General features: G+C 72.7%; 46 protein-coding genes. 27 read left to right on the forward strand and 19 right to left on the reverse strand.

Going from position 1 to position 49,103, the window contains the following annotated elements; all coding sequences use genetic code 11:
• The 4 genes from ACI6PP_RS11445 to ACI6PP_RS11460 form a co-directional block, all read left to right on the forward strand.
• Window positions 1-224 (forward strand): hypothetical protein (locus ACI6PP_RS11445; RefSeq protein WP_421111710.1); only part of this gene is annotated, 224 nt, incomplete at its 5' end.
• Window positions 221-1,108: a DUF2382 domain-containing protein gene (locus ACI6PP_RS11450; protein WP_421111711.1), complete on the forward strand. Its 888-nt coding sequence runs from the start codon at window positions 221-223 to the stop codon at window positions 1,106-1,108. The genes ACI6PP_RS11445 and ACI6PP_RS11450, both read left to right, overlap by 4 nt.
• A gap of 74 nt (window positions 1,109-1,182) precedes the next feature.
• Window positions 1,183-1,851, forward strand: a complete 669-nt coding sequence (locus ACI6PP_RS11455; RefSeq protein WP_421111712.1) for a hypothetical protein — start codon at window positions 1,183-1,185, stop codon at window positions 1,849-1,851.
• Between the two features lie 82 nt (window positions 1,852-1,933).
• Window positions 1,934-2,593 carry a hypothetical protein gene (locus ACI6PP_RS11460; protein WP_421111713.1) on the forward strand — a complete coding sequence of 220 codons (660 nt, stop codon included), beginning with the start codon at window positions 1,934-1,936 and terminating at the stop codon, window positions 2,591-2,593.
• On the opposite strand, the gene ACI6PP_RS11465 is transcribed toward ACI6PP_RS11460, so the two are convergent.
• A complete protein-coding gene (locus ACI6PP_RS11465; RefSeq protein ID WP_421111714.1) occupies window positions 2,575-3,582 on the reverse strand; it encodes a helix-turn-helix transcriptional regulator in 1,008 nt (335 codons plus the stop codon). The two genes, ACI6PP_RS11460 and ACI6PP_RS11465, sit on opposite strands and share 19 nt — an antisense overlap.
• Before the next feature lie 87 nt (window positions 3,583-3,669).
• On the opposite strand from ACI6PP_RS11465, the gene ACI6PP_RS11470 reads away from it, so the two are divergent.
• Window positions 3,670-4,089: a VOC family protein gene (locus ACI6PP_RS11470; RefSeq protein WP_421111715.1), complete on the forward strand. Its 420-nt coding sequence runs from the start codon at window positions 3,670-3,672 to the stop codon at window positions 4,087-4,089.
• A gap of 2 nt (window positions 4,090-4,091) precedes the next feature.
• Here the strand turns inward: ACI6PP_RS11470 and ACI6PP_RS11475 are convergent, their stop codons facing one another.
• On the reverse strand, window positions 4,092-4,601 hold the full coding sequence (locus ACI6PP_RS11475; protein WP_421111716.1) for a thermonuclease family protein: 510 nt from the start codon (window positions 4,599-4,601) through the stop codon (window positions 4,092-4,094).
• Window positions 4,602-4,678: 77 nt separating this feature from the next.
• On the opposite strand from ACI6PP_RS11475, the gene ACI6PP_RS11480 reads away from it, so the two are divergent.
• Window positions 4,679-5,998 (forward strand): alpha-hydroxy-acid oxidizing protein, encoded by a 1,320-nt coding sequence (locus ACI6PP_RS11480; RefSeq protein WP_421111717.1) that lies wholly within the window; start codon window positions 4,679-4,681, stop codon window positions 5,996-5,998.
• Between the two features lie 17 nt (window positions 5,999-6,015).
• On the opposite strand, the gene ACI6PP_RS11485 is transcribed toward ACI6PP_RS11480, so the two are convergent.
• On the reverse strand, window positions 6,016-6,555 hold the full coding sequence (locus ACI6PP_RS11485) for a hypothetical protein (protein ID WP_421111718.1): 540 nt from the start codon (window positions 6,553-6,555) through the stop codon (window positions 6,016-6,018).
• A 130-nt stretch (window positions 6,556-6,685) separates the two neighbouring features.
• On the opposite strand from ACI6PP_RS11485, the gene ACI6PP_RS11490 reads away from it, so the two are divergent.
• The gene (locus ACI6PP_RS11490) at window positions 6,686-7,927 is read left to right on the forward strand and encodes a serine hydrolase domain-containing protein (RefSeq protein ID WP_421111719.1); all 1,242 of its coding nucleotides are present in this window, start codon (window positions 6,686-6,688) and stop codon (window positions 7,925-7,927) included.
• 34 nt (window positions 7,928-7,961) lie between these two features.
• Here ACI6PP_RS11490 and ACI6PP_RS11495 read toward each other — a convergent pair whose 3' ends face one another.
• Both ACI6PP_RS11495 and ACI6PP_RS11500 read right to left on the reverse strand, forming a co-directional pair.
• On the reverse strand, window positions 7,962-8,264 hold the full coding sequence (locus ACI6PP_RS11495; RefSeq protein ID WP_421111720.1) for an MmcQ/YjbR family DNA-binding protein: 303 nt from the start codon (window positions 8,262-8,264) through the stop codon (window positions 7,962-7,964).
• 40 nt (window positions 8,265-8,304) lie between these two features.
• On the reverse strand, window positions 8,305-10,320 hold the full coding sequence (locus tag ACI6PP_RS11500) for a calcium-binding protein (protein ID WP_421111721.1): 2,016 nt from the start codon (window positions 10,318-10,320) through the stop codon (window positions 8,305-8,307).
• Between the two features lie 190 nt (window positions 10,321-10,510).
• On the opposite strand from ACI6PP_RS11500, the gene ACI6PP_RS11505 reads away from it, so the two are divergent.
• Window positions 10,511-11,365: an NAD(P)H-binding protein gene (locus tag ACI6PP_RS11505; protein ID WP_421111722.1), complete on the forward strand. Its 855-nt coding sequence runs from the start codon at window positions 10,511-10,513 to the stop codon at window positions 11,363-11,365.
• Window positions 11,366-11,406: 41 nt separating this feature from the next.
• On the opposite strand, the gene ACI6PP_RS11510 is transcribed toward ACI6PP_RS11505, so the two are convergent.
• Window positions 11,407-12,849 (reverse strand): NHL repeat-containing protein, encoded by a 1,443-nt coding sequence (locus ACI6PP_RS11510; protein ID WP_421111723.1) that lies wholly within the window; start codon window positions 12,847-12,849, stop codon window positions 11,407-11,409.
• Between the two features lie 112 nt (window positions 12,850-12,961).
• Window positions 12,962-13,981, reverse strand: a complete 1,020-nt coding sequence (locus tag ACI6PP_RS11515) for an LLM class flavin-dependent oxidoreductase (RefSeq protein WP_421111724.1) — start codon at window positions 13,979-13,981, stop codon at window positions 12,962-12,964.
• Here ACI6PP_RS11515 and ACI6PP_RS11520 point away from each other — a divergent pair.
• Window positions 13,898-15,580, forward strand: coding sequence for an NHL repeat-containing protein (locus tag ACI6PP_RS11520; RefSeq protein WP_421111725.1), 1,683 nt, complete (start codon window positions 13,898-13,900; stop codon window positions 15,578-15,580). The genes ACI6PP_RS11515 and ACI6PP_RS11520 overlap by 84 nt on opposite strands.
• A 9-nt stretch (window positions 15,581-15,589) precedes the next feature.
• On the opposite strand, the gene ACI6PP_RS11525 is transcribed toward ACI6PP_RS11520, so the two are convergent.
• Genes ACI6PP_RS11525 through sfnG form a run of 4 tightly spaced genes read right to left on the reverse strand, consistent with a single transcriptional unit; the run spans window position 15,590 to window position 19,624 of the window.
• Complete coding sequence (locus tag ACI6PP_RS11525; protein WP_421111726.1) at window positions 15,590-16,111, reverse strand: flavin reductase family protein; 522 nt, start codon at window positions 16,109-16,111, stop codon at window positions 15,590-15,592.
• Window positions 16,108-17,265 (reverse strand): LLM class flavin-dependent oxidoreductase, encoded by a 1,158-nt coding sequence (locus ACI6PP_RS11530; RefSeq protein ID WP_421111727.1) that lies wholly within the window; start codon window positions 17,263-17,265, stop codon window positions 16,108-16,110. Before ACI6PP_RS11530 ends, ACI6PP_RS11525 begins: the two co-directional genes overlap by 4 nt.
• 20 nt (window positions 17,266-17,285) lie before the next feature.
• Window positions 17,286-18,500, reverse strand: coding sequence for an SfnB family sulfur acquisition oxidoreductase (locus ACI6PP_RS11535; protein WP_421111728.1), 1,215 nt, complete (start codon window positions 18,498-18,500; stop codon window positions 17,286-17,288).
• Window positions 18,500-19,624 (reverse strand): dimethylsulfone monooxygenase SfnG, encoded by a 1,125-nt coding sequence (gene sfnG / locus ACI6PP_RS11540; protein WP_421111729.1) that lies wholly within the window; start codon window positions 19,622-19,624, stop codon window positions 18,500-18,502. The genes ACI6PP_RS11535 and sfnG overlap by 1 nt, the downstream gene beginning before the upstream one ends.
• A gap of 165 nt (window positions 19,625-19,789) precedes the next feature.
• On the opposite strand from sfnG, the gene ACI6PP_RS11545 reads away from it, so the two are divergent.
• A complete protein-coding gene (locus ACI6PP_RS11545; protein ID WP_421111730.1) occupies window positions 19,790-20,584 on the forward strand; it encodes a DUF1295 domain-containing protein in 795 nt (264 codons plus the stop codon).
• On the opposite strand, the gene ligD is transcribed toward ACI6PP_RS11545, so the two are convergent.
• Window positions 20,581-21,546, reverse strand: a complete 966-nt coding sequence (gene ligD, locus ACI6PP_RS11550) for a non-homologous end-joining DNA ligase (RefSeq protein WP_421111731.1) — start codon at window positions 21,544-21,546, stop codon at window positions 20,581-20,583. The genes ACI6PP_RS11545 and ligD overlap by 4 nt on opposite strands.
• A 99-nt stretch (window positions 21,547-21,645) precedes the next feature.
• On the opposite strand from ligD, the gene ACI6PP_RS11555 reads away from it, so the two are divergent.
• Window positions 21,646-22,284 carry a hypothetical protein gene (locus tag ACI6PP_RS11555; protein WP_421111732.1) on the forward strand — a complete coding sequence of 213 codons (639 nt, stop codon included), beginning with the start codon at window positions 21,646-21,648 and terminating at the stop codon, window positions 22,282-22,284.
• A gap of 91 nt (window positions 22,285-22,375) precedes the next feature.
• The gene (locus tag ACI6PP_RS11560) at window positions 22,376-23,614 is read left to right on the forward strand and encodes an FAD-dependent monooxygenase (protein ID WP_421111733.1); all 1,239 of its coding nucleotides are present in this window, start codon (window positions 22,376-22,378) and stop codon (window positions 23,612-23,614) included.
• Between the two features lies 1 nt (window position 23,615).
• On the opposite strand, the gene ACI6PP_RS11565 is transcribed toward ACI6PP_RS11560, so the two are convergent.
• Window positions 23,616-24,830 (reverse strand): ROK family transcriptional regulator, encoded by a 1,215-nt coding sequence (locus ACI6PP_RS11565; RefSeq protein ID WP_421111734.1) that lies wholly within the window; start codon window positions 24,828-24,830, stop codon window positions 23,616-23,618.
• A 124-nt stretch (window positions 24,831-24,954) separates the two neighbouring features.
• Here ACI6PP_RS11565 and ACI6PP_RS11570 point away from each other — a divergent pair, with 124 nt between their 5' ends.
• The 8 genes from ACI6PP_RS11570 to ACI6PP_RS11605 all read left to right on the forward strand — a co-directional run bounded on the left by ACI6PP_RS11570 (window position 24,955) and on the right by ACI6PP_RS11605 (window position 34,732).
• On the forward strand, window positions 24,955-26,484 hold the full coding sequence (locus tag ACI6PP_RS11570; RefSeq protein WP_421111735.1) for a sugar ABC transporter ATP-binding protein: 1,530 nt from the start codon (window positions 24,955-24,957) through the stop codon (window positions 26,482-26,484).
• Window positions 26,481-27,545, forward strand: a complete 1,065-nt coding sequence (locus ACI6PP_RS11575; protein ID WP_421111736.1) for an ABC transporter permease — start codon at window positions 26,481-26,483, stop codon at window positions 27,543-27,545. The genes ACI6PP_RS11570 and ACI6PP_RS11575 overlap by 4 nt, the downstream gene beginning before the upstream one ends.
• Before the next feature lie 68 nt (window positions 27,546-27,613).
• A complete protein-coding gene (locus tag ACI6PP_RS11580; protein WP_421111737.1) occupies window positions 27,614-28,663 on the forward strand; it encodes a substrate-binding domain-containing protein in 1,050 nt (349 codons plus the stop codon).
• Window positions 28,664-28,697: 34 nt separating this feature from the next.
• Window positions 28,698-29,885: a Gfo/Idh/MocA family protein gene (locus ACI6PP_RS11585; protein WP_421111738.1), complete on the forward strand. Its 1,188-nt coding sequence runs from the start codon at window positions 28,698-28,700 to the stop codon at window positions 29,883-29,885.
• Window positions 29,886-29,931: 46 nt separating this feature from the next.
• Window positions 29,932-30,939, forward strand: coding sequence for a sugar phosphate isomerase/epimerase family protein (locus ACI6PP_RS11590; protein ID WP_421111739.1), 1,008 nt, complete (start codon window positions 29,932-29,934; stop codon window positions 30,937-30,939).
• Between the two features lie 55 nt (window positions 30,940-30,994).
• Window positions 30,995-31,963 (forward strand): sugar phosphate isomerase/epimerase family protein, encoded by a 969-nt coding sequence (locus tag ACI6PP_RS11595; protein WP_421111740.1) that lies wholly within the window; start codon window positions 30,995-30,997, stop codon window positions 31,961-31,963.
• Between the two features lie 43 nt (window positions 31,964-32,006).
• Complete coding sequence (locus tag ACI6PP_RS11600) at window positions 32,007-32,786, forward strand: DUF4184 family protein (protein ID WP_421111741.1); 780 nt, start codon at window positions 32,007-32,009, stop codon at window positions 32,784-32,786.
• A gap of 77 nt (window positions 32,787-32,863) precedes the next feature.
• Window positions 32,864-34,732, forward strand: a complete 1,869-nt coding sequence (locus tag ACI6PP_RS11605; RefSeq protein ID WP_421111742.1) for a putative bifunctional diguanylate cyclase/phosphodiesterase — start codon at window positions 32,864-32,866, stop codon at window positions 34,730-34,732.
• A 10-nt stretch (window positions 34,733-34,742) separates the two neighbouring features.
• Here ACI6PP_RS11605 and ACI6PP_RS11610 read toward each other — a convergent pair whose 3' ends face one another.
• Entirely contained in the window at window positions 34,743-35,315 is a 573-nt protein-coding gene (locus ACI6PP_RS11610; RefSeq protein ID WP_421111743.1) for a TetR/AcrR family transcriptional regulator, read from the reverse strand.
• Window positions 35,316-35,404: 89 nt separating this feature from the next.
• Between ACI6PP_RS11610 and ACI6PP_RS11615 the strand changes: the two genes are divergently transcribed.
• Window positions 35,405-35,893 (forward strand): FBP domain-containing protein, encoded by a 489-nt coding sequence (locus ACI6PP_RS11615; protein ID WP_421111744.1) that lies wholly within the window; start codon window positions 35,405-35,407, stop codon window positions 35,891-35,893.
• 109 nt (window positions 35,894-36,002) lie between these two features.
• Here the strand turns inward: ACI6PP_RS11615 and ACI6PP_RS11620 are convergent, their stop codons facing one another.
• The 3 genes from ACI6PP_RS11620 to ACI6PP_RS11630 form a co-directional block, all read right to left on the reverse strand.
• Window positions 36,003-37,820 carry a glycoside hydrolase family 15 protein gene (locus tag ACI6PP_RS11620; RefSeq protein WP_421111745.1) on the reverse strand — a complete coding sequence of 606 codons (1,818 nt, stop codon included), beginning with the start codon at window positions 37,818-37,820 and terminating at the stop codon, window positions 36,003-36,005.
• Window positions 37,817-39,259 (reverse strand): glucose-6-phosphate dehydrogenase, encoded by a 1,443-nt coding sequence (gene zwf / locus ACI6PP_RS11625; RefSeq protein ID WP_421111746.1) that lies wholly within the window; start codon window positions 39,257-39,259, stop codon window positions 37,817-37,819. Before zwf ends, ACI6PP_RS11620 begins: the two co-directional genes overlap by 4 nt.
• A gap of 61 nt (window positions 39,260-39,320) precedes the next feature.
• Window positions 39,321-40,292 (reverse strand): TIGR03557 family F420-dependent LLM class oxidoreductase, encoded by a 972-nt coding sequence (locus tag ACI6PP_RS11630; RefSeq protein WP_421111747.1) that lies wholly within the window; start codon window positions 40,290-40,292, stop codon window positions 39,321-39,323.
• 135 nt (window positions 40,293-40,427) lie between these two features.
• Here ACI6PP_RS11630 and ACI6PP_RS11635 point away from each other — a divergent pair, with 135 nt between their 5' ends.
• On the forward strand, window positions 40,428-42,656 hold the full coding sequence (locus ACI6PP_RS11635) for an EAL domain-containing protein (RefSeq protein ID WP_421111748.1): 2,229 nt from the start codon (window positions 40,428-40,430) through the stop codon (window positions 42,654-42,656).
• Here ACI6PP_RS11635 and ACI6PP_RS11640 read toward each other — a convergent pair.
• Window positions 42,587-43,816 (reverse strand): GAF domain-containing protein, encoded by a 1,230-nt coding sequence (locus ACI6PP_RS11640; RefSeq protein WP_421111749.1) that lies wholly within the window; start codon window positions 43,814-43,816, stop codon window positions 42,587-42,589. The genes ACI6PP_RS11635 and ACI6PP_RS11640 overlap by 70 nt on opposite strands.
• A gap of 115 nt (window positions 43,817-43,931) precedes the next feature.
• Between ACI6PP_RS11640 and ACI6PP_RS11645 the strand changes: the two genes are divergently transcribed.
• On the forward strand, window positions 43,932-44,699 hold the full coding sequence (locus ACI6PP_RS11645) for a response regulator transcription factor (RefSeq protein ID WP_421111750.1): 768 nt from the start codon (window positions 43,932-43,934) through the stop codon (window positions 44,697-44,699).
• Window positions 44,700-44,703: 4 nt separating this feature from the next.
• Here ACI6PP_RS11645 and ACI6PP_RS11650 read toward each other — a convergent pair whose 3' ends face one another.
• Complete coding sequence (locus tag ACI6PP_RS11650) at window positions 44,704-45,114, reverse strand: YkvA family protein (protein ID WP_421111751.1); 411 nt, start codon at window positions 45,112-45,114, stop codon at window positions 44,704-44,706.
• Window positions 45,115-45,149: 35 nt separating this feature from the next.
• Here ACI6PP_RS11650 and ACI6PP_RS11655 point away from each other — a divergent pair, with 35 nt between their 5' ends.
• The 4 genes from ACI6PP_RS11655 to ACI6PP_RS11670 all read left to right on the forward strand — a co-directional run bounded on the left by ACI6PP_RS11655 (window position 45,150) and on the right by ACI6PP_RS11670 (window position 49,064).
• Window positions 45,150-45,815 carry a DedA family protein gene (locus tag ACI6PP_RS11655; protein ID WP_421111752.1) on the forward strand — a complete coding sequence of 222 codons (666 nt, stop codon included), beginning with the start codon at window positions 45,150-45,152 and terminating at the stop codon, window positions 45,813-45,815.
• Between the two features lie 11 nt (window positions 45,816-45,826).
• Complete coding sequence (gluQRS, locus tag ACI6PP_RS11660) at window positions 45,827-46,702, forward strand: tRNA glutamyl-Q(34) synthetase GluQRS (RefSeq protein ID WP_421111753.1); 876 nt, start codon at window positions 45,827-45,829, stop codon at window positions 46,700-46,702.
• 66 nt (window positions 46,703-46,768) lie between these two features.
• Entirely contained in the window at window positions 46,769-47,503 is a 735-nt protein-coding gene (locus tag ACI6PP_RS11665) for a D-Ala-D-Ala carboxypeptidase family metallohydrolase (protein ID WP_421111754.1), read from the forward strand.
• A gap of 94 nt (window positions 47,504-47,597) precedes the next feature.
• Entirely contained in the window at window positions 47,598-49,064 is a 1,467-nt protein-coding gene (locus tag ACI6PP_RS11670) for an NAD-dependent succinate-semialdehyde dehydrogenase (protein ID WP_421111755.1), read from the forward strand.
• Window positions 49,065-49,103 lie beyond the last annotated feature (39 nt).

Consider the following 49,103-nt stretch of genomic DNA (forward strand, 5'->3'; position numbering starts at 1 on the left):
TCACGCCCATGCAGCACCGCTGGGAGCGCTGGCTGACCACCGCCGAGGACGAGGTGCCGAGGATGCGCGAGCACGCCGCGAACGCGCCGAGCGTCGAGGACCAGGCCAAGAACGCCCGCGACCGCGCCCAGGGCGCCTCGCAGGACGGCTCCACCCGCACCACGCAGCACGACGTGGTCACCCAGACCAACCAACAGCACCCCACCCAAGGAGGACGTCGATGATCACCACCGACGACGCACGGACCCTGATGAACGGCGGCGGCAACGTCGTCGAGACCGACGGCACCAAGATCGGGAAGATCGGCCAGATCTTCCTCGACGACCACACCGGCGAGCCCGAGTGGGTCACCGTCAGCACGGGCATGTTCGGCACCGCCGAGTCGTTCGTGCCGCTGAGCTCGGCCACCGCGTCGGGCAACGACCTGACCGTCTCGTTCGACAAGGCGACGGTGAAGGACGCTCCCCGCGTCGACGCCGACGGCCACCTGGAGCCGAAGGACGAGCAGGAGCTCTACACGTACTACGGCGTCGACGGCGGCAGCGACCGCGAGGACGGGGTCGACCGCCAGGACGACGTCACGAACGTCCCGACCGGCGTCACCGGCGGAGCGCAGGACGACTCCACGCACCCCGACAACGCCACCGACCGCGACGAGCGCGGCGTCGAGTCCGACCCCGCGTCGCGCGGCGCCGGCCACGACACGTCGGGCCCGGACACCGACGACGCGATGACCCGCTCGGAGGAGCAGCTCCGCGTCGGCACGCAGACGCAGGAGACCGGCAAGGCCCGCCTGCGCAAGTACGTCGTCACCGAGAACGTCACGCAGACCGTGCCGGTCTCGCACGAGGAGGTGCGGATCGAGCGCGAGCCGATCACGGACGCCAACCGCGGCGACGCCACCTCCGGTGGCGACATCACCGAGGAGGAGCACGAGGTGACGCTGCACGCCGAGCGTCCCGTCGTCGACAAGCAGGCCGTTCCCGTCGAGCGAGTGCGCATGGACACCCGTACCGTCACCGAGGACGCCCAGGTCGACGAGACGCTCCGCAAGGAGCAGATCGAGACCGAGGGCACCACCGACGGCGACGTCGACACCGACCGCTGATACCCCGGGGCCGCGGGGCGCTCACGCAGCGTCCCGCGGCCCCGCCCGTCTTCCCCCACACCACAGGAGAACCGATGAGCCCCGACGAGAACGCAGGGTCGAGCAAGCTGACCCGCGACCACGACGACCATGACGAGCGCCATGGACACGACCATGACGACGCCAACGGCCGTCGCGCCAGCCGCAAGGAGGTCGTCGACCACGAGCAGGACGAGCACGGCGGCATCAAGATCGGGTCGGCCTTCTTCGGCTGGCTGACCGCCACCGGCATGACGATCATCCTCACCGCGGTCCTCGCCGCCGCCGGCACCGCCGTCGGCGTGGCCAGCGACACCAACGTCGACCAGGTCACCCAGCAGGCCTCCAGCAGCTCGAGCACCATCGGCATCGTCGGCGGCATCGTGCTGCTCGTCATCCTGCTCGTCGCCTACTACTGCGGCGGCTACGTCGCCGGCCGCATGGCCCGCTTCAACGGCCTCAAGCAGGGTCTCGCGGTCTGGCTGTGGGCCGTCGTCATCGCGGTCGTCGTCGCCGTCGTCGGCGCGATCGCCGGCTCGAAGTACGACGTCCTGTCGACGCTGAACAGCTTCCCGCGCATCCCCGTCTCGACCAGCGACCTGACGACCGGCGGCATCATCGCGCTCGTCGCCGTCGCGGTGGCGGCCCTCGTCGGCGCCCTCCTCGGTGGGCTCGCCGGCATGCGCTTCCACCGCAAGGTCGACAGGACCGGCCTCGGACGCTGACCGGGCACCCTCGACACGCAGCTGTCCCCGGAGCCCGGTGGCACGTCGTCACCGGGCTCCGCCCTCTCACCTGGACCGCACCATGAAGCTCTACCTCCACACCTGGACCGTGCTCGCCGCCGTCTGCGCGGCGCTCGGAGTCCTCCTCGCCGTCGCGATGCTGCCCCCGGGCCTCGTCGTGGTCGTCAGCCTGATGGTCGTGGGCGGCGTGCTCGTCCTCACCGACCTGCCGTCCCAGACGGCACGGGACCGCCGGCCTCTCACGCTGCGGCGCAGGCTGGGCCTCGCCGGGCTTCTCGCCTCCGCGGCCCTGGCCCTGTGCGGATGGGGTGCCCTGATGGGGGCGCTCGCCGGCCTGCTGCTCCTCGTGCTCGCCGTCACGGCGGCACCGCTGGCGGTCGACGCCGCGTGGGGCACGCGTCGGCGCCGCCCGTCCGAAGGTGCCGAGCAGGCTCCGGTGGAGCCGTCGCCCGCCCCACGGGCCGTCGCCGTCGAGCGGGCCGTCCGCGAGCACGTGGGCCTGGCTGTCGGGTCGTGGAGCGACGACGACCTCTGCCGCGCCTGGCGCGCGAGCTTCGTCCGGCTGCAGCGCTCGACCCCGCCCGGGCGGGCCGTCATCGCCATCGAGCGGCAGATCTACCTCGACGAGATCGAGCGCCGCTACCCGCACGGGTTCGAGACGTGGATGCGCACCAACCCCCGTGCCGCCAGCGACCCGAAGCGCTACCTCGGCGCGGCCTGAGTCGCCACGCGCGAGAACCGAGCAGCCAGGACCTGGCACGCGTCGACGAGCTCGGGTGGCTCCACCGCCGTCAGGTCGGTGTCGAACGTCGCGAGCAGCCCCGCCACCCCCGCCCACGACCACGCACCGACCGTCAGGCGGCAGCGGCCCTCGTCGAGGCGCTCGACCACGGAGCCGCCCGGCGCGTACTGGGCGACGACGCCGGCGGGCAGGCCCATCTCCACCGAGCCGCGGCACGGCCACGCGGCGGGGGTGTCACCGCGGTCGGGCTCGGTCATGACGGAGGCGGCCACGTCGGGCGTCGGCAGTGCACGTCGCTCGAACGGCCGGCCTGTCGGGGCGAGCGGGTGGACGCGGTCGAGCCGGAACGTGCGCCAACGGTCCTCGACCGCCACGAACGCAACCAAGTACCAGCGGCCCGCCCACGTCACGAGGTGGTGCGGCTCGACGCTCAGGGGCTCGACGAAGTCGGGGTCCTGAGGATCCACCCGGCGTCCGTCGGGTGTCAGCAGGTCGAGGCGGAGCACGTGCGCGTTGCGGACGGCGTGCCCGACGGCCCGCAGCGTGGACGCGTCGATGGGCGGACCGGGGAACTCCCACCAGTTGCGCAGCGTCGTCAGGTGCATCGCGTCCACGTCGGCGCGCAGGTGTGCCGGCATCACCTGGCGGACGCTGGTCAGCGCGCGAGCCAGCGCGTCGTCGATCCCGGTGACGCTGGACGGTGCCGTCCGCAGCGCGACGGCGATCGCCAGTGCCTGCTCGTCGTCCAGCAGCAACGGCGGCAGCGTGCTCCCGTCGCCCAGCCGGTACCCGCCGTCCGGCCCCTTGACCGCCTGCACCGGGTAGCCGAGGTCGCGCAGCGTCTCGACGTCGCGGCGCAGCGTCCGTGGGCTCACCGCCAGACGGTCGGCGAGCTCGGGCCCCGGCCAGGTGCGGCGGGCACCGAACAGCGACAGCAGGGTGAGGAGCCGTCCGGACGTCTGGGCCATGTGGTCATCGTCGCGCAGGTGGCGGTCATCATAGGGCCGCTACCGGTGCGAGCCTGCCTCCACGATTCCCGACCCAAGGACTTCACCATGCTCGACCGCTCCGGCTCTCGCATCGACCACCTCAACGTCGCCGTCCCCGACCTCGCCGCCGCGGTGGCCTTCTACGAGCCCGTGCTCGCCTCGATCGGCATCACCACGATCCTGGCGATCCCGGCCGACCCGGGCGACGACGACCGCCCCGCCATGACCGGCTACGGCCTGGCGGACGTCAAGCCGTACTTCTGGCTGATCGACCGCGGCACCGTGGGAACCAACATGCACGTGGCGTTCACCGTCGACACCCGCGACGACGTCCACACGTTCTACGACGCCGCGCTGGCTGCCGGCGCGGACCCGCTGCACGCGCCGGCCGTCCACGAGCAGTACCACCGCGACTACTACGGCGGCTTCGTGCTCGACCCGCACGGCATCAACCTCGAGGCGGTCTGCCACCACCCGGCGGGCTGACGTCAGCAGCGACCCCAGACGCCCAGACCCTCGTCTCGGGCGGCCCTCTCGGCGTCGCGGTACTCGTCCATCCGCCCGATCGCACCCGCCGGTGCGTAGACGCGCGCCCACCCCTGCTCGAGCAGCACCCGGGCGAGGTCGCGTCCGTCGGGGAGGGTGACGTAGGCCAGTCGCCGGCCGAAGCGGTCGCGCTCGGCCTGCGTGGGGTCGCCGGTGAGCGTGACGTCCGCGCCGTCGAGAAGCCGCTCGGCCGCGCGAGTCGCCTCGGCGCCCCCGCACTGGGGTCCGCGGTCGCCGCCCACCTCGGGGGTGTCGATGCCCAGGACCCTGACGCGCTCGCCGTCGCCGGTCCGGAAGGTGTCGCCGTCGGAGACGCGCGCGACGCCCACCGTCGTCGAGGTGGTGTCGTCGTCGGAGCCGCCGAGGCGGTCGTACGCGAACACCACCACGGCGGCCACCAGCACCAGCGGCAGGACGATGCCGGCGCGACTCGGTCCGCGGGTCCTGGCCATGGGACCAGCATCGACCACGGGGCCGACGGGTGGTCGGCTGGTGCGACGATGACGCAGACCCCGGCCGAGGAGCAGCGATGACGCAGACCGACCCCACCACCCAGGCACCCACCGTCGGGCGCGGACGGGAGCGGCAGGGACGCGTCTACAACGACGGCGTGCACGGGCGTCGTCCCGCGGTGCCGACGGACTTCGCCGAGCTCGAGCGCCGTGCCCGCCGCGCCAGCACCTCGAGGGCCTGGGCGTACGTCGCGGGCGGTGCCGGCGAGGGCCGGACGATGCGCAACAACCGCGCCGCGTTCGACCGCTGGGCGATCGTGCCGCGGATGGCGCACGGCACGAGCCGGCGCGACCTCTCGGTCGACCTGCTCGGCCGGCACCTGACGTCGCCCGTCCTGCTCGCACCGATCGGCGCGGGCGCGCTGATGGGACGCGACAGCGACCTGCAGATCGCGCGTGCCGCGGCGGCGGCCGGCGTCCCGTACGTGATGTCGAACCAGGGCTGCAACCCGATGGAGGACTGCGCCGCGGCGATGGGCGACGCCGCTCGGTGGGTGCAGCTGTACTGGAGCACCGACGAGGACCTGGTCGACAGCCTGATCGGTCGGGCCGAGTCGATCGGCGCGGGCGCGCTCGTCGTCACGCTCGACACGACGATCCTGGGCTGGCGGCCGCAGGACCTGAACCTCGGCTCGCTGCCGTTCAGCCAGGGCATCGGCATCGCGCAGTACACGTCCGACCCGCACTTCCGCGACGTCGTCGCCGACCGCCTGCGAAGGGCCGCGTCCGCCGGTCCGGTCGAGAGCGTCCAGGTGACGCTCGGCGCGATCAGGACGCTGCTGACGATGGCCGCCAACCATCCGGGACGGTTCGTCGACAACGTCCGCTCCAAGGTCCCGCGTGCGTCGGTGGAGACGTTCCTCGACATCTACTCCAACCCCGGCCTGTCGTGGGACCACCTCGCCACGCTGCGCGAGCGCACCCACCTGCCCGTCGTGCTCAAGGGCGTCCTGCACCCCGACGACGCCAAGCGCGCCTTCGACTCCGGTGTCGACGCCGTGGTGGTGTCGAACCACGGAGGACGCCAGGTGGACAGCTCGATCGCCTCGCTCGACGCCCTCGTCAACGTCCGTGACGCCGTAGGCCCCGAGCCCACGGTGCTGCTCGACAGCGGCATCCGCACCGGGGCGGACGTCTTCACCGCCCTCGCCCTCGGCGCCGACGCGGTGCTCCTCGGCCGCCCGTACATGTACGGCCTCGCACTCGCCGGGCAGCACGGCGTCGAGGAGGTCGTCGCGAACGTCCTGGCCGAGCTCGACCTGACGATGGCGCTCGCCGGTGCCGGCAGCGTCGACGCGATCACGTCCGACTTCCTGGTGCGCAACCCGTCGGTCTGACTCGACGGTGCGGTAGATCAGAGAGGCGGCGTCTTGCCCGCGTAGAGCACGACTCCGTAGTTGGCGTCGACGGTCCGGATGACTCCGCGCACCTCGTAGTCGACCTCGAACCCGCCCGTACTGGCGGGGTAGCGAGGGGCGTCGACCTGCACGGCCAGGTCGCTCCCACCGGCCTCGCCCGTGCAGGAGCTGACCGGTCGTCGGCCGCTGAAGGCGGGAAGGGCGGAGATCGGCTGGGCGACGACCCCCACGCCCTGGTCCCTGCGAGCGCTCACGCCGAACGCGCGCACGTGTAACCCGTTCTTCGCGCTCGTCGGCCGCACGGCGACGACCCGCGCGGTGCCGTCCCCGCCCAGGCAGATGCCCATGCCGACGGTGACGGCTGCGCGTGCGGGCGCGGATCCGACGCCATAGTCGGCGCCGCCGTCGATCCTCACCTGCGGGTACCACGTCTGCCAGGCCCAGGTCCCGAGCCCAGCAACCACGGCCACCACCAGCCCGAGGACGACCAGACGCCGCCTGGGGCGCCGAGCCGGGCGCTCGCTGACGGTCGTCACGCGTGAACGCTATCCATCGGACGGCGACGCCGGTGCCGGTTCGGCCACACCCGCCGTCATCCCACGGGTGGACGACGGATCGACCTCCGGGCTGACGACGCGGACGGTGTCCGATTCGTACGGTCTGGGTATGTCGACCTCACCGAGCAGGACCGCCGCCCGCCTCGTCGCCGCCGCCACGACCGCCGCGCTGACGCTGACCCTCGCGCCGACGGTGTCGTCGGCCGCCACCACGACCGCCCCGACGTCGTCCAGCACGTCCGGCGACGGCATCCGCGACCGCCAGCTCGACAGGCTGATCGAGAAGGTGCACGACGCAGGCGCGGTGGGTGTCACCGCCGAGCTGAGGACGCCGGACGGGACCTGGCGGGGAGCCGCCGGCGACGGCGAGCTGGAGCCGAGGGTGAAGGCGTCGAGGAGCGCGCGCTTCCGCGCGGCCAGCGTCAGCAAGATGCTCGTCACCACCCTCGCGATGCAGCAGGTCGAGCGCGGCCGCTGGACCCTCGACACCACCCTCGGCGACGCGCTGCCGGGCGTCTGGCCCGAGCTGGACGACGTCACGCTGCGCCAGCTGCTCGGCCACACCAGCGGACTGCCCGACTACCTGACGTCGCTCGTCGCCACCGCCGACACGACACCGAAGTTCCGGGCGATCATCAGCCAGCGGCGCACCGACGCCGAGCTGATCGGCGTCGCCAGGACGCTGCCCACCACGCCGCGCGACGCGTTCGCCTACTCCAACACCAACTTCGTCCTCGTCGGGATGATGCTCGAGAAGGCCACCGGACGGTCGCTGAAGACGCTGGTCGAGCGACGCGTCCTGGCGCCGAGCAGGATGACGCAGAGCAGCTGGCCCACCACCGCCCGCATGCCCCGCCCGCGGCTCAAGGAGTACGCCTACCTGTACGAGAAGGTCGAGGACCTGTCGACGTTCGAGCCGTCGATGTTCTCCGGCGCCGGTGCCCTGCTGACGACGGCCCGCGACCTCAACCGCTTCCAGCGCGCCCTCTCGCGCGGCGACCTGGTCGACCGCTCGCTGGTGCGCCAGATGCGCAGCGTCGCCTCCGACGGCGGCGGCACCGGGCTCGAGTGGGGACTGGGCAGCTACCGGCTCCCCGACCCCTGCGACCCCGGCGCGTTCGTCTACGGCCACGACGGTGGCTCCTGGTCGACCCTGACCGTCTCGTACGCGTCCCCCAAGGGCGACCGCCGCGTCGCCGTCTCCATGACCGGCCGCGACTACGACGGCAAGACCGCCGCCAACCAGGCCATGCTGAAGCTGGCCTTCACGGCCCTCGCCCAGACCTGCGGCGGCAAGCCCGTCGCTGCGGCCGAGGCGCCCGACGTCGCCAAGCTGGCCGCCGCGAGCTGATCCCGACGGCCCACCCGCCTCGGGGGCGGGTGGGTCATCGGTGCTGCATCTCCCAGGCGAGGTCGAGGGCCTCGCGCACGGCGCGGGGATCGGCGCGGTCGAGGTAGGCCTCGACCTTGTGGTGCGCCTCCATGCGCGGCGGCACGCCGAAGTTGTCGGGGTACCTCTCGACCAGTGCGTCCCGGCGGACGAGCGGCACCCGCACGACCAGCGTCGTCGGGTCCGCCAGGCGGGCGACCAACCGGTCGTCGACGTACCACCCGGGACGCTCCGCGGTGCCTTTGCGCTTGACGCGCGGCAGTGACTCGGCGTGACGACCGACGTCCTCCGGGGTCATCGTCCGAGGGTAGGGCGCGGTCCCGGGAGGGGCCAGGGCGTCAGGGGGAGTTGGCGACCACGAAGTGGGTACCGGTCGGTGCCGTCGAGGCGTCGAAGGTGTGGGGACTGCCCCATCCTCTGCCGTCGGCGGTCAACGACTCGAGGTGTGCGCGGTCCTGCAGGCGGACCTCGACGGGATACGTCCCGTTCGGCGTGCCGCCGGGGACGACGAACGTCGCCCGCCAGACACCGTCGGTGGGCGTGCCGTGGACGAGGGTGAGCCGGTAGTTCGCGACGATCTCGATCTCGTCGTCGGGCCCGCCGCGGGCGGAGTAGCCGCGGATGAAGAGCGCGACCTCGCCGATGCCCTCGGCGTCGGTGGCGGCGACGTCGGCGGTGACGAGCTTGGCGCCATTGGTCGTGTCGACGGTCGACGGCGACATCCGGACGGAGGTGAGGACGGGAGCCTTGACGTCCGGGGCCGAGCCGATGACGCGGAACCTGCCCGCCCCGTCCGGCAGCGCCCGGAGCGTGGAGCCGGCGCTGCCGCCGGGCTGCTGGGCCGCGAGGGAGTCCGGCCCCCACCACGTCTGGGTGCCGTGGGTGTCGGAGGCGTCCGTGACCCTGACGTCCGCGTTCCACGTGCCGTTGTCCGCGCCCTCGGGGATGAGGATCGACCCACGCCACGTGGAGTCGCGGGCCGTCCCGGAAGCCTTGGACAGCAGGCTGCAGTCGTCCGCACGACGGAAGGCGGGGGACCCGGTCGGGAAGGCGTGCGACAGGCAGACGAGCACGTCGGGGCTGGGGCCAGCGAGGTCGTCGGTGATCCGCACGGTCGCGGTGATCCACTGCATCTCGCGGCGTGCGTCCACCGTCGTCCGGTCGAGCGTCAGCGAACGCACCACCGGCACCTCCTGGTCGACCACGGTGTTGACGACGGTGTAGTGCAGCGGGGGCACGTAGCCGCCCTCTCGACCGACGCGGTCCCAGATGCGGGCGTAGACCTCCCGATCACCGGCACGGTAGTTGGCCGGCACCGTGAACGTCGTCCGCCAGACACCGTCGCGCGTGGTGCCCGAGATCCGCTGGGCGTAGCTGCCCGCGAAGGTGACCGTCGTGACACCCGTGTCGTCGGTGATGTGCCCGGTGACCGTGATCGACTGCGCGCCGTGGCTGACGTCGATGGTCGTGCGGGACAGGCTGCTGCTCCGCAGCACCGGGGCCTCGGTGTCGAGGGCGCAGCGGATCTGACGGTCGTCGGTCTCGCTGGGGGAGTCGCACAGGTTGAAGCCGGGGCCACCGTCGACGCTGTCCTGGCCTGACCCGCCGCCCAGGGTGTCGTCACCGGTCTCGCCGAGGACCACGTCCGGGCCAGGCCCGCCGTCTCCGTCGTCGGCTCCGGGGCCGCCGGCCACGCGGTCGGCGCCGTCGGCGCCGTCCACGTCGTCGTTGCCCGCGCCGCCGGAGACCAGATCGTTTCCGCGACCGCCGTCGGCCGCATCCGTGCCGTCCCCGGCGTAGAGGGAGTCGTTGCCGTCACCACCGTCGAGACGGTCGTTGCCCGTCGCGCCGTCGAGGACGTCGTTCCCAGCACCGCCCTCTGCGACGTCGTCGCCGCCGGCGACACCGAGCCTGTCGTTGCCGGCGTCCCCAGTGGCGTAGTCCGCCCCTGCTCCGCCGGCGATCGTGTCGGCGCCGCTGCCTCCGGTGAGGCGGTCGTTGCCGGCCGACCCGCTGAGCCGGTCGGACCCGGCGCCACCGATGAGCTCGTCGTTGCCGCTCGCACCGGTCAGCCTGTCGTTGCCGGCACCGCCGTCGATGACGTCGTTGCCGCCCTTGCCGTTGATCACGTCGTTGCCGCCGCGACCGCAGATGACGTCGCGTCGCGCCGTCCCCTTCAGCACGTCACGGCCCTTGGTGCCGACGATCGTGCAGGTCTTGCCGCTGGACGTGCGGACGGCCGCGTCGGCCACCCCGGGCGTCAGTGCGACGACGAGCAGCGCGCCGCTGAGCGCCGCGAGCAGCGCGGCGGCACGAGTGCGGGCGACAGGCGCCTGCAGGGTCTTGGCCCGCACGGGGACTCCGATCGAAGGGGGGTGGTCGGCTCACGGTAGGGGAGCGCGAGGGGGTGGCGGAGCAGAACGGCAGAACCTTGAGCCGGTCGGTGCGCGCGCGTCGGGCCGTTGGAATTCCAGCCGATGCCCGGCGCGTTGTGACCGTCAGACCGACGCGACGAGTCGGGTGCCCGACCGAGGAGGAGTCGACGTGAACGCCAGCCCCGCAGCAGCCGGAACGAACCGCGTCCTGGTGACCGGGGTGAGGGGCAAGACCGGCGTCCCGCTGGCCGAGCTGCTCGCTTCCCGGGGCGACGTCGAGGTGCTCGGCGGCAGCAGCGACCCGTCCACGGTGACGCAGGACGGCGTCCGCCCCGTGGCCTTCTCCTGGGACGATCCATCCGGGTGGCCCGCGGCACTCGACGGCGTCGACGCGATCTACCTCGTCCGCCCCGACCGCCCGGACGCACCCGAGCTGGTCGCCGCCTTCCTCGCCGACGTGCCGGCGGACGTGCGCGTCGTCCTGCTCTCGGAGCGGGCCGCGGACGACACCGGCCCCGAGGGCTGGGCACCCCGCGCCGAGCGCGCGGTGCGCGACAGCGGCCGCCCGTGGACGATCCTGCGCCCGAGCTGGTTCATGCAGGTCTTCACCGACGCGCGCTTCTACCTCGCCGACATCGTCGAGCGCAGCGAGCTGGTCTTCCCCTCAGGCGGCGCCACCGTCGCCTGGATCGACGCCCGCGACATCGCCGCCGTCGCCGAGCAGGCCATCCTCGACCCGGCCCACGACAGCCAGACCTACGAGCTGACCGGCCCGGAGTCCCTTACGCTCGCCCGCACCGCCGAGCTGCTCTCGGAGGTCGTCGGGCGTCCCGTAGCCCACCGCGAGGTGAGCATCGAGGAGGCCGTCGAGGGCATGACCGGCTTCGACCGCGACCTCACCGTCCTCACCTTCGAGCGCGTCCGCGACGGCAGCTTCACCCCGGTCACCGACGACGTCGCTCGCGTCACCGGGCGCCCCGCCCGGTCGCTCCGGGAGCTCCCCGCCGACACGAGCCCGGCCTAGGAGGGTTGTCGACGGTCGACGTGGACGACGTCCGGGCGCGACTACGACCTCACGCCGAGTCGCGGGCGGAGGATGAGCGGCTCGCTCACGCCGATCGCGTTCCGCGCTCGGATGGCGACGCGGATCCGCCCGGGTCCGAGACGATCGGTGCTGAGGACGATCTGCCGGTGGGACGCCGTCACTCGTCGCGTCAGAAGGGTCCGCCCACCGCGGCTCAGCCGGACGACGTAGTCGGTCACGGGCCGCCTCGATGATGCCCGCGAAGGGCGCCACGAAATGGTCCGCCGCACCGACGCCGCCTTGCCGCTGACCCGAGGTCCCGACGGCCTGGGTGGGACGGCCATTCGCGGTGTGATCGGAGCGGGAGGTTGAGTCGTCGTGGGAGGCACCGGAGGGATGCTGTCACCGGTCTTCGCGACCGGACGGACGGGGAACGGCTCGCCGAGGTCGGGCGGCTGGGCGACGAGTGGATCGAATACCTCCACGCGTGGGTTTCGGTCGTCGTTGAAGCAGACGCTGAGCTGCCCGGAACGGTCGACAGCGATGCCCGACGGGGTGTCGAATCTCCTGACCGCACCCAGCACCACGGTCGGACTCGGGCTGCCGGACGCTGTGTCCGGGTGGACAGCCACGTTGCCGAACAGCGTCCCGGCCGCCACGTAGACGTTGCCGGCTCGATCCGTCGCGAGGTCGTTGGCGCCGCCGGTCCACGTCTCGCCCTGCGCGCTGTCCCCGAAGCTGCGGACTGGGCGGACGTCACCTGTGCCATACGGGTCGAAGGTGGAGATCGACTCCTGCGAGACGAGCCAGGAGGACACCATCATCTCTCCTTGGCTCGACCAGGTGAGATTGGAGGTGCCGACCCCACGGCCCCTCACCCGCATGGTGCGGCGTGGCAGGGAGACTCCTCGCGCAGCTGAGTCGTAGACGTTGATCTCCTCGCCCGAAGCCACGTAGATGTTGCCCTCACGGTCGAACTGCACACCCCCGAACGACCTTCCCCATCCGTCGCTGACCGTCCGGATCGGTGTGACCCTGCCACTTGCCGTGGGTGCGTAGACACGAATCTGACCGGGGACGACTCTCGGACCTTCCTCGTAGCTCGCGTACGACGCCCAGATGGCCCCGTCGGGGGCTTGCGTCAGGCTGAACGCACGGCGGCCGACCGCAGGGTCGGTGAGGACGCGCGCAGGTGCGACGTTGCCGTTGGCGTTCGGATCGAAGACCAAGATCTGTGGGGTGTAGTCCTTGGAGTAGTTGGTGACCCACAAGTTGCCTGCGGCGTCACGAATGCAGTCGTCGGGACGCGTGATGAGCGTGTCTGGGCCGGCGATGGTGCGGATCGGCGGGGGATTGACTCCCTGAAGCGGGTACGAGCTGTGCTGGTCGTCCGGGCTGGAGGTGCTCGTCGCGCCGCTGGCGGGCAGAGCGGAACCCGCGAGGACCAGCGCCCCGAGCGCTGCTGTCAGACCTGATCGGTGCACCAGTCGTCCCCCTCCGCGCACGCCACCCGTGCGGTGGGTCAACGGTGGGGGTGCCCGTGCCGGCCTGCAACCGTCCTGTCCGGTACGACCAGAACTGGGCTGTTTGCCGTGGTCAAGCCTCGGCCCGCCACCCCAGCGCGGGCCCGAGTCGCGTGGCGATGTCGGTGAGGATCTGGACGTAGTCGGGCTCGTCGAAGGAGAAGGGGAGGGCGAAGGCGACCTCGTCGACCTCGCGGAAGCCGGCGTGGGCGTAGAGGCGCTCGGCGATCTGGTCGGACGTGCCGACGAGGTCGGGGGCGAACATCATCCGGGCCGGGCCCTGCGGGGTCGTGGTGCGAGCGAGGCGCGACTCGGCGTAGGCCTCGTACTTGGCGCGCTGCTCGCTCGTCGCGGTGTCGGTGGGGATGACGACGAGGCCCTGCGAGACGCGTGCGGCGGCGCCGTCGGGGTGGTGCTCGCGGAAGCGGCGGACCTGCGAGGCCTGGATCTCGGCGAAGTCCTCGGACTCCTCGGCCTTGATCACGCTGCTGGTCAGGAAGTTGAGCCCGTGCTCGCCTGCCCACTGGGCCGAGCGGAGGCTGGCGCCGCCGTACCAGAGGCGGTCGGCGAGTCCGGCGGCGTGCGGCTGCACGCGGTCGGAGAACTCCTCGATGCCCGACGTGCCCTTGAACGGGCTCACCGTCTCGCCGCGCACCATGCGCAGCAGTCGCTCGACGCGCTCGTAGGAGAAGTCCTCGACGTCGGCGGTGTCGGGGTAGAGGGCGTCCTTGACGTCGTCGAACCGCATCGGCGGGCCGACGCTGACGCCCGGGTTGAGGCGTCCGCCCGAGAGCAGGTCGACGGTGGCGAGGTCCTCGGCCAGGCGCAGCGGGTTCTCCCAGCCCAGCGGGATGACGGCCGTGCCGAGGTCGATGCGGCTGGTGCGCTGCGACGCGGCGGCCAGGATCGCGACCGGAGATGAGATGCCGTACTGCAGGTGCCGGTGGCGCAGCCAGGCGCTGTCGAAGCCCAGCTGCTCGCCCAGCTCGATCACCCGGAGCGTCGACTCGTGGCCGGGGCGCGGGTCGTCCCCGTCGAAGATGCCGATGGTCAGGAAGCCCAGCTTGCGCAGGGGCTTCGACGGGTCGGGCACGGTGGTTCCTCTCGGGTCGACGACTCCACCGTCGAGCCTAGCCAGGCTCGAAGGTCGCGCGGGCTCGTCTCACGAGTGCGCGAATCGGACGACGCGGGAGCGGTGGGGCCTCTGAGGTGTCACCCTCGTCACAGGTTTCGGGCAGAGGGGGACGACGTGCGGGGACGGACGACTGCGGTGGCGGCCGCCATGGTGATGGGGCTGGCTCTGGCCGGGCCGGCAGGAGCGGACGACGACGTCCTGCCCCCGCTGCCGCCGGACCACAAACGCACCCCCTATCCGCGGACGGGGATCAACCCGGCGCCCAAGGCCACCATCGCCGGTCCACGCACCCGGCTGTACTTCCCCGGTGACTGCGAACGCGACCGCGACGGCAACCTGTGGGTCACCAACGTGTCGGCGCCACCCGACTACACGCCCGAGATCCTCGTCTTCGGCCCTGACGCCGACGGTGACGTGGCTCCGCAGCGCATCATCACCACGCCCGACATCGCGAGCGTGCCCACGGACCTGACCCCCGGGTTGGACGGCAGGATCTGGGCCGCGTCATCGGGCAGTCGAACGACCGACGGCCACATCCGCGCGTACGAGAGCGGCCTCGACGGAGCGCCCGCGCCCAGCCTCTCGATCGAGCCGATGAGGCCGTCGAGCCTGGAGTTCGACGCGGCGGGCAACATGCACGTGGTCGAGATCGTCGACGACGAACGACGCCTGCGGGTCTACGCGCCCGGTGCCCGGTCCCGTGCGGACCTCCGTGTGCTGGCGGACCAGGACCCGCGAGGGCGAGGCGTCGGGCTCGCCAACCTGACGTGGACGGGCGCGGGTGAGCTCGTCACCACGTCGTCGGCGGTGTCGACGAACTCCATCAGCGTGCACCGTCCCTATCTCTCCGGCGAGCAGGTGCCACTCAGGGCGTTCGGCGGCCACGTGACCGAGACCGCCGGCGCGTACGACGTGGCCGTCGACCGCGCGGGCAACATGTACGTCGTGGCAGGGAGCGGCTACGGCACGCTGGCGGTCCATCGCGCTGACGCCTCGGGCAGCCCCGAGCCGATCGTGACGCTCGGCGCGATCCGCCGGTTCGACTCGCCCGACTCGGTGACGGTGGACCGTCGTGGCGAGGTCACCGTCTGCTTCACCCCGAACGACGACCCGAAGATCGAGGTCTTCGACCCGGTCGTGCCGCAACCGGTCGACCGAGGCGAGCCCTTCCCCGCCCGGCCGACCCCGCCCGCGGGTTTCGGAGCCGTCGTGGTGCCCCAGCCTGCGCCGGCCCCGCCGGTGGTGCAGCCGGTTCCGGCGCCCGGCGCGCGGACCTATCGGCCCGCACGCGTGACGAGGGTGAAGGCCACGCGACCGACGACCCGTCGAGTGCTCCTGACGTGGCCGCGTCCCAGAGCCACGTCGGAGCGACCGGTCGAGGGCTACGTGGTCCGGGTGTCGCGACGTGGACACACCGTCGCGACCTTCCACACCGACGACCGCCGAGTCGTGCTGAGCGGCAGGCGTCTCGGCGCCGGCAAGGTGCGCGTCGCCATCAGAGCGGTCAACAGGGCGGGCAGCGGTTCGGCGTTCGTCCGAGTGGTGCGGCTGCGATAGGCGGCGACCTCAGGCGGTGTCCGACAGCCGCCCGAACCCGCTGCGGTGGAACACCAGCGGCAGGGACGTGTCGTCGTTCGCGACGGCGTGGAGGCGGAGGATGACGATGGTGTGGTCGCCGGCCTCGACCTCACGGTGGATGGACGTGTCGAAGCGGGCGAGGCCCTCGTCGAGGGTCGCCGCGCCGTCGGCGGTGGTGGTGACGGCGACGTCGTCGAAGCGGTGCTCGACGTCGCCGGCGAGTTGACGGCAGACGTCGCCGTGGTGGTCGGCCAGGACCGTGACGCCGAGGTGCGCGGCGCGGCGCAGCGTCGGCCAGGTGCGGGAGGTGTTGGCCACCGAGAACGACACCAGCGGCGGGTCGAGGCTGACGGACGTGAACGAGCTCGCGGCGAGGCCCGTCAGCTGCCCGTCGACCTCGGCGGCCACGGCCACCACCCCGCTGGGGTGGACGCCGAACGCCTCGCGCAACCGGTCGGGGTCGAGGTCCTGGTTGGTGGTGAGCGGACCCACCGTGCGGGTGGCGGTCACGAGGCGGCCGCCCCGAACGGCACCGACGCGCGGGACGCGACGGGCGGTGCCGGGTGCTCCCAGCGTCCGCGGCGCGCGAGCTCGGGCAGCACGCCCTCGCCGAAGCGGTACGACTCCTCCAGGTGCGGGTAGCCCGACAGCACGAACTCCTCGATGCCGACGGCCGCGTACTCCTCGATCAGGTCGGCGATCTCGGTGTGGCTGCCCACCATCGCGGTGCCGGCGCCGCCGCGGACGAGCCCGACGCCCGCCCACAGGTTCGGGTAGACCTCGAGCGAGTCCTTGGAGCCCCGGTTCAGCTCGAGCATCCGGGCCTGGCCGACGGACTCGCTGCGCCTGAGCCCGGCCTGCACCCTCGCGATCTGCTCGTCGTCGATGCCGGCGAGCAGACGGTCGGCCTCGGCCCACGCCTCCTCGGACGTGTCGCGCGCGATCGTGTGCAGGCGGATGCCGAAGCGGATCTCGTCCTCGCGTCCCTGCTCGGCGGCGAGCCCACGGATCCACCGCACCTTCTCCGCGACGGCCTCGGGTGGCTCGCCCCACGTCAGGTATACGTCGACGTGCCTCGCCGCGACGGCGCCCGCCGCCGGCGACGACCCGCCGAAGTAGATCTCGGGGACGGGGTCGGGCAGGTTCTGCAGCGTCGCGTTCTCGACGGCCAGGTGCGTGCCCTCGAACGTGACGGTCTCGCCGCGCCACAGCGCCCGGACGACGTGCAGGAACTCGCCGCACCGCTCGTACCGCTCGTCCTTGTCGAGGAAGTCGCCGTACATCCGCTGCTCGTGCGACTCCCCTCCGGTGACGACGTTGAGCAGCAGCCGTCCACCCGACATGTTCTGGAACGTGCCGGCCATCTGCGCGGCCAGGTAGGGCGCGACGATGCCGGGGCGGAACGCGACGAGGAACTTCAGCCGGTCCGACACCGAGGCGAGCATCGCCGTCGAGACCCAGGCGTCCTCGCACCACGCGCCCGTCGGCGTCAGCGCTGCCTCGAAGCCGAGCTGCTCGGCGCTGCGGGCGATCTGGCCGAGGTACGGCACCGACGCCGGACGTCCGGACGGACCGGCGCTGAGGCCGTGCCCGCCGCCGACCACCTGACGTCCGTCGCCACCGTTGGTGGGCAGGAACCAGTGGAACTTCAACAGATCGCTCATGGGTGTCCGTCCTCGAGAAGTCAGAGCTGGCCGTGGTTGGGGGGCAGCGTGCCGTCGAGCGCGTAGCGTCCGAGGTGCTGCACCTTCCAGGCCGCGGGGTCGTGCAGGGTGTGGGTACGGGCGTTGCGCCAGTGCCGGTGCAGGTTGAGCGAGTCGAGCGCCGAGCGGGTGCCGCTCACCTCGAACAGCCGGCTCGCGGCGTCGACCGACGCCTTCGCGGTGGCGGCTCGCGCGGCGGCGACCGCGAGGCTCGCGGCGCCGGCCGTCTCGGCGGTGAGGTCGGCGTCGGCGCGGTCGATCGCGCGGCCGGCCTCGGCCACCAGCGCCTCGGCGCCGCGCACCGCGAGCTCCAGCTCGCCGAACGCGTGGACGACGAGCGGGTCGTCGGCATGACGCTCGACGCCCGCGTCGGGGAACGGGCGGCTCCTGGTGGTGACGAACTCGGCCGCGTCGCGGATCGCCGCGCGCGCGATGCCGGCGTCGATCGCGGCGTGCAGCACCTGCGCGAACGCGCCGTACGTCTGCGGACCCTCGAAGGTCAGGTGGAACGGGGTGATCCGGCTGTCGTCCACCTCCACGCCATGGAGCGTGACGGTGCCGCTGGCCGTGGTGCGCTGGCCCATGCCGGCCCAGTCGTCCACCACGGTGACGCCCGGTGCCGTCCGTTCCACCCACGCGACGTGCAGCGGCCCGTCGACGTCGAGGTGGGCGAGCACGGGGATCCAGTCCGCGAACAGCGCGCCGGTGCTGTAGCCCTTCTCGCCGTCGAGCCGCCAGGTGCCGTCGCCGGCGGGCGTCAGCGTGGTCCGGTAGTCGCGGACGTGCGCGGTGCCCACCTCGGACTGCGCGTTGCCCAGCCGCCTGCCGCGCAGCACCTCGCCGAAGAAGAACGCCTGCTGCGCGGGCGTGCCCTGGTGCCGCAGCGCGTTGACGTAGACGAAGTGGCTGTGCGGGATCTGCGCGACGTTGGGGTCGCCCGCGGCGAGCAGCGCGACCACCTGCGTCAGCACCTCGGCCGACACGTCGGCGCCGCCGTGCTCGGCCGGCACCGTGACGCCCAGCAGCCCCGACGCGGACAGCTCGTCGAGCTCGGCCGCGGGCAGGATCCGCTCGGCGTCGCGACGCGCGGAGCCCTCGGCCAGGCGGACGGCGAACGTCCGCGCGACGTCGACGGCCTCGGCGGGCGTCAGGACGGGGACGCGGTCGGTGCCCACGTCCTCCACGGTCGCCGACATCAGACCCGCTCCAGCTCGGCCGCCTCCAGCTCGCGGACGAGCGGCAGCACCTCGCGTCCGAAGTACTGGACGTCCTCGTGGTAGTGCAGGAAGCCCAGCAGCAGCAGGTTCGCGCCGCGCCGCTTGTACTCGAGCATCCGCTCGGCGATCTGCTCCGGCGTCCCGATCAGGCCGGTGCGGAAGCCGTCGTTGTACTGGACGAGGTCGGAGAACTCCGAGTCCTGCCACATGCCCTTCTTGTCGCCGGTGGCCTGCCCGGCCTGCTTCACCGCGGCGCCGAACCCCTCGACGGCCTCGCGGTCGGCCTTGTCGACGATCTCGCGCAGCACGTCGCGGGCCTCGGCCTCGGTGTCGCGCCCGATGAAGAACCCGTTGACGCCGAACCGGACGGCGCCCTCGGGTCGGCCGTGGACCCGCGCCACGTCGTTCACGTCGCGGATCTGCTGCTCGATGCCGTCGGGGGTGTTGCCGTTGGCGAGGTACCAGTCGGACACGCGCCCGGCCATGCCCTGGGCGTCCGAGGAGTTGCCGCCCTGGAAGACCTCCGGGTGCGGGCGGCCCTCGCTGGCCAGCGGCTTGGGCTTGAGGTCGAAGTCGTGCAGGCGGTAGAAGTCGCCGTTCAGCTCGGCGTGGTCCGAGGTCCAGATCTCCTTGAGGTAGGAGATGAACTCCTCGGAGCGGCGGTAGCGCTCACCGTGCTCGAGCCACGGCTCGCCCAGCTTGGTGAACTCGTCCTTGAACCAGCCGCTGACGACGTTGACCGCCGCGCGCCCGTTCGACAGGTGGTCGGCGGTGGCGAGGAACTTGGCCAGCACGCCGGGCTGCCACAGGCCCGGGTGCACGGCCGCGATCACCTTGAGCCGCTCGGTCGCGAGCAGCAGCGCGAGGCTGAACGACGTGGACTCGTGCTGGTAGGCCGCGCCGTACGACGCCATGTAGCGCACCTGCGAGAGCGCGTACTCGAAGCCGTTGTCCTCGGCCAGGCGCGCGAGGGTGCGGTTGTAGTCGTAGTCCCAGCTCGTCCGCTGCTCGATCCTGCTGACGACGAGGCCGCCGCTGACGTTGGGCACCCAGTAGGCGAACTTCAGGGGCTCGTGCAGGTGGGGCGCGGGGGTGGCGGTCATGGGGGCTCCGGGGGTCCGAGGGAGTCAGGAGAGCATGTCTATCGACTCAGTGTGCTTTGGTCGGACGAGGTCGCACTGCGGCGTCCGCATGCTGGATCGGCGCGTCTCCGCGTGCGCCGCCGCGGGCGGGCGGGGAGGCTGGCGGGGACGAGTGAGGAGCACGGCATGGGTGTGGACTGGAAGAACCTGCGACGGGTGACGGCGACGTCCGCCCTCGCGGCGGGCGTGCTGCAGACGGCCACCGCCGTCCTCGCGCTGCGGGACGGGCGGCGCGACTACGCCGACCCGGTGTGGGGCCCCGGCCTGGCCGCAGTGGCGGTGACGTCGGCCGTGGTCGGCAACGGCGACCCGCGTCGACGGTGGGCGCTCGCCGCGCTCACCACCGCGTGGGCCGTCCGCCTGGGTGGGCTCACCTACGGCCGTGTGCGCGACAGCGACGAGGAGGACCCGCGCTACACCGAGTTCCTCGAGGGCGACGGACCCGCCGCGGTCGTCTCCAAGGTGTTCGTGACGCAGGGCCTGGCGCAGGTGCTCGTCTCCGCACCCCTGCAGGTGGCGGCCGCGAGCGTCCTGCCCCGGACGGCGCGACGCTGGCTGCTGCCGGCCGGGCTCGCCGTCATGGTGGGCGGCGCGGTGATGGAGGCCACCGCCGACCGTCAGAAGGCCGCGTTCATGGAGCGCGACCGCGACGACCGTCCCGACGTCCTCGACACCGGGCTGTGGGGCTGGTCGCGCCACCCGAACTACTTCGGCGACTCGTGCGTCTGGTGGGGCGCGTGGATCGCGTCCGCCGCGTCGGCCCCCGCAGCCCTGACCTTCCCCGCCCCCATCGCGATGTCGTACTTCCTGGTGTTCGCCACGGGCGCGCGGCGCACCGAGAAGCGCATGCAGGAGCGCCCCGCCTACCAGGACTACCAGCGGCGGGTCTCGTTCTTCGTCCCGCTGCCGCCGAAGGGCTAGGGCTCGCGACGCACGTCGGCCGGCGCGACGTCCGTCCGCAGGCCCTTGAACGACGGGTGCCGCAGCCGGCCGGCGGTCGTCCACTCCGCGAACGCCACCTGGGCGACCAGCTCGGGGAGCACCCACTGCGCCGTCCTCTCGCGGGGCGGGTTGACGAACGGGCTGTGATCGATGGCCAGGGCGTCGAGACGGTCGCGCAGGTCGGCGAGCGTCGCGGCGGTGAACCCGGTGCCCACGTTGCCGGCATAGACCAGCTCGCCGTCGTCGTAGAAGCCGACGAGCAGCGCGCCCAGCCTCAGCCGCGACCCGGTCGGCGGCACCCACCCGCCGACGACGAGCTCCTGCTGGCGTCCGCACTTGAGCTTGAGCCAGGCCGGGGACCGCCCGGACCGGTACGCGGCGTCGGCGCGCTTGGCGATCAGGCCCTCCCAGCTCGCGGCGCAGGCGGCGTCGAAGGCGTCGGACGTGCCGTCGGCGGGGGAGTGCTCGACGTAGACGAGCGCGTCGTGCCACGCGTCGAGGTCCAGCAGGGCCTGCTTGCGCTGCAGCTGCGTGAGGCCGCGGACGTCGTGGCCGTCGAACCGCAGCAGGTCGAAGACGTGGAACCACACGGGCACCCCGGTGCGCGCGATGGTGCGAGCGTCGGTGAGGTGGATCCGCTTCTGCAGCCGTCCGAAGCTGGTGTGGCCGCCCACCACGTCGTCGTCGAAGGCGACGACCTCGCCGTCGACCACGAAGTCGGTGCCGCCCACCTGGTCGTCCAGGGCCGCGACGATCTCGGGGTAGGTCGCACTGACGTCGTTGCGATTGCGCGACAGCAGCCGCGTACGTCCGTCCGAGCGGATCGCCAGCACCCGGACGCCGTCGAGCTTGCGCTCCAGCACCCACCCCTCGCCGGGGGCGCGGACCGTCGTCGGCGACGCGAGCTGGGGTTCGACCCACGACGACGGCGAGCTGGGCATCGGGCCACTCTGCGGCACCGGGGCCCGGTGCGCGACCGGACGGTGTCGCGATTGCGCCGTTTCGGCCCGGTGCGACCCCGAGAGGCGCATGCTGGGTCGGTGACCGACGTCGAGGTGATCCCCCCGCTGGCGCCCACCGCCGACCGGGCGGGGGGCGGCGACCTCGACTCGATGCACCCGGTGGACGACTGCGTCGCGTCCGCCGTGGCGCACTTCGGCGACGGTCTCTCGCAGCACGGGTGGCTGACGCTGCTGCAGCGGGTGCGCACCGGGCTCGCGACCATGGACGCCAACTGCGCGCAGGCGCTGCAGCACGCGCGGCAGACGCCCCAGGGCACCTGGGAGGTGTACGGGCACGGGCAGGTCGGCGCGGTGTCGATCGGCTCGTTCATCGCCGAAGTCGACCACGACGCCTACCGGCTCTCGCGCACCCTGCTCGGACGGCTCGGGCTCGAGCAGTACCGCGCCGGGGCCGACGACATCGCCCCCGACGAGCTGCTCCTGCGCATCCCCGCCGACGACCAGCCCGCCTGGACCTCGATGGTGCGCGACGTCGCCGCCGGACGTCCGATGGCCGACCTGCACCACCGGCTCGTCGACCGCGGCGCGCACCGCTCGCCCGCGATCACGCTGGCCGGGCTGTCGCACCCGCTGCCGGACACGGGACGCCCGATCGTCATGGGCGTCGTGATCACCGCCCCGCTCGGCTCGCGGATCGGGCGCTCGACCGCACCCTGACGGCTGTCCGTCCGCGCTGCCGACGACGTCACCCGGTGCTGTACTGGACCCCGGTCCACGGTCGTGGACGCACCCCCACCCGTGAGGACCCATGAGCGCCGACCGCACCCCGTCCCGAGGCTCGATCCTGGTGACCGGAGGGAGCATCGCCGGTCCGGCGGCCGCGTTCTGGCTGAGCCGGGCGGGTTGGCAGGTCACCGTGCTCGAGCGCTGGGACGGTCCGCGTCCGGGCGGGCAGAACATCGATGTTCGCGGCCTGGCCCGCGACGTCCTCGACGAGATGGGCCTCACCGACGCGGTCCTGGGCGCCAACACCGGCGAGCAGGGCACGCGCTTCGTCGACGAGGACGGCGAGACGATCTCGGAGTTCCCGGTCACCGAGGGGGCGGGCGACGGGCCGACCGCCGAGCTCGAGGTGCTGCGCGGCGAGCTGGCACGCGTGGTCGTCGAGGCCTGCCCCGACGACGTCACCTGGTGGTTCGGCGACCAGGTGATCGACCTCGACCAGCCGGGCGACCGCGTGTCGGTCACGCTCGCGTCAGGCGACGTCCACGACTTCGACCTCGTCGTCGTGGCCGAGGGCGCCGGGTCGCGGACGCGCGGGCTGCTGCTCGACGGCGACGACGCGCCGACGCTCAAGCGCCTCGGCATGTACACCGCCTACGGCACCATCCCGCGTACCCCGGAGGACGACGACTGGTGGCGGTGGATGAGCGTCACCGGCTCGCGGTCGCTGTCGCTGCGCCCCGACAACCTCGGCACCACCCGCGCCACGCTGTCGTTCATGAGCGACCCGGTCGACTTCGTCGGCCTCGACCGCGACGGCCAGCTCGCCGTCCTGCGCGAGCGCTTCGGCGACCTCGGCTGGGAGGCGCCCCGCGTGCTCGACGCGATCGAGGGGTCGGACGACCTCTACGTCGAGGACCTCACGCAGGTGATGAGCCCGACGTGGAGCGTCGGCCGCGTCTGCCTCCTGGGCGACGCCGCCTGGTGCGTCACGCCGATCGCCGGCGGCGGGACGTCGCTCGCGCTGACGGGCGCCTACGTGCTGGCCGCGGAGCTGGCCAGGCTCGAGCCGGGCGAGCACCCGTCGTCGGCGTTGGACGCCTACGAGGCGTGGATGCGCCCGCTCGTCGACGAGATCCAGACGCTGCCGCCGGGCGTCCCGCGCGTGGCCAACCCCGAGTCCCGCCTCGGCGTCGCGCTGTTCCGCACCGGCACGCGCCTCGCGGCGTCGGGCCCCGTCCAGGCCCTCGCGGGGCGGTTCGGCGGTGGCGGCCAGGGGACCGACCGCACGCTGCCGGAGATGCCAGCGGGCGTCCGGGCGTGACTCAGGCGGGGCGGTTCTCGGCGACGTAGCTCTCGACCGAGGCGGGCGACAGGACGTGGTCGAGCACCATCGCCGCCGCCCCCAGTGCGCCGGCACCGCGCCCGGTGCGGGCCGGGACGATGCGCAGGTTGGTCGTCGCGATCGGCAGCGAGCGCTGGTACACCACCTCGCGCACGCCCGCGAGCAGGTGCTCGCCGGCCTCGGCGAGCTCGCCGCCGACGACGATGACCGACGGGTTCAGCAGGCTCACGCAGGTGGCGAGCACCGCCCCGAGGTCGCGTCCGGCCTGGCGCACCGCGTGCACCGCCGACATCTCGCCCGCCTGCACGGCGGCCACCACGGCCGTCGAGTCGTCGACGTCGAGACCCTGCTCGCGCAGCCGGGCGGCGACCGCCGGGCCGGCCGCGACGGCCTCCAGGCAGCCGACGTTGCCGCAGCGGCAGGGCACGTCGTCGGCGAGCCCGGGGACCTGGACGTGCCCGAGGTCGCCGGCGGTGCCCTGGGCGCCGCGGTCGAGCTGCCGGTTGGCGATCAGGCCGGCGCCGATGCCGGTGGCGACCTTGACGAACAGCAGGTGGTCGACGCGCGACCAGTGGCTGGTGTGCTCGCCGAGCGCCATCAGGTTCACGTCGTTGTCCACCAGGACCGGGGCGTCGAAGGTGCGACGGAGCGTCGCGGGCACGTCGTGGTCGTGCCAGCCGGGCATGATCGGCGGGTTCGACGGCCGACCGGTCTCGTGCGCGACCGGCCCGGGCAGGCCGATGCCGACGCCCGCGACGTCGGCCACGGTGCGGTCGGCGCGCCGCACCAGGGAGGTGCCGAGCTCGGCGATCGTGGCGAGCACCGCGTCGGGGCCGGCGTCGATGCTCAGCGGCTCGGTGTGATCGAGCAGCACCTCGCCCGAGAGGTCGGTGACGGCCAGCGAGACGTGAGACGCGCCCGCGTCGACGGCCACGACGACGCGTGACGACGCGTTGATCGCGAAGCGGGCCGGCGGACGTCCGCCGGTGGACACCGCCTCGCCGATCGGGGCGACGAGGCCGGACCGGATCAGCGCGTCGACGCGTGCGGCGACGGTGGAGCGGGCGAGCGAGGTGAGGTCGGCCAGCTCGGCGCGGGTGCGGGCGTGCCCGTCGCGCAACAGCTGGAACAGGACGCCGGCACCGGGGGCCGCGGGTCCGGACGGGCCGGGGCCCGTCGACAGGTCGGTGGTCACGGCCACACTCAACACCCTCCCGGCGCCCGGTGGGAACGGACGGTCCGGGCGTGGACCCTGCTCTGACGATCGACATGCGACTTTTGCTTGACGTCCGTCATAAGTCGTGACTAGCCTCACATCCATGTCGCCGCAACCGCAAGTCCCGCCGCTCCTGCAGATGCGCGGCATCGTCAAGGAGTTCGCCGGGGTGCGGGCGCTCGACGGGGTCGACCTCGTCGTCCGCGCGGGCGAGGTGCACTGCCTGCTCGGGCAGAACGGCGCGGGCAAGTCGACGCTCATCAAGGTGCTCGCCGGGGTGCACCGCGTCGAGGCCGGCGAGGTGCTGATCGACGGGGAGGTCGCCTCCTTCTCCAGCCCCCAGGACGCGCTCGACGCCGGCATCGCCACGATCTACCAGGAGCTCGACCTCGTCGACGGGCTCACCGTCGCCGAGAACATCTACCTCGGCCACGAGCGGTCGCGCCTCGGCTTCTCCCAGCGCAGCACCGCCAACCGCGACACCCGTGCACTGATGGAGCGTCTCGGCCACCCCGAGATCTCCGCGACCCGCGAGGTCGGCTCGCTGTCGGCCGCCGGCAAGCAGATCGTCTCGATGGCGCGGGCGCTGTCGCAGCAGGCGCGGGTGATCGTCATGGACGAGCCGTCGGCGGTGCTCGACGGGGAGGAGGTCGACGGCCTGTTCCGCGTCGTCGAGGACCTCCGCCGTGCCGGCACCGCGATCGTCTACATCTCGCACCGGCTCGAGGAGATCCGCCGCATCGGCGACCGCATCACGGTGCTCAAGGACGGCAGCACCGTCGGCACCGACCTCGCCGTCGTCGACACCCCCACCCCCGCCCTCATCGCGCTGATGACCGGCCGGTCCATCGAGTACGTCTTCCCCGAGCGCACGGCCGAGCCGGTGGCCTCGACGGTCGAGCCGCTGCTGTCGGTGCGCGACCTCGGTCGCCGCGGCGAGTTCAGCGGCGTCTCGTTCGACGTGCGGCCCGGCGAGATCGTCGGGCTCGCGGGCCTGGTCGGCGCCGGCCGCAGCGAGATCGTCGAGACCGTCTACGGCGCGCGCCGCGCCGACACCGGCAGCGTGACCGTCGAGGGACGGCGGCTGCGACGCGGCTCGGTGCCCGCGGCGGTGGCGGCCGGGATGGGGCTGTGCCCCGAGGAGCGCAAGTACCAGGGCCTGGTCCTCGACGACTCCGTGGCGCGCAACATCACGCTCGCGAGCTTCACCCGCTGGGCCACCGGCGGGTTCACCTCCGACGCCGGCGAGCGCAGGGCCGCCGCCGAGGTCGCCGGCACCGTCGACATCCGCCCGAACGACCCCGACCGCGCCATCCGCACCCTCTCGGGCGGCAACCAACAGAAGGCCGTCCTCGCACGGTGGCTGCTGCGCGACTGCAAGGTCCTGCTGCTCGACGAGCCCACCCGCGGCGTCGACATCGGCGCCCGTCGCGAGATCTACACCGTCGTCCGCGACCTGGCCGACCGCGGCGTCGCGGTGGTCGTGGTCTCGAGCGAGATCGAGGAGGTCCTGGGCCTGGCCGACCGGGTCCTCGTCGTGGCCGCCGGCCGCGTCGTCGACGAAGGCCCCACCGACTCGATGAGCGAGCAGCACGTGCTCGACCTCGTCATGACCGAAGGGAGCGTCGCGTGAGCGACACCACCGCAGCGGGCACGCCCACCAGCGACCTGCCCGCCCAGAACGTCGACACCGCGCCACCGCCCCAGGGGCCGCCGTCGACGCCCTCGTCGCGACGCGGCCTGCCGGCGGGGTTCACCCGGATCTCCGGGCTGGTCCTCGCGCTGGTCGTGCTGGCCGTCGTCGGGGTCGTCACCTCCGGCGACCTGTTCTGGTCGACCGACAACATGCTGACGATCCTGCGGCTCGCCTCGGTGATCGGCGTGGTCTCGATCGGCATGACCTTCGTCATCACCGGCGGCGGCATCGACCTGTCGGTCGGCGCGGTCGTGGCCCTCTCCTCGGTGTGGGCGACCACCACCGGCACCCAGGCCATGGCCGAGAACACGCACTGGATCGTGCTCGTCACCACCGCGCTCCTGGTGGGCGCCGCGTGCGGGCTCGTCAACGGGGCGCTGGTCTCCTACGGACGGGTCGTGCCGTTCATCGCGACGCTCGCGATGCTGGCCGGCGCCCGGGGCCTGGCCGAGATCCTGGCCGACCGGCAGACGCAGATCGTCACCAACCAGGGCTTCTTGTCCTTCTTCGGCGCCGAGCCGCTCGGCATCCCCGTCATCGTGCTGATCTTCGCGCTCGTGTCGGTCCTCGGCTGGGTGCTGCTCAACCGCACCACCTTCGGGCGGCGCACGTTCGCCGTCGGCGGCAACCCCGAGGCCGCGCGCCTGGCGGGCATCGACGTCAAGCGCCACACGCTCTACCTCTACGTGCTGCTCGGCGCCACGGCCGGCCTGGCCGCGGTGATGCTCATGTCGCGCACCAGCGTGGGGTCGTCCACGCACGGCACCCTCTACGAGCTGGACGCGATCGCGGCCGTCGTCATCGGCGGCACGCTGCTGGCCGGCGGGCGCGGCACCGTCGTCGGCACCGTGCTCGGCGTCCTCATCTTCACCACGCTGACCAACGTCTTCACGCTCAACAACCTGTCGATCTCGGCGCAGTCGGTGGCCAAGGGCCTGATCATCGTCGCCGCCGTCCTCCTGCAGCAGCACTTCGCCACCCGCAGCCGATCCAGCTAGCCGTCCGCACCTCCGAGCATCGGCCCCCGGGCCACGTCGTCCCGCCACACCACACCAAGGAGCACGCCATGTCCCGACCCCTGTCCACGACCCGCCGCCTGGCCGGCTGGGGCGCAGCACTGTGCGCCGCGGCCCTCACCATGACGGCCTGCACCAACTCCTCGAGCGACGACGCCTCGTCCGGCGGCGGCAACTCGGCCGTCAGCGACAACGACGAGTCCGGCGACAAGGTGACCATCGGCTTCTCCGCCCCCGCCGCCGACCACGGCTGGATGGGCGCCATCAGCAAGGCGGCGCGCGACGAGGCCGAGAAGTACGACGACGTCGAGCTCAAGGTGGCCGAGGGCACCAACGACGTGAGCCTGCAGATCAGCCAGGTCGAGCAGTTCATCAACGAGGACGTCGACGCGATCGTGCTGCTGCCGTTCGACGGCGCCGCGCTCACCCCCGTCGCGCTCAAGGCGATGGAGGCCGGCATCCAGGTGATCAACGTCGACCGCGAGTTCAGCTCGCCGTTCGCCGCCCGCACCACGGTGCTCGGCGACAACTACGGCATGGGCGTCTCGGCCGGCACCTACGTGTGCGAGCAGGCCAAGGGCGACACCGACGCCGTCGTCGGAGAGATCGCCGGCATCGACTCGCTGCCCCTGACCAAGGAGCGCTCGCAGGGCTTCGAGGACGCGCTCGGCGACTGCGGCCTCGACGTCGACAACCGTGTGGCAGCCGACTTCACCGTCGAGGGCGGCGAGCGCTCGGCGTCCAACCTGCTGCAGGCCGCGCCGAAGCTGGACTACCTGTGGAACCACGACGACGACCAGGGCGTCGGCGTGCTGGCCGCGATCGAGAACGCGGGCCGCGACGAGTTCGTCATGGTCGGCGGCGCCGGCTCCAAGAACGTCATGGACCTGATCAAGAGCGGTGACTCGGTGGTCAAGGCCACGGTCGTCTACCCGTCCACGCAGGCCGCCGACGGCGTCCGCCTGGCCCGCCTGGTGTCGCAGGAGAAGGCGCTGGCCGACCTCGTCGAGGTCGAGGTGCCGCGTCAGATCACGCTGTCGGCGCCGACCGTCACGTCGGACAACGTCGACCAGTACCTGCCCACCGCGTTCCAGTCCTGACGCGTCCCGCCCCGACTCCCGAAGGAGGACCACCATGAGCAGCCCCACCACCGACCTCGGGGTCGGACAGGTCGGCTACGCCTTCATGGGCGCCGCGCACTCCCAGGCCTGGCGCACCGCCCCGGCGTTCTTCGACCTCCCGCTCACGCCGCGACGGCGGGTGCTGGTGGGGCGCGACCACGACCGCACGGCCGAGGTCGCCCGCCGGTTCGAGTGGGACTCGGTCGCCACCGACTGGCACGAGCTGCTGGGTCGCGACGACGTGCAGCTGGTCGACATCTGCACGCCCAGCGACACCCACGCCGAGATCGCCATCGCGGCGCTCGAGGCGGGCAAGCACGTCCTGTGCGAGAAGCCGCTGGCCAACTCGGTCGAGGAGGCCGAGCAGATGGCCAAGGCCGCGTCGACGGCGTCGGCGGCGCACGGTGCCCGGGCGATGGTGGGCTTCACCTACCGCCGGGTGCCCGCGCTGTCGCTCGCCCGTCGGCTCGTGCAGGAGGGGCGTCTCGGACGGCTCTACCACGTGCGGGCGCAGTACCTGCAGGACTGGCTGGCCGACCCCGACGCCCCGCTCTCGTGGCGACTCGACCGCACGCGGGCGGGCTCGGGGGCGCTCGGCGACATCGGCGCGCACATCGTCGACATGGCCCAGTTCGTCACCGGGCGAAGCATCACCAGCGTCTCCGGGGCGCTGGAGACGTTCGTGGACTCGCGCCCGGTGGCCGGGGTGGCCAGCACCCTGGGCGGCACCGGTCGTCCGGACGCCGAGCGCGGGCCGGTCACCGTCGACGACTCCGCGGTGTTCACCGCGCGGATGGGCGGCGGGCTGGTGGGCGCCTTCGAGGCCACCCGGTTCGCGACGGGACGCAAGAACTCGCTGCGGCTGGAGGTCAACGGCGAGCTCGGCTCGATCGCGTTCGACCTCGAGGACATGAACGTCCTGCACCTGCACGACGCGACGGCCGACGACGCGGTCGGCGGCTTCCGCCGCATCGTCGTCACCGAGGCCGACCACCCCTACATCGCCGGCTGGTGGCCGCCCGGCCACGGGCTCGGCTACGAGCACGCCTTCACCCACCAGGTCGTCGACCTCGTCGGCGACATCGCCGCCGGACGCGACCCGTCCCCGTCCTTCGCCGACGGCCTGCAGGTGCAGCGCGTCCTCCAGGCCGTCGAGCAGAGCTCGGACGAGCGGTGCTGGCAGGACGTCCGGTCGCACTGATCCGCTCCCCAGCACCATCCGCCCCACTCCCGAGGAGACCGCAGCCGTGACCACCCACCCGATCACCCTGTTCACCGGCCAGTGGGCCGACCTGCCGTTCGAGGAGGTGTGCCGCCTCGCGGCGGGCTGGGGCTACGACGGCCTGGAGATCGCCTGCTGGGGCGACCACCTCGACCCCTGGGCCGCCGCCGAGGACGGCGACTACGTCAAGGCCAAGCTCGAGGTGCTCGAGCGGCACGGCCTCGAGGTCCACGCCATCTCCAACCACCTCAAGGGGCAGGCGGTCTGCGACGACCCCATCGATGCCCGCCACCGCGCGATCCTGCCCGACCGGATCTGGGGCGACGGCGAGGCCGAGGGCGTGCGTCAGCGGGCCGCCGAGGAGATGAAGATGACCGCCCGCGCCGCCCGCGCGCTGGGCGTCGACACCGTCGTCGGGTTCACCGGCTCGTCGATCTGGAAGTACGTGGCGATGTTCCCGCCCGTCACCCAGGACCTCGTCGACGCCGGCTACCAGGACTTCGCCGACCGCTGGAACCCGATCCTCGACGTGTTCGACGCCGAGGGCGTCCGGTTCGCGCACGAGGTGCACCCGAGCGAGATCGCCTACGACTACTGGACGACGGTCGCCGCGCTCGAGGCCGTCGGGCACCGCCCGGCGTTCGCCCTGAACTGGGACCCCTCGCACTTCGTCTGGCAGGACCTCGACCCGCTGGGCTTCCTGTGGGACTTCCGCGACCGGATCGCGCACGTGGACTGCAAGGACGCGCGCAAGCAGGTGGGCAACGGCCGCAACGGCCGGATGGGCTCGCACCTGGCCTGGGCCGACCCTCGTCGCGGCTGGGACTTCGTCTCCACCGGACGCGGAGACGTGCCCTGGGAGCAGTGCTTCCGGATGCTCCACACGATCGGCTACGACGGCCCGATCTCCATCGAGTGGGAGGACGCCGGCATGGACCGCCTCGTCGGCGCCCCCGAGGCGCTCGCGTTCGTGCGCGCCAACCTCTTCGACCCGCCCGCGTCGGCCTTCGACGCGGCGTTCAGCACCACCTGATCCGCCACGACCACCGCTCGGGACCCACGCACCACCCACGAGAGGAACCACCAGCATGTGCTTCGGATTCGACGCGGACGCCGCCGTCAGCGAGACCTTCGAGAGGCAGGGCCACGCCCCGCGCGCGCCGATCGGCAGGCGCACGCTGCTCGGTGCCGTCGCCGGCACCACCGCCCTGGGCACGATGGCCGCCACCGGGCTGTCGGGCGCCGCCGTCGCGGCACCGGCGTCGTCGCGCCCCGGACGCAGGCGCGTCCCGCAGGGGAGGACCAGCATCCAGCTGTACACGCTGCGCGCCGACCTCGCGACGGACTACCGCCGGTCGCTGCGCTACGTCGCCGCCGCCGGGTACCGACGGGTCGAGCAGGCCGGGTACTACGGCCTCACCGCCCGGCAGCTGCGCCGGTTCCACGACGGCCTCGGCATCCGCACGTCGTCGAGCCACGACGGCCTGTCGGCCACGCGCGACGCCCTCGAGGTGAAGCTGGAGAACGCCGGCGTCCTCGGGCAGCGCTACCTCAACGTGCCGTACCTGAAGTCGGACTCGCCCGACCAGTGGCGTGCCTGGGCGTGGCAGATGAACTCCGAGGCGTACGCGGCGAAGAAGGCCGGCCTGCGCTACGGCTACCACAACCACGCGCACGAGTTCCTCGAGCTGGCCAACGGCGAGCGTCCCTGGGACATCCTCGCCACCGAGCTCGACCCGGACCTGGTGCACCTGGAGGCCGACCTCTACTGGGTCGTCACCGGTGGCATCCAGAGCGGCGACGGGGCCACGGACCCGGTGCGGTTCGCGATCGACACCCTGCGGGCCTCGCGGCTGAAGGTGCGCCAGTTCCACGTCAAGGACCGTGACCCCGCCACCGGCGACATGGCCGACCTCGGCACCGGCATGATCGACTTCCGCCGGATCTTCTCGGCCGTCGAGGTCGAGGAGTACGTGGTGGAGAACGACACCCCGGACGTCACGCCCCAGCAGACCGCCGAGGTCGGGTACGACTACCTGCGCCGCCTGCGGTACTGACGACCGCCGGACGCCGGCGGACTCGGCGCACTAGAGTCCGCCGGTGCCCTTCACGCTCGTCCACCCGGCGGCGGTCCTGCCGCTGGCGCGGTCGCCGCTGGTGCCGTCCGCCCTCGTGGCCGGGGCGGTGGCGCCCGACCTGCCGTACTACGTCCCGCTCCAGTGGATCGGGGGCGACTGGAACCTCACCCTGACCCACGACGTCACCTCGCTGCTCTGGCTCGACCCGCTGATCGCCCTGGTGCTCCTGGTGGCGTTCCATGCCGTCCTGAAGCAGCCGCTCGTGGCGCTGGCGCCGCCGGCCGTGGCGCGGCGGGTGCTGCGTGCCGCCGACGGGTTCGCGTGGCGCGGCCCCGTCGCCGCCGGGTGGATCGTCGTGTCGACGGTCCTGGGCGCCGCCACCCACCTCGCGTGGGACGCGCTCGACGACGCCTTCGGGTACGGCTGGTCCACCCGGCTGAACCTGGTGAGCGACGCCGTCGGAGGTGTGGCCCTGCTCGGTTGGCTGTGGCTCTGGTGGCGGACGACCGCGCAGCACCCCGTCCCACCGGGACGGTCGCTGCCGGCCGGGCGACGGGCGCGCGTGCTGGTCGGCGTCGCGCTGGCCGCGACCGCGTGGACCGCGCTCCGGGCCGTGCGCACCGCGTCCGAGGTCGGTGCCGACCTGCGCGCGTACGGCGGGTACAGCCGGTCGGCCGTCACCGAGTACGTGGTGCGCGGTGCGGCCGTCGACGCGGTGACGGCCGTGGTCGTGCTGCTCGGGCTCTTCGCGATCGGCTGGCGGCTCGGGCGGGCCCGCAACGTCGTCGAAACACCGCGGTAGCCAAGACTTGACGCTGGCCGCCGGATCGCGACCCCCACATCACTCGTGTGGCGCCGTGTCGTGCCGATCAGCAGTCCATGAGCCTGGTCCGCCGCTGCCTTCCCTCGGGGTGGATGCTGCCCGCAGCCACCTGGCGGCGACGCCACCAGGTGGTCGTCGCGTTCGCGCTGGTGCAGGCCGCCGCGGTCGTCGCCTGGAGCCTGACCGACGCCGCCGACTCGAGCGTCGTGATGCTCTTCGCGGTGCTGAGCATCGGCGCCGGCGTGATCTCGCTGCTGCCCGACGTCGACCGCACGTCGCGTTGTGTGCTGGCCTCGGCCGGTCTGGCGAGCGGCCCGATGATGCTGGCCTCGGTGCCCGACGTCGGCGCCGAGGCTCCGTTCGTGGTGCTGGTGGTGGTCGCCGTCGTCACGCTCTACCAGGACTGGCGGAGCTTCGGGCTGGTCGTGGTGTCGTCGGTGGTCTTCTACCTGGTGTGGCTGCGGGTCGACGGCTTGGCCGCGCTGGAGTCGTCCGGCCGCAGCCCGTGGCTGGCCGTGGGCACCCATGCCGCGGTCTTCCTCGCCGCCGTGGCCGCGAGCCTGGCGGCGTGGCGCCTGAACGAGGACGCCGCCCTCCGCGACGCGGTGACCGGTCTGGGCAACCGTGTCCACTTCCACCAGCTCACCACCACCGCCGCTCGGGGTCGTGACCCGTTCGGCATCGTCTTCATCGACCTCGACGAGTTCAAGGCCGTCAACGACACCCACGGTCACGACGTGGGAGACCGGTTGCTCGCCGCGGTGGCCGGTCGGCTCAGCGCCTGCCTGCGGGGCAGCGACACCCTGGCACGCCTGGGCGGGGACGAGTTCGCGGCCGTCGTGCACGCGCGTCCCGACCAGGTCGCCACGGCGGCGGCTCGCATGCTGCGCGCGCTGGACGAGCCGGTCGTCCTCGACGGCATCCGCCTCCACGTCGGCGCGAGCATGGGGGTCGCCGGTCTCGACGTGACCCGGCGCTCGCCCGATCTGCCGGCGGGCGCGCGCAGCCGCGGCGCGGTGACGTCCGCGCAGACCACGCGCGACGTGACCGCGCTGCTGCGCGACGCCGACGTCGCACTCTACGCGGCCAAGGGCCAGGGCAAGCGGTGCGTCGTGGTCTACGCCGACGGGATGACCGACACTGTCAGGCGCCGCTCCAACCTGCAGCAGGACCTCCGCGGGGCCGCGGACCGCGGTGAGATCGGCGTCCACTTCCAGCCGATCGTCGAGCTCGCGACCTCACGGGTGGTGGGCTACGAGGCGCTCGCTCGGTGGGACCACCCTCAGCTGGGCTCCGTCAGCCCGGCGGAGTTCATCGCGTGGGCCGAGGCGGACCGCTCGATCGGACCGCTCGGCGCACTGGTGCTCGACACCGCCGTGGCACGAGCCGCGCAGTGGAGCAGCGAGACCGGGCGGCCGATCGAGATGGGCGTGAACGTCTCCCCGGTCCAGCTCGCGACGCCCGGGTGGGTCGAGACGGTGCGGCACAGCCTGCGCACCCACGGTCTGCCCGCGGCGCAGCTCACCGTCGAGGTCACCGAGAACATCGTCGCGCACCGGTCGCCGCGGGCGGTCGAGGCGCTGGCCGAGCTCCGCGCCGAGGGGGTGCGGATCGCCGTCGACGACTTCGGCACCGGCTACTCCAACTTCGAGTACGTGCGGCGACTCCCGGTCGACGTCATCAAGATCGACCGGTCGTTCGTCACCGATGCCGTCGACGACCGCACGACCGCGACCGTCGTCTCGGCGATCATCGCTCTCGCGGACGTGCTGGGGGCGCGCGTCGTCGCCGAGGGCATCGAGACCGCCGAGCAGGAGCAGGCGCTGCTGTCGATGGGCTGCGGTCACGCACAGGGGTACCGCTTCGCGCGCCCGGCACCCGGTCCGCAGCACCAGCTGACCGGCCGATCGGCGGTCCCCGCCTGAGGTGCCCGAGTCAGCCGGCGGCAGGCCAGCTGCGCAGCAGGGCGTCGAGGGCGTCGAGGATGCGTGTCCAGCTGACGTCTGCGCCGGGCTCGCTGTGGTCGAAGCCGCCGCTCGCCTCGAGGTCGACGAAGCCGTGGACGGTGCTGCCGATCAGGCGCACGCCGTGGGTCTGGTCGACACCGGTGAGGTCGTACCCGCGCAGGATCGCGCGGGTCATCTCGGCGTGGCGGACGCCCGCGCTGGCCGCGGCCGTCGCGTCGTCGAGCCGCAGGTGGCTGGCGGCGTAGCGGCCCGGGTGCGCGCGGGCGTAGCCGCGGTAGACGTCGGCGAACGCCACCAGTGCGTCGCGCCCGGCGCGTCCGGCCACGGCGTCGGCGGCGGCGTCGGCCATCTCCTCGAGCGCGAGCAGCGCGATCTCGGTGCGGAGGTCGTCCGAGCCGCGCACGTGGGAGTACAGGCTGGCGGTGCGGACGCCGACCCGGCGGGCCAGCTCGGAGACGGTGACCTGGTCGAAGCCGATCTCGTCGGCGAGCTCGGCGCCGGCCTGTGCGACCCGGTCGCGGGTGAGTCCTGCGCGCGCCACGTGACCCCCTTCGCAATCCATTTGCCTACAACTCTTAGGCAGTTAGCCTAGTGGTGTAGGCACGAGGAATCCAGCAGGAGGGCAGGGCCATGCAGGTCCCGGACCAGCAGACCGTCAGGAAGGCGTTCGTCAACAGCTCGCGGAGCAAGGCGGCGTCGGCGACGTTCCCGGGCACGTGGCCGCCGGCCGGCGCCGACGAGCTCGACGTCGTCGGCTGGACCGACCCCAAGGCTCCGCGCCGCGGCTACCTGGTGCTGGGCCCCGAGGTCGCCGGCGAGGTGCTCGCGCTCGAGCTGCGGCTGCCCAGCGAGGCGCCCACGCACCGCAAGACGATGTGCGACCTGTGCCAGACCCAGGACGCGCCGGACGGCTCGCGGCTGGTCGTCGCGCCCCGCGCCGGCGCTCGCGGCAAGGCCGGCGACACGGTCGGGCTCTACGTCTGCACGGACTTCGGCTGCTCGCTGCGCGCCCGTCAGCCGCTCAAGGAGCACCAGAAGCCGGTCATGGGCGGCCCCGACCTGCGCGTGCCCGACCTCGTCGGACGCCTGCGCGAGTTCGTCGACCGCGTCCGCGCCTGATCCCGCGGTGCCCCTCCCGTCCGCGATCCGATGCCTTCGGGTGCTCATGACGGCCGCTTGACCACCACAAGGCAACAGATCGCGGACGGGGGCCGCACCGGGGGACCGGCTAGCCGAGGGAGCGGTCGAGGTTGATGGCGGCGCTGACCAGGGACAGGTGGGTGAAGGCCTGGGGGTAGTTGCCGAGCTGGTCACCGGTGATGCCGATCATCTCGGCATAGAGCCCGAGGTGGTTGGAATAGGTGAACATCTTCTCCAGGGCCAGGCGGGCCTCGGGCAGCTGCCCGGCGCGCGTCAGCGCCTCGACGTACCAGAACGAGCACAGGCTGAACGTGCCCTCGTTGCCGGTGAGCCCGTCGTCGACGCCGAGGTCGCCGTGGTCGTCCTCCATCCGGTAGCGGAAGACCAGGCTGTCCTCGACGAGCTGTGCCTTGACCGCCTCGAGCGTCGAGAGGAACCGCGGGTCGTTGGGCGCGACGAACTTGACCAGCGGCATCAGCAGGATCGACGCGTCGAGCGCCGTGCCGTCCAGCACCTGGGTGAAGGCGCCGATCTCGTCGTTCCAGCCACGCTCCATCACCTGCGCGTAGATCTCGTCGCGGACGGTGCACCACCGCTCGAGGTCGGCGGGCAGCCCGCGCTGACGGGCGACGCGGATCATCCGCTCGACGGCGACCCACGCCATCAGGCGTCCGGTGGTGTAGTCCTGCGGCTCGCTGCGCGCCTCCCACATGCCGGCGTCGGGCTGGTCCCAGTTGTCGAGCACCCAGTCCAGGACGTGCGTGAGGTCCTTCCACGCGTCGTGGGAGATGCCCGCGCCGTACTTGTTGAACAGGTAGGCCGAGTCGATGATCTCGCCGTAGATGTCGAGCTGCAGCTGCTCGGCGGCGCCGTTGCCGACGCGCACCGGTCGCGAACCGGCGTAGCCGCTGAGGTGGTCCAGCTCGATCTCGGGCATCTCGGTGCTGCCGTCGATGGTGTACATGACGCGCAGCGGGCCGAGCTCGTGGCCGTCGGCCTCGCCGATGCGCTCGGACAGCCAGCGCATGAACGCCTCGGCCTCCTCGGTGAAGCCGAGGCGGAGCAGCGCGTAGATGCTGAACGCGGCGTCGCGGATCCACACGTAGCGGTAGTCCCAGTTGCGCTCGCCGCCGATGTCCTCGGGCAGGCTCGTGGTCGGCGCCGCGACGATCGCGCCGGACGGCTCGTGCGTCAGCAGCTTGAGCGTCAGCGCCGAGCGGTCGACCATCTCGCGCCAGCGGCCGGTGTACGTCGACCGCGAGAGCCAGTGCTGCCAGAACGCCACCGTGGTGTCGAACAGCTCGTCGGTGTCGCTGGAGTCGCACGGCGTGCCGTCGGCGTCGCCGGTGAGCACCTCGAGGACGAACAGCGCCTTCTCGCCGCTGCGCAGCGTCACCTCCGACGAGACGTCCGGGCCGTCGACGTCGAGGTCGACCGTGGCGCTCAGCGCGAGGCGCACGGTGTCGGACTCGATGAGCACGCAGCCGTCGTGCTCGCGGGTGGTGGGCTCCTCGCGGGCGTAGTCCGGACGCGCCGACAGGTCCAGGCGCATCGTCATCTGGCCGCGCACGCCGACGAGCCGGCGGACGATCCGCTGCCGGTGGTCGGGGTCGTGCGGGCGCACGATCGGCATGAAGTCGTGCACCTCGACGACGCCCTCGTCGTTCATGAAGCGGGTGATGAGGACGTTGCTGCTCGGGTAGTAGAACTGCTGGCTGCGGCTGGACCCGTCGACGGGGTGGATGCGCCAGGCGCCGCCCTTCTCGTCGTCCAGGATCGAGCCGAACACCGACGGCGAGTCGAACCGGCCGGCGCAGAACCACGCGACGGTGCCGTCCATGCCGACCAGCGCCGCGGTGCGCAGGTCGCCGATCAGGCCGTGCTCGGCGATGGGGTTCTGCGTCATCGCTGGATGCGCCAGCCGTGCTCGCCGGGCAGGTCGACGGCCTCCTGGGGACCCCAGGACCCCTTCTCGTACGGCAGCGGCGTCGGCGGGTTCTTGATGATCGGGTCGCACAGCTCCCACAGCCGGTCGACCTCGTCGCTGCGGGTGAACAGCATCTGCTCGCCGTGCATGACGTCGAGCAGCAGGCGCTCGTAGGCCTCGAGCGGCGCGGTGTCGAACTCCTCGTCGTAGTCGGCCACGAGCTCGGCGGTCGTCAGCTCCAGGCCGGGGCCGGGCTGCTTGGCGCGCAGGTCGTACGCGAGGTGCGTGCCGTCGCCGAGCTCCATGCTCAGTTCGGTGGGGCCGGGCACCTGCTTCTGCTCCTCGTGCTTGAGCAGGCCGTGCTCGGGCTCGCGGAACGTCAGCGTGACGGTGCGGCGCGTGGCCGCCATCGCCTTGCCGGTGCGCAGGAAGAACGGGACGTCGCGCCAGCGGTCGTTGTCGACGAACGCGCGGATCGCGACGAACGTCTCGACGTCGGAGTCGGGGGCGACGTCCTCCTCGTCGCGGTAGCCCTCGAACTGCCCGAGCACCACGTCGTCGGCGGTGAAGGGACGCATCTGCCGGAACACCTGCGACTTGGCGTCGCGGACGGACTCGGCGTCGAGCGCGTCGGGGCGCTCCATCGCCATGAAGCCGAGGATCTGGCACAGGTGGGTCGAGATCATGTCGCGGAAGGCGCCGGTGGACTCGTAGAACGAGCCGCGTCCCTCCAGCCCGAGCTCCTCGGGCACGTCGATCTGCACCGACTCGACGAACTCGCGCGACCACACGGCGTCGATCGGGCCGTTGCCCCAGCGCAGCGCGATGACGTTCTGCACCGCCTCCTTGCCCAGGAAGTGGTCGATGCGGAACACCTGGTCCTCGTCGACGACCTTCTTCAGGGCGGCGTCGAGCTCGCGCGAGCTCTCCAGGTCGGTGCCGAACGGCTTCTCGACGACGAGCCGCGCGTTGTCGAGCAACGAGGCCTCGCCGAGCGCGGGCACCATCGACTCCATCGCCGACGGCGGCAGCGACAGGTACACCAGGCGCTCGGGGGTGCCGTCGGTGTCGAGGCCGGACTCGGCGTCGGCCACCGCGGCGACGAGGTCGTCGAGGTCGTCCGAGGACGAGGTCTGGAAGCGCACGCGCGACGTCAGGTCGTCGAGGACGTCGTCGTCGACGGAGTCCAGGCTGTCGCGGACGGCGTCGGCCACCTGCGAGCGGAACTCGTCGTCGTCACCGGGGGAGTGGCGACCGGTGCCGACGATCGCGTACGACTCGGGCATCCGTCCGGCCGCGGCCAGGCGGTAGAAGCCGGGGAACAGCTTGCGCTTGGCGAGGTCGCCGGTGGCTCCGAAGAGCAGGAACAGGTGGGCGTCCGGGCGGGGGACGTCGGGCAGGTCGTCGCGGTCGGTCACGCGTCCATGCTGGTGCAGGCCCCGGGCCCCCGCAGTCCGAACGGCCCGCGTCACACCGGGCTCAGGCGCCGCCGACCCGCATCTCGCGCAGGGGGCCGGCGAGCTCGGAGGCGAAGAAGTCGAAGAACGCCTCGGGCTCGGGGCCGGCGTTGACGAGCGCCAGGTGGTCGTAGCCGGCGTCGGCGAACCCCCGCGCCACCTCCAGGTGTCGGGCGGCGTCCGGGCCGCAGCCGAAGGCGTCGGCCATGTGGTCGGGGGTGATGAACGCGGTGGCGGCGTCGAAGTTGACCGGGTTGGGCAGCTCGGACTGGATCTTCCATCCCGTGAGGCCGAAGCGGAACTTCTCGTGGGCGGACTCCGCGGCGGCCTGGACCGTGTCGGCGAACGCGAGCGGCACCTCGCCGTAGAGCGGGCCCGACCCGCCGGCGGCGGTGAATGCCTCGACCAGCTCGGGCTTGGGCTCGGTGACGAACATGGCGTCGCCCAGCTCGGCGGCGATCCGCGCCGCGCGCTTGCCGCCCGCGGCGATCGCGACGCGCGGCAGCACGTCGGGCAGGTCGAAGACGCGGGCGTCGTCGATGGTCAGGTGCTTGCCCTCGTAGGACTGGTACCCGCCCTGCCAGAGCTGCCGGATGATCTCGATGGACTCGCGGAACATCTCCTGGCGCACCGACACCGACGGCCAGCCGCCGCCGACGACGTGCTCGTTCAGCCGCTCTCCTGAGCCCAGCCCGAGGGTGAAGCGGCCGTCGGACAGGATCGCGGTCGTCGCAGCCATCTGGGCCACGATCGCCGGGTGGTAGCGCACGAACGGGCAGGTGACGCCCGTCGCGAGCTCGATCCGGTCGGTCTTCGCCGCGATGGCCGCGAGCATCGACCACGCGAAGCCCGAGTGGTTCGTCTCGGGCAGCCACGGGTGGTAGTGGTCGCTGACCTCGACGAAGTCGAATCCCGCGGCCTCGGCCCGCACGGCCTGGTCGACGATCTCCTTGGGCCCGTAGGCCTCGGCGATGAGCTTGTACCCGATGCGCATGCGCTCCAGCCTGCGGTGTCGACGAGAGGACCGCAGGACGGACGCCACATGACCACTCGTCCGTTTTGCACACAAGGGTCATCCAAAGGGGGCAGACTACGCAGCGGTAGGTACCCGCCACGGACGAGGAGCGTGATGAGCCAGGCCTGGGTCTGGGCGTGCGTCGTCGCCCAGTGCGTGGCAGCAGGCGCCTGCCTGCAGTTCGGCCTGGTCGCCGCCACCTCACGCCAGCAGCAGCGGGTGCGCACGGGCTGGTCGGCGGCGCTGTCGGTGGTCGCCGCGCTGACGATGCTGACCGGCTCGCTCGTCGTGCTCAACGCCGGGTCCCCCGAGCTGACGATGACCCTCACCGACGTCCGCTCCCTGCTGTTCACCGCGGTGTTCCTGCTCGTGTTCCCCGCCTTCGACCAGACGCTCGAGGGGCCGGCGTCCCGGGTGGCGTTCGTCGTCGTGCTGACGCTCGTCGCGCTGCGACTGGCCCTGTGGTTCGGCACGGACCTGCTGCGCGTGGTGTCGCTCGACGCGCAGGGGTGGCCGGTCTACGGCCCGGCCGGTCCGCTGTTCGCGCTGCTCATCGGCATCGGGGTGGTGAGCTGGGCGGTGGTGCGCACCTACCAGCTGGCGCCCCAGGACCTCGTCGTCTCGGTCGTCGCCTCGGGCACCGCCATCGTGCTCGGGGTCGTCGGCGTGCTGAACCCGGCGAGCGCCGTCGCCGAGACCATGTCGACGCTGTGGATCGCGCCGATGGTGCTGTGCCTGCAGCTGCTGCGCCGTCGCCAGGGCGTCCGCGACGTCAGGGCGCGACGCCGCACGCTGGACCAGCAGACCGCCCTGGTCGAGCTCGGCCGCCACATCGTCACCGACGACCTCCCGGCCGCCGTCGCGCGCGCCGAGGAGGTCGCGCGTCACGGGCTCGGGGCGGCCGTCGACGTGCAGGTGGTCGACGCGGGAGGCCTCACGCAGCCGACGGACGCCGACGTCGTGACGTCGGGCTCGGTCCGAGCGGTGCTGCCCGACGCCGTCGACCCCGGTGACCTGCCGTTCGTGGAGGGCGTCGTCCACCTCGTCGGGGCGGTGGCGGCACGCGCCGAGGCCGAGGAGCGGTCGGCCCGGGCGCGCCTGCACGACCCGGTCAGCGGCCTGCCCAACCGGGTGTTCGCGCTCGAGCGGATCACCCAGGCGCGGCACGAGAGCGCGATCACCGAGGACCAGCTCGTGGTGCAGATGTGCCACCTGGAGGGCCTGGAGGACCTGCGCACGCTGCGCGGGTACGAGGAGGCCGACCGGGTGACGGTCCGCGTCGCCCGCGCGCTCGAGGCCGAGGTCACTTCGGCGTCGGGGTGGTGGCACGCCGGCGGTGACGCGTTCGTCTCGATCTCCCCGTGGTCCGACAGCACCCTCAGCCCGGTGGCGCTGGCCAGGATGCGCGCCGAGGTGGCGCGCGCGAGCGACGGCTCCCGCCTGCCGACGCGCGTCCGGCTGGGGCTCGGCGTCGTGGTGGCCCGGGACGGCTCGACCGTCGCCGACCTGCTGCGCGAGGTGCGTGCCGTCGCCGGCCTGGCACACGCGCACGGGGGCGTCGAGATCGCCCACCGCGACTTCGCCGAGCAGCTCCGCGAGCGCGTGCGGCTCGAGCAGGACCTCGAGAACGCCGTCGACCGCGACGAGATCGAGGTGCACTACCAGCCGATCCTCGCCACCGGATCGCGCAAGATGCACGGCGTCGAGGCGCTCGCCCGCTGGCGACGGGGAGGGCGCCTGCTGTCGCCGGGGAGCTGGATTCCGGTGGCCGAGAGCAGCGGCCTGATGGGTGAGATCGGCGCGCACGTGCTGCGGATCGCGTGCCGCGACCAGGCCCGGTGGGGCCGCGTCGTGGCCGTCAACACCTCGCCCGTGCAGCTGGGCGAGGACCGCCTCGTCGAGTCGGTGCTCGAATCGGCCCGCCAGTGCGGGCCGGAGAACCTCGTCATCGAGGTCACCGAGAACGCGCTCGTCACCGACGCCGCGTCGACCACCGCGCGGCTGGCCGAGATGCGCGACCACGGCATCCGGATCGCGCTCGACGACTTCGGGGCGGAGTACTCGTCTCTGACACGCCTGGCCACGCTGCCGATCGACATCGTCAAGATCGACCGCGGCTTCATCGAGGCGGTCACCGCTCCCGAGGGCCGCGCCGTCGTCGCCGCCGTGCACGCGATGTCGCAGGCGCTCGGCAAGGTGACGGTGGCCGAGGGCATCGAGACCGACGCCCAGCTGCGCGCCGTCCACGAGATCGGCTGCGAGCTGGTGCAGGGCTACCTGCTCGGGCGCCCCGAGCCCGTCCCGGACGCGACCTCGACGCTGACGCCGTCGGCGAACCGGTAGGGCTGCGCCGCGAGCACCCCGCCGAGGGTGCGCCGCATGCGCGACACCTCGGCCCGCACCGTGACGGCGTGGTCGGCGTCGCCGTAGAGGGCGGTGCTGAGCGCCTGCGCGGTCAGTCCCTCGGGCGACGCGGCCAGCAGGCGGAGGATCTCGGCGTGGCGCGTCGAGAGCGCCGCGTGCCAGCGCTCGGACGGTCCGCTGACCGTCACCGTGGGCTCGCCCGTGAGGTCGAGCAGCAGGTGGAGACGGCCGGTGCCGCCGTGCGGGCGGAGCAGCCACCCGTGGTCGATCGGCTCGGGCAGGCACAGGCCCATGCCCGGCACGGCGATCGGCTGACCGGCGACGGGAGCCCCGACCCGGTCGCGGGTGGCGATGCCGCTGGCGTGCGCGACCCAGCCGAGGTCGTCGACGACCAGGCTCGGGCCGGGGCTGCCCACCAGCAGCGGGGCCGCGGACTCGCGCAACCGCCCCAGTCGCTCGGTGTGGCGGCGCCACAGCGTGCTCTCGGCGAGGCGGACCGCCGTCGACACCAGCGCGGTGATCGCGGGGTGCAGCGTCATCGCCGGCCCGCTGACGTCGACGACGCCGAGCAGGTCGCCCGTCACGGGGTCGTGCACCGGGACGGCGGTGCAGTACCAGGGGTGCTGGCTCTGCTCGAAGTGCTCGGCGGAGAACAGCTGCACCGGCGCGGCCTCGGCGAGCGCGGTGCCGATGGCGTTGGTGCCCACGCGCGACTCGGTCCAGTCGGCGCCCTCGCTGAAGCCGAGGGCGTCGGCCTGGCGACGCACGCGCGAGGAGCCGTCGCGCCACAGCACGATGCCGGCGGCGTCGGTGACCACGAGCAGGAAGCTGGAGACGTCGGCGACGGCCGCGACGGACTGCCGCACCTCCTCGACCACCGAGCCGAGCATGCTCGCGCGGCGTCGCTCCTCGACCTGCGTCCACGGCAGCGGGTCGCGGTCACCGCCGCCGTCGGGATCGACGCCCCACCCCATCACCCGCGACCACGACCGCCGGACGACGGGCCGCACCGGGGCGGGTGGAGTGCCGCCGCTGAGCACCGCCTCGTGGGCCAGGACGAGCTCGCGCGCACGCAGGGCGAGGTCGGTGCCGGGGCGGACGGCGTCGGTGCCGCGACGCGGAGCGGAGGCTGGCTGCATGGCGTCCTCAGTGGGCGGGTGGCCCAGGCTACCGCCGGATCGTCACCCAGAGATCGTCCAACATTTACTCAAGAAAGACGAGGCATTCTGGTCAATTCGTGGGAGCATGAGATCCATGACTTACCAGGGGGCACGCGTCGCGGTCGTGGTCGATGACGACGGCGACGTCCGCGGACTGATCAGCCACGTCCTGTCGTTGCAGGGCTTCACGGTGCACGAGGCGGCGACGGGTCGCGACGGGGTGCGGCTCGCCCGCGAGGCCAACCCCGACCTGATCACGCTCGACCTCGGTCTGCCCGACGTCGACGGCACGCAGGTCTGCCGCGCCGTGCGCGAGTTCACCGACGCCTACGTGGTCATGGTGACCGCCCGTCAGGACGAGATCGACCGGCTCATCGGGCTGGAGATCGGCGCCGACGACTACGTCAGCAAGCCGTTCAGCCCCCGCGAGCTGCAGGCGCGGATCGCCGCGATGTTCCGTCGTCCGCGCACGTCGGTCTCCGCCGCCGCGAACGCCCCGGCCGCGGCGCCGCCGGCGGACACGCAGCTGCGTCACGGCGACCTCGCCGTCGACCCCGACGGTCGCGTCGCGACGCTCGAGACCGCCGACGGCGTGCAGGAGCTGACGCTGACCCGTACCGAGTTCGACATCCTCGCCACCCTGCTCAGCAACCCCGTCAAGGTCTGGGGACGCGACGCGCTCCTGCGCCAGGTGTGGGGCGAGGGCTGGACCAACGACCACCACCTCGTCGAGGTGCACATGGGCAACCTGCGCCGCAAGCTCGGCGACTCGGGCCGCTCGGCGGGCTTCATCCGCACCGTGCGCGGCGTGGGCTACCGGATGGAGCCGATCCCGGCGTCGTCCGCCACCGCCGCGTCCTGATCCCTCACCCGCCGGTCAGCCGGCGGAGCGCGTCCAGTCCCTCGGGCGTCCCCGGCCAGTGGCGTGCGACGGCGTCCGGTCCGGCGCTGCGCAGCACGCGGCGCAGGACGAGCAGCGCCACCAGCACGTCGTCGGCCCACCCGAGCACCGGCACGACGTCGGGCACCAGGTCGATCGGCGAGGCCAGGTAGAGCAGCAGCCCGCGCAGCTGCCAGCGGACGGACGCGGGCAGGCTCGCGTCGCCGTGGAGCCGTCGCGCCAGCACCACGCACGAGGGCAGCAGCCCCACCGCCTCGCGCAGCCCGGTGCGGTGGCCGGGCACACGGCGCAGGGCCAGCAGCAGCGCCACGAGCACCGCCGCGCCGACGGCGACCAGGCCCGCGACGATGGCGCCCGTCACAGCCCACCCGCTCACAGCCTCATCCAAGCAGCCGTCGGTACGCTCGGCCCATGCATGTCGCCTCCCTGATCCAGGCCGCCTCCGACGGGGGCGTGCCGACGACCGGGGTCGCCGGGTGGGCCGTCGACCTGATGGAGAAGCTGGGGGTCTGGGGCGCGGGCATCGCGATCGCGCTGGAGAACCTGTTCCCGCCGCTGCCGAGCGAGGTCATCCTGCCGCTCGCGGGCTTCACCGCAAGCCGCGGCGACTTCACCCTCGCCGGCGCGCTGATCGCCACCACGCTCGGCTCGGTGATCGGTGCGGTCGTGCTCTACCTCATCGGCGCCGCCGTCGGCCGCGACCGCCTGCGCCGCATCGTCGACAGGATGCCGCTGATGAAGCTCAGCGACGTCGACGCCGCCGAGGCCTGGTTCGCCAAGCACGGCTACAAGGCGGTGTTCTTCGGCCGGATGATCCCGATCTTCCGCAGCCTGATCTCCATCCCGGCCGGCGTCGAGAAGATGTCGTTCGGCATGTTCGTGCTGCTCACCACCGTCGGCAGCGCCATCTGGAACACCGTGTTCGTGCTCGCCGGGTTCTACCTGGGCCAGAACTGGGACGCGGTGGAGCCGTACGCCGGGGTCTTCCAGAAGATCGTCATCGCGCTCGTGCTCGTCGCGGTCGTCGTGTTCGTGCTGCGCCGGGTGCAGTCGTCGCGGCGCGTCGCCGGCGGCTGACCTCGCGGCCGATGGCCGGTGCCGGGCGCTACGCGCCGACGCCGTCGGGCGACCTGCACCTGGGCAACCTGCGCACCGCGGTGCTCGCGTGGCTCTGCGCCCGCTCGTCCGGTCGGGCGCTGGTGCTGCGCGTCGACGACCTCGACCGCGTGCGGCCCGGCGCGGAGGACCGTCAGCTCGCCGACCTGGCCGCGCTCGGCGTCACCTGGGACGGGCCGGTGCGCCGGCAGTCCGAGCACGGCGCGCGGTACGCGTCCGCACTGGACCGGCTGCGCGAGGGGCACCGCGTCTACCCGTGCTTCTGCACCCGCCGCGAGATCGCCGAGGCGGCGACGGCACCGCACGGCGTCCCCGGCCAGTACCCGGGCACGTGTCGCCGCCTCACCGCGTCCGAGCGCGAGACCCGCGCGCTGACCCGACCACCGGCCTGGAGGCTCGACGCCGAGGTCGCGTCGCTGACCGTCCGCGACGAGGTGCTGGGCGAGCACCTAGGGCCGGTGGACGACGTCGTGCTGGTGCGCAACGACGGCGTCCCGTCCTACCAGCTGACCACCGTGGTGGACGACGCCGCCGACGGCGTCGACCAGGTGGTGCGCGGCGACGACCTGCTCGCGTCCACCCCGCGCCAGGCGCACCTGTGCGACCTGCTCGGCCTCCCGCGTCCGTCGTGGGTGCACGTGCCGCTGGCCGTCGGCGCCGGGGGGCAGCGGCTCGCCAAGCGCGACGGCGCCGTGACGGTGCACGACCTCGCCGCCACCGGTGTCGGCGTCGACGAGGTGCGCGCCCGGATCCTCGCGTCCCTCGGCCTCCCCGACGCCCCCCTGCCCGACCTCGTGGACGCCTTCGACCTCGCCAGGGTGCCCCGCGAGCCGTGGGTCGTGGCCTGACGCCGGCCGTCTGCCGTTCACCTCCGGGCGGGTTTGCCAGGACCCACGCACGGGTACGAGTCGGACATGACGCGACTCCTCAGGTCCCTGGCCGCACTCGTCCTCGTCCTCGGCTCGGCCGTGGCGATCACGACCGTCTCCGCCGCGCCCGCCCAGGCCGACGGCTGCTACAGCTGGGGGCGGACGCTCTCGGAGGGCGCCTCGGGCGAGGACGTCCGGCAGCTGCAGGTCCGGGTGGCCGGGTGGCCCACCCCGGGCACCAAGCTCGGCCTCGACGGCCAGTTCGGCCCCGCCACCAAGGCGGCCGTCACCCGCTTCCAGCAGGCCTACGGCCTCGGCGCGGACGGCGTGGCGGGCTCGGCGACCTTCGCGAAGATCTACGAGCTGCAGGACGACGACTGCACGCCGGTGAACTTCACCTACGACGAGCTCAACAACTGCAACGCCGACTGGTCGGGTGGTGCGACGAGCGCGGCGGCGGCCCGCGAGGCGTCGCTGGTGATCCAGTGGCAGCTGCAGGCGCTCCGCAAGGGCCTGGGCGACCGTCCGCTCGTCGTCAACGGAGGGTTCCGCAGCTACTCGTGCAATTCCGCCGTCGGCGGGGCCGCGTCCAGCCGTCACCTCTACGGCGACGCGGCCGACCTCGGCGCCGGCTCCCAGGGCTTCTGCACCATCGCGCGTGCGGCCCTGAACCACGGCTTCGGGAGCGTCCTCGGCCCGGGCTTCCCCGGCCACGACGACCACGTCCACCTCGACCGCGGCGGCTCGACGAAGTCCGCCCCCACCTGCGGCATCGGCTGACGGCGCGCGTCCTGCGGTGGCGCGGTTGCGACGGGCGTCGGCCCGGAGTTGAGTGGCCCCGACGGGGAACCACCGCACCACCAGAGGAGCACGCATGTCGTTGCAGGGTCACGAGGCCGAGGTCGTCGCAGGGGTCAGCACCGGGCTGTTCATCGGCGGCGCCTGGCGCGACGCCGAGGGTGGCAGGACGTTCGGTGTGGAGGACCCGTCGACCGGTGAGGAGATCGCTCGGATCGCTGATGCGTCGGTGGCTGACGGGAAGGCCGCGATCGACGCCGCTGTCGCCGCGCAGGGCGAGTGGGCGACGTCCGCACCGCGCGACCGCGGCGAGATCCTGCGCAAGGCGTTCGAGCTGATCGGCGAGCGCGCCGACGACCTCGCGCTGCTGATGACGCTCGAGATGGGCAAGCCGCTCAAGGAGTCGCGCGCCGAGCTGGCATACGGCTCGGAGTTCTTCCGCTGGTTCTCCGAGGAGGCCGTGCGCATCTCGGGCCGCTGGTCGGTGGCCCCGAACGGCGCGACCCGGTTGTTGACGATGAAGCAGCCCGTCGGCCCGTGCCTGATGATCACGCCCTGGAACTTCCCGTTGGCGATGGGGACCCGCAAGATCGGGCCGGCGATCGCGGCCGGTTGCACGATGGTCGTCAAGCCGGCGGCGTTGACGCCGTTGACGATGCTGGCGTTGGCCGACATCCTCGCCGAGGCGGGGCTGCCCGACGGCGTCCTCAACGTCGTCACCACCACCGATACCGGCCCGGTGATGGAGCCGATCATCCGCGACCCCAGGTTGCGGAAGCTGACGTTCACCGGCTCCACGCCGGTCGGCAAGTCGCTGGTCGAGCAGTCCGCCGAGGGCTTGCTCAAGGTGTCGATGGAGCTCGGCGGCAACGCCCCGTTCCTGGTCTTCGACGACGCCGACCTCGACGCCGCGGTCGATGGCGCGATGCTTGCCAAGATGCGCAACGTCGGTGAGGCGTGCACCGCGGCGAACCGGTTCATCGTCCACGAGTCGGTCGCCGAGGAGTTCGGCACCAAGCTGGCGCAGCGGATGGGCGCGATGAAGTCCGGGCGCGGTGTCACCGACGACATCGAGGTCGGCCCGCTGGTCGAGGCCAAGCAGCGCGACAAGGTCGCCGAGCTCGTCGACGACGCCGTCGACGCCGGCGCCACCGCGCTCACCGGCGGCAAGCAGAGCGACGGGCCGGGGTACTTCTACCCGCCGACGGTGCTCACCGGTGTGCCCAAGGAGGCGCGGATGTGGTCCGAGGAGATTTTCGGACCGGTGGCGCCGATCTTCACGTTCTCCACCGAGGAGGAGGGCCTGGCGATGGCGAACGACACCGAGTACGGGCTGGTCGCGTACGCGTTCACCCGCGACGTGTCGCGGACCTTCCGGGTCGCCGAGGGGCTGCAGACCGGCATGGTCGGCATCAACCAGGGCGTCGTGTCGAACCCCGCTGCCCCGTTCGGTGGGGTCAAGCAGTCCGGCTTCGGCCGTGAGGGCGGCGCCGAGGGCATCGAGGAGTACCTGGAGACCAAGTACGTCGGCCTGAATCTGTGACCCCTGGAGAGTTGTCGGTGGCTCAGGGGCCTATAGGCC

This window comes from Solicola agrisoli, from assembly GCF_049059935.1.
Lineage (GTDB): Bacteria > Actinomycetota > Actinomycetes > Propionibacteriales > Nocardioidaceae > JAURVT01.

Coding starts and splice junctions, on each gene's coding strand:
- ACI6PP_RS11570 (WP_421111735.1), top strand. CDS start 24,955: ATGTCGCCGCAACCGCAAGTCCCGCCGCTCCTGCAGATGCGCGGCATC.
- ACI6PP_RS11460 (WP_421111713.1), top strand. CDS start 1,934: ATGAAGCTCTACCTCCACACCTGGACCGTGCTCGCCGCCGTCTGCGCG.
- gluQRS (WP_421111753.1), top strand. CDS start 45,827: ATGGCCGGTGCCGGGCGCTACGCGCCGACGCCGTCGGGCGACCTGCAC.
- ACI6PP_RS11615 (WP_421111744.1), top strand. CDS start 35,405: ATGCAGGTCCCGGACCAGCAGACCGTCAGGAAGGCGTTCGTCAACAGC.
- ACI6PP_RS11665 (WP_421111754.1), top strand. CDS start 46,769: ATGACGCGACTCCTCAGGTCCCTGGCCGCACTCGTCCTCGTCCTCGGC.
- ACI6PP_RS11645 (WP_421111750.1), top strand. CDS start 43,932: ATGACTTACCAGGGGGCACGCGTCGCGGTCGTGGTCGATGACGACGGC.
- ACI6PP_RS11530 (WP_421111727.1), bottom strand. CDS start 17,265: ATGAGCGATCTGTTGAAGTTCCACTGGTTCCTGCCCACCAACGGTGGC.
- ACI6PP_RS11635 (WP_421111748.1), top strand. CDS start 40,428: ATGAGCCAGGCCTGGGTCTGGGCGTGCGTCGTCGCCCAGTGCGTGGCA.
- ACI6PP_RS11470 (WP_421111715.1), top strand. CDS start 3,670: ATGCTCGACCGCTCCGGCTCTCGCATCGACCACCTCAACGTCGCCGTC.
- ACI6PP_RS11495 (WP_421111720.1), bottom strand. CDS start 8,264: ATGACCCCGGAGGACGTCGGTCGTCACGCCGAGTCACTGCCGCGCGTC.
- ACI6PP_RS11585 (WP_421111738.1), top strand. CDS start 28,698: ATGAGCAGCCCCACCACCGACCTCGGGGTCGGACAGGTCGGCTACGCC.
- ACI6PP_RS11480 (WP_421111717.1), top strand. CDS start 4,679: ATGACGCAGACCGACCCCACCACCCAGGCACCCACCGTCGGGCGCGGA.
- ACI6PP_RS11595 (WP_421111740.1), top strand. CDS start 30,995: ATGTGCTTCGGATTCGACGCGGACGCCGCCGTCAGCGAGACCTTCGAG.
- ACI6PP_RS11545 (WP_421111730.1), top strand. CDS start 19,790: ATGGGTGTGGACTGGAAGAACCTGCGACGGGTGACGGCGACGTCCGCC.
- ACI6PP_RS11670 (WP_421111755.1), top strand. CDS start 47,598: ATGTCGTTGCAGGGTCACGAGGCCGAGGTCGTCGCAGGGGTCAGCACC.
- ACI6PP_RS11580 (WP_421111737.1), top strand. CDS start 27,614: ATGTCCCGACCCCTGTCCACGACCCGCCGCCTGGCCGGCTGGGGCGCA.
- ACI6PP_RS11490 (WP_421111719.1), top strand. CDS start 6,686: ATGTCGACCTCACCGAGCAGGACCGCCGCCCGCCTCGTCGCCGCCGCC.
- ligD (WP_421111731.1), bottom strand. CDS start 21,546: ATGCCCAGCTCGCCGTCGTCGTGGGTCGAACCCCAGCTCGCGTCGCCG.
- ACI6PP_RS11655 (WP_421111752.1), top strand. CDS start 45,150: ATGCATGTCGCCTCCCTGATCCAGGCCGCCTCCGACGGGGGCGTGCCG.
- ACI6PP_RS11455 (WP_421111712.1), top strand. CDS start 1,183: ATGAGCCCCGACGAGAACGCAGGGTCGAGCAAGCTGACCCGCGACCAC.
- sfnG (WP_421111729.1), bottom strand. CDS start 19,624: ATGACCGCCACCCCCGCGCCCCACCTGCACGAGCCCCTGAAGTTCGCC.
- ACI6PP_RS11450 (WP_421111711.1), top strand. CDS start 221: ATGATCACCACCGACGACGCACGGACCCTGATGAACGGCGGCGGCAAC.
- ACI6PP_RS11605 (WP_421111742.1), top strand. CDS start 32,864: ATGAGCCTGGTCCGCCGCTGCCTTCCCTCGGGGTGGATGCTGCCCGCA.
- ACI6PP_RS11620 (WP_421111745.1), bottom strand. CDS start 37,820: ATGACGCAGAACCCCATCGCCGAGCACGGCCTGATCGGCGACCTGCGC.
- ACI6PP_RS11475 (WP_421111716.1), bottom strand. CDS start 4,601: ATGGCCAGGACCCGCGGACCGAGTCGCGCCGGCATCGTCCTGCCGCTG.
- ACI6PP_RS11630 (WP_421111747.1), bottom strand. CDS start 40,292: ATGCGCATCGGGTACAAGCTCATCGCCGAGGCCTACGGGCCCAAGGAG.
- ACI6PP_RS11560 (WP_421111733.1), top strand. CDS start 22,376: ATGAGCGCCGACCGCACCCCGTCCCGAGGCTCGATCCTGGTGACCGGA.
- ACI6PP_RS11465 (WP_421111714.1), bottom strand. CDS start 3,582: ATGGCCCAGACGTCCGGACGGCTCCTCACCCTGCTGTCGCTGTTCGGT.
- ACI6PP_RS11640 (WP_421111749.1), bottom strand. CDS start 43,816: ATGCAGCCAGCCTCCGCTCCGCGTCGCGGCACCGACGCCGTCCGCCCC.
- ACI6PP_RS11535 (WP_421111728.1), bottom strand. CDS start 18,500: ATGTCGGCGACCGTGGAGGACGTGGGCACCGACCGCGTCCCCGTCCTG.